General features: G+C 61.0%; 36 protein-coding genes and 1 pseudogene. 16 read left to right on the top strand and 21 right to left on the bottom strand.

Translation table 11 applies throughout. From position 1 onward, the window contains the following. Positions 1 to 851: 851 nt before the first annotated feature. The 11 genes and pseudogenes from NMG80_RS24865 to NMG80_RS24815 all read right to left on the bottom strand — a co-directional run bounded on the left by NMG80_RS24865 (position 852) and on the right by NMG80_RS24815 (position 14,796). Positions 852 to 1,319, bottom strand: coding sequence for a hypothetical protein (locus NMG80_RS24865; RefSeq protein ID WP_254020547.1), 468 nt, complete (start codon positions 1,317 to 1,319; stop codon positions 852 to 854). 107 nt (positions 1,320 to 1,426) lie between these two features. Continuing rightward, positions 1,427 to 2,620 (bottom strand): DUF4365 domain-containing protein, encoded by a 1,194-nt coding sequence (locus tag NMG80_RS24860; RefSeq protein ID WP_254020546.1) that lies wholly within the window; start codon positions 2,618 to 2,620, stop codon positions 1,427 to 1,429. A gap of 451 nt (positions 2,621 to 3,071) precedes the next feature. Then, complete coding sequence (locus tag NMG80_RS24855; RefSeq protein ID WP_254020545.1) at positions 3,072 to 5,273, bottom strand: xanthine dehydrogenase family protein molybdopterin-binding subunit; 2,202 nt, start codon at positions 5,271 to 5,273, stop codon at positions 3,072 to 3,074. A gap of 12 nt (positions 5,274 to 5,285) precedes the next feature. Beyond that, complete coding sequence (locus tag NMG80_RS24850; protein WP_254020544.1) at positions 5,286 to 5,741, bottom strand: (2Fe-2S)-binding protein; 456 nt, start codon at positions 5,739 to 5,741, stop codon at positions 5,286 to 5,288. 200 nt (positions 5,742 to 5,941) lie between these two features. After that, positions 5,942 to 6,721 (bottom strand): alpha/beta fold hydrolase, encoded by a 780-nt coding sequence (locus NMG80_RS24845; protein ID WP_436798676.1) that lies wholly within the window; start codon positions 6,719 to 6,721, stop codon positions 5,942 to 5,944. Between the two features lie 18 nt (positions 6,722 to 6,739). Continuing rightward, positions 6,740 to 7,795: an alpha/beta fold hydrolase gene (locus NMG80_RS24840; protein WP_254020552.1), complete on the bottom strand. Its 1,056-nt coding sequence runs from the start codon at positions 7,793 to 7,795 to the stop codon at positions 6,740 to 6,742. Between the two features lie 170 nt (positions 7,796 to 7,965). Beyond that, positions 7,966 to 8,394: a DUF6130 family protein gene (locus tag NMG80_RS24835; protein WP_254020543.1), complete on the bottom strand. Its 429-nt coding sequence runs from the start codon at positions 8,392 to 8,394 to the stop codon at positions 7,966 to 7,968. Between the two features lie 127 nt (positions 8,395 to 8,521). Next, positions 8,522 to 9,814, bottom strand: coding sequence for an epoxide hydrolase family protein (locus tag NMG80_RS24830; protein ID WP_436798675.1), 1,293 nt, complete (start codon positions 9,812 to 9,814; stop codon positions 8,522 to 8,524). 837 nt (positions 9,815 to 10,651) lie between these two features. Continuing rightward, positions 10,652 to 11,410, bottom strand: coding sequence for a sulfite exporter TauE/SafE family protein (locus NMG80_RS24825; RefSeq protein WP_254020541.1), 759 nt, complete (start codon positions 11,408 to 11,410; stop codon positions 10,652 to 10,654). A 304-nt stretch (positions 11,411 to 11,714) separates the two neighbouring features. Beyond that, a pseudogene (locus tag NMG80_RS24820) lies at positions 11,715 to 11,924 on the bottom strand (transposase domain-containing protein); the annotation flags it as partial. Then, positions 11,914 to 14,796, bottom strand: coding sequence for an ATP-binding protein (locus NMG80_RS24815; protein WP_254020540.1), 2,883 nt, complete (start codon positions 14,794 to 14,796; stop codon positions 11,914 to 11,916). The pseudogene NMG80_RS24820 and the gene NMG80_RS24815, both read right to left, overlap by 11 nt. A 339-nt stretch (positions 14,797 to 15,135) precedes the next feature. On the opposite strand from NMG80_RS24815, the gene NMG80_RS24810 reads away from it, so the two are divergent. The 11 genes from NMG80_RS24810 to NMG80_RS24760 all read left to right on the top strand — a co-directional run bounded on the left by NMG80_RS24810 (position 15,136) and on the right by NMG80_RS24760 (position 27,638). Next, positions 15,136 to 15,555, top strand: a complete 420-nt coding sequence (locus tag NMG80_RS24810; RefSeq protein ID WP_254020539.1) for an organic hydroperoxide resistance protein — start codon at positions 15,136 to 15,138, stop codon at positions 15,553 to 15,555. Between the two features lie 180 nt (positions 15,556 to 15,735). Continuing rightward, positions 15,736 to 16,260 (top strand): winged helix-turn-helix domain-containing protein, encoded by a 525-nt coding sequence (locus NMG80_RS24805; RefSeq protein ID WP_254020538.1) that lies wholly within the window; start codon positions 15,736 to 15,738, stop codon positions 16,258 to 16,260. Positions 16,261 to 16,395: 135 nt separating this feature from the next. After that, positions 16,396 to 17,196 (top strand): enoyl-CoA hydratase/isomerase family protein, encoded by an 801-nt coding sequence (locus NMG80_RS24800; RefSeq protein WP_254020537.1) that lies wholly within the window; start codon positions 16,396 to 16,398, stop codon positions 17,194 to 17,196. A gap of 44 nt (positions 17,197 to 17,240) precedes the next feature. After that, positions 17,241 to 17,954 carry a hypothetical protein gene (locus tag NMG80_RS24795; protein WP_254020536.1) on the top strand — a complete coding sequence of 238 codons (714 nt, stop codon included), beginning with the start codon at positions 17,241 to 17,243 and terminating at the stop codon, positions 17,952 to 17,954. A 60-nt stretch (positions 17,955 to 18,014) separates the two neighbouring features. Then, on the top strand, positions 18,015 to 19,748 hold the full coding sequence (locus NMG80_RS24790; protein ID WP_254020535.1) for a GMC oxidoreductase: 1,734 nt from the start codon (positions 18,015 to 18,017) through the stop codon (positions 19,746 to 19,748). 29 nt (positions 19,749 to 19,777) lie between these two features. After that, positions 19,778 to 20,113, top strand: coding sequence for a Rieske (2Fe-2S) protein (locus NMG80_RS24785; protein WP_254020534.1), 336 nt, complete (start codon positions 19,778 to 19,780; stop codon positions 20,111 to 20,113). 51 nt (positions 20,114 to 20,164) lie between these two features. After that, entirely contained in the window at positions 20,165 to 21,241 is a 1,077-nt protein-coding gene (locus NMG80_RS24780) for an HlyD family secretion protein (protein WP_254020533.1), read from the top strand. Beyond that, positions 21,229 to 23,550 (top strand): ABC transporter permease, encoded by a 2,322-nt coding sequence (locus NMG80_RS24775; protein ID WP_367186004.1) that lies wholly within the window; start codon positions 21,229 to 21,231, stop codon positions 23,548 to 23,550. The genes NMG80_RS24780 and NMG80_RS24775 overlap by 13 nt, the downstream gene beginning before the upstream one ends. A gap of 217 nt (positions 23,551 to 23,767) precedes the next feature. Beyond that, the gene (locus tag NMG80_RS24770) at positions 23,768 to 24,511 is read left to right on the top strand and encodes an HlyD family secretion protein (protein WP_495664012.1); all 744 of its coding nucleotides are present in this window, start codon (positions 23,768 to 23,770) and stop codon (positions 24,509 to 24,511) included. A gap of 469 nt (positions 24,512 to 24,980) precedes the next feature. After that, positions 24,981 to 25,454 carry a hypothetical protein gene (locus tag NMG80_RS24765; RefSeq protein WP_254020530.1) on the top strand — a complete coding sequence of 158 codons (474 nt, stop codon included), beginning with the start codon at positions 24,981 to 24,983 and terminating at the stop codon, positions 25,452 to 25,454. Between the two features lie 96 nt (positions 25,455 to 25,550). Beyond that, positions 25,551 to 27,638: a sigma-54-dependent Fis family transcriptional regulator gene (locus NMG80_RS24760; RefSeq protein WP_254020529.1), complete on the top strand. Its 2,088-nt coding sequence runs from the start codon at positions 25,551 to 25,553 to the stop codon at positions 27,636 to 27,638. A 462-nt stretch (positions 27,639 to 28,100) separates the two neighbouring features. On the opposite strand, the gene NMG80_RS24755 is transcribed toward NMG80_RS24760, so the two are convergent. Together NMG80_RS24755 and NMG80_RS37435 are read right to left on the bottom strand one after the other, a co-directional pair. Further along, positions 28,101 to 34,355 (bottom strand): AAA family ATPase, encoded by a 6,255-nt coding sequence (locus tag NMG80_RS24755; RefSeq protein WP_254020528.1) that lies wholly within the window; start codon positions 34,353 to 34,355, stop codon positions 28,101 to 28,103. Between the two features lie 435 nt (positions 34,356 to 34,790). Continuing rightward, positions 34,791 to 34,922 carry a hypothetical protein gene (locus NMG80_RS37435; RefSeq protein ID WP_367186006.1) on the bottom strand — a complete coding sequence of 44 codons (132 nt, stop codon included), beginning with the start codon at positions 34,920 to 34,922 and terminating at the stop codon, positions 34,791 to 34,793. 83 nt (positions 34,923 to 35,005) lie between these two features. On the opposite strand from NMG80_RS37435, the gene NMG80_RS24750 reads away from it, so the two are divergent. Next, a complete protein-coding gene (locus NMG80_RS24750) occupies positions 35,006 to 35,245 on the top strand; it encodes a Tn3 family transposase (RefSeq protein WP_254020527.1) in 240 nt (79 codons plus the stop codon). 117 nt (positions 35,246 to 35,362) lie between these two features. On the opposite strand, the gene NMG80_RS24745 is transcribed toward NMG80_RS24750, so the two are convergent. From NMG80_RS24745 to NMG80_RS24710, 8 genes are all read right to left on the bottom strand, one after another. Beyond that, positions 35,363 to 36,406, bottom strand: a complete 1,044-nt coding sequence (locus NMG80_RS24745; protein ID WP_254020526.1) for an NAD(P)-dependent alcohol dehydrogenase — start codon at positions 36,404 to 36,406, stop codon at positions 35,363 to 35,365. A 37-nt stretch (positions 36,407 to 36,443) separates the two neighbouring features. Continuing rightward, a complete protein-coding gene (locus NMG80_RS24740; RefSeq protein WP_254020525.1) occupies positions 36,444 to 38,075 on the bottom strand; it encodes a molecular chaperone GroEL in 1,632 nt (543 codons plus the stop codon). Positions 38,076 to 38,152: 77 nt separating this feature from the next. Then, the gene (locus NMG80_RS24735; protein WP_254020524.1) at positions 38,153 to 38,947 is read right to left on the bottom strand and encodes an iron-sulfur cluster assembly protein; all 795 of its coding nucleotides are present in this window, start codon (positions 38,945 to 38,947) and stop codon (positions 38,153 to 38,155) included. A gap of 5 nt (positions 38,948 to 38,952) precedes the next feature. Further along, entirely contained in the window at positions 38,953 to 39,975 is a 1,023-nt protein-coding gene (locus NMG80_RS24730) for an amidohydrolase family protein (protein ID WP_254020523.1), read from the bottom strand. Between the two features lie 73 nt (positions 39,976 to 40,048). Next, on the bottom strand, positions 40,049 to 40,420 hold the full coding sequence (locus NMG80_RS24725) for an MmoB/DmpM family protein (protein WP_091589951.1): 372 nt from the start codon (positions 40,418 to 40,420) through the stop codon (positions 40,049 to 40,051). A 17-nt stretch (positions 40,421 to 40,437) separates the two neighbouring features. Beyond that, complete coding sequence (locus NMG80_RS24720; RefSeq protein ID WP_128172142.1) at positions 40,438 to 41,496, bottom strand: aromatic/alkene monooxygenase hydroxylase subunit beta; 1,059 nt, start codon at positions 41,494 to 41,496, stop codon at positions 40,438 to 40,440. A 50-nt stretch (positions 41,497 to 41,546) separates the two neighbouring features. Next, a complete protein-coding gene (locus NMG80_RS24715) occupies positions 41,547 to 42,608 on the bottom strand; it encodes an NADH:ubiquinone reductase (Na(+)-transporting) subunit F (protein ID WP_254020522.1) in 1,062 nt (353 codons plus the stop codon). A 51-nt stretch (positions 42,609 to 42,659) separates the two neighbouring features. Next, entirely contained in the window at positions 42,660 to 44,333 is a 1,674-nt protein-coding gene (locus tag NMG80_RS24710; protein ID WP_006206784.1) for an aromatic/alkene/methane monooxygenase hydroxylase/oxygenase subunit alpha, read from the bottom strand. A 563-nt stretch (positions 44,334 to 44,896) separates the two neighbouring features. Between NMG80_RS24710 and NMG80_RS24705 the strand changes: the two genes are divergently transcribed. Genes NMG80_RS24705 through NMG80_RS24690 form a run of 4 tightly spaced genes read left to right on the top strand, consistent with a single transcriptional unit; the run spans position 44,897 to position 47,035 of the window. Continuing rightward, the gene (locus NMG80_RS24705) at positions 44,897 to 45,370 is read left to right on the top strand and encodes a hypothetical protein (protein WP_254020521.1); all 474 of its coding nucleotides are present in this window, start codon (positions 44,897 to 44,899) and stop codon (positions 45,368 to 45,370) included. Then, positions 45,367 to 45,687: a hypothetical protein gene (locus NMG80_RS24700; RefSeq protein ID WP_254020520.1), complete on the top strand. Its 321-nt coding sequence runs from the start codon at positions 45,367 to 45,369 to the stop codon at positions 45,685 to 45,687. The genes NMG80_RS24705 and NMG80_RS24700 overlap by 4 nt, the downstream gene beginning before the upstream one ends. 14 nt (positions 45,688 to 45,701) lie before the next feature. After that, positions 45,702 to 46,829, top strand: coding sequence for a WD40 repeat domain-containing protein (locus NMG80_RS24695; protein WP_254020519.1), 1,128 nt, complete (start codon positions 45,702 to 45,704; stop codon positions 46,827 to 46,829). A gap of 32 nt (positions 46,830 to 46,861) precedes the next feature. Beyond that, positions 46,862 to 47,035, top strand: a complete 174-nt coding sequence (locus tag NMG80_RS24690; RefSeq protein WP_254020518.1) for a hypothetical protein — start codon at positions 46,862 to 46,864, stop codon at positions 47,033 to 47,035. Positions 47,036 to 47,101: the final 66 nt, after the last annotated feature.

Here is a 47,101-nt window from a genome sequence, read left to right as displayed (position 1 = left end):
GCCCCCACCTACTCGGCATTCGGCCCGGTGCAGCGGCGCGAGCGCGCCTCGAAGGCGCATCAGGAGTGCTGTGCCACATTCTATAGAAGATCCGAAGTCTGCAAGCGTGACTGGCGGCCAAAATTCCAGTGTCTACCATCCTTCGATGGTTGCTCAGCTAGCCAAGCTCGTGAGCCACTGTAGAAAACAATTTGACAGTGCAATCTTTATACGAGACAATGCGCTCAAGTCTTCCGACGGGGTCGGCGACCTTCCCATCAATTCCAATTTTAAGGTGTACCATGTCGTACTCGCAAGTTCCGTTGACTCCGAATACTGCCGATCCGCTGGCGAGATTTCGTTGTTCGCTTGATCCTGACAAAATTCACGCTGTCTCCTCCAGTGAAAGAGACGCCGTTTACCAATATGATTTGATGATCGCACAGTGGCGTACCGAGCTCAGTACCATTGAGCACGAGATCTCAACTTCTGGTGAGGGTCCGGTCAAATTCGCGCTGCTCCGACGCAAAAATGAGCTGTGCGCCACAATTGGAGCACTCTTCCAGTTTGTTCGCCCGTTTCAACATTGATTGGCGACTTCCACGGCGGCCAGCTCCAGGCTTACGAGACGGCCGCTGGCGGAACTTGCGTTCGCACTGATGCAGAAAGGTCGCTCCACCCGAGAAAATTTCCCAATGTTTTTGGGAGAAACGATGCAGAACTCAAGTTCCGCCTAGATAGCCTCAGATGAGCTGCGATACCCAAATACTGTCCTTCATGTCGAACGAACGGCGCGGCTCAGGGCTCATACATCACAGTCGTTGATGCTCAGTTACGAACGGCGCAATCGCAATGCGTTTGCCAGACTCTAACTACGTAAAATCCCTCGAAGACAGTTGCCAGCCTTGTAATGAGCCTGCAACTGGAACTGACCTTATTGTGCCCTTAATGCGGTGGGTTCGCAAACAAGCGCAAACCCTTTTCACCATCGTCACCGAGAGATCGTTGTCATCGCTGGACAAGCCACGTTGACGCATGAGTTCCTCGGCAATGTTACGAGACGTTAGCGGACCATCGGCCTCGCGAAGCATGCTGAGCACGATACGGGTCACCTCTCCCTTGAAAGCAGCGTGCCTAGGTGGCACCGGTTTAGAAGGGATTTTGCCAACGTCGATCGAAGGCTCAAATATCCTGATGGTCGCATCAATGTGATCTAGCTCTGCAATCAAGCGCCTAAGCGCAAGTTGATTGTGTTCAATTTTTCCAGCGACCTCAGCCCGCTTTCTAATGAAGGCATGTAGCACATTGGGCGCATCAGCATCAGGAGGAATCAGCATCATTTTGAGGTAATCGAACCACGAGTTGGCGGCGAATGAACCTAGGTGCGTTTGCTACCTAATACCGCCAAACTCCAGATCAGGCTCAGCGAAAATTTCCGACCTGAACTTCATGCGGATCGCTTCCACAGATCAAGATTGTCGTCTTCGTCGGCCTCAGCAGACTTTTTGGGCGTACCCCAAACGTCCTCCGGGACTCGGGTTGACAGCTCGACAACCGGCGGCTCTCCGAATTTTACCCGAGGGTCCGAGTTTGCCTCTGCAAACAAGTCCTGCGCAGAACGATCTGCCTCAGTGAGGAAGCGATGCCACATGATTATCTGTCCACGAAGAGACGCGCTCTTATCGAGACGCTTTTTTCCTGCCAGCAGTGCCGCCGGATAGCTATGCGGAATGAAGCCGTTGATTGTAAAAAAGTAGCTGGGATTGACCACAAGGAACCACTGGTCGTGTAGGCACTCGAACCTCGCCTCAAAGGCATGATGCCGAACAAATTCAACCCGTGAGGTATCCACCTTGCTGCGGGTAACATTCACGACATCAGCGTCGGTGCGCTTTTTGGAATCGTCATAGTAATAAGTGCGTGTCTCGTTCTCTGCCTTCGCCTTGAAATAATAAAGCTTGCGATCTTTGCTCCAGGCGAGGTCACCGCGTGTTTGGTGACTGAGCATTTGCCGAAGGAGGAATGCGAAGTTGTTGCGTTCGTCGGCATCGTCATGGAAAGCTAGGTGTCGCGTATCAATGGCCTCTACCTGATCAGGATCGACGATGTCGCGGCAGACCGAGGTGCGCGGATCGTGGAATGACCAAAAGGTCTCGCCCTTGATGGCCCAATCGAAGCGAGCGGGCTCGTCGCTATCAAGAAGAATCGCAGCCGCCTGCTTGGGGGTATACGCGGTGGTGGCGACAAACATTTCGTCAGGGAGCGTGATGGGAAGCATGTTGACGATGGCTTCTTCGCCTTCGCCGAGGGGCGGAACATAGTAGCCGAAACCCGCCTTGGGCACGGTCAGCGCGGCCAAGCGATCAACGGCGCCGCTGTCCAGCACATCAAGTTGCTTATCGAACTGGAGCCGTCGCTCTCCTTCACCTACTCCATCCACCACTTCCTTCCAGAAGAAGGTGTTGTCGGACGTTCTATGGAGGACAATGATGACGGGCAGGTTGGAAGGCTTCCAATAAGCGAGGTCTTCACTTCTAAGCAGATAGTTAAATCCGGTCTCTGTCTCGCCCGTATATTTCCCAGTCTCGGTGGTCTTGATCTGGACAGCGATCATGCGGGCAAGGGGCTGCCCGTCGATCACAATTAACTGCAAAGCGACAGCAGCTGCTGGGCGTGCTGTGGGTTGATCTGGCGAGCGACGCAGAGTGGCCCAGTCGAGCCTCTTCTGAAAGGGCCGGGAAGCGGACTGACCGATTCCGTCCCTGGGCTAGCAAAAGCGGACGTCTCCTTAGGCAGCAATGGCGAGCGGATTTGAAAATTCTGCCCGCACGACCGAGCCGGAAACGCGCCGATCTGTCGGTCAGCTCTGCCAGATCGAGGTGCGTCGTGGGTAGGCTGTAGGAGAGACCATCAATGTTCCCTCTTCAGAAGCCGCGCAGACAGCAGCGCCAACGCCGCGACAGGCACAAAACTGGTCGTCGTCTCATTACATCGCGAGCCTGGGTGATCGCAGCCACGGCAGCTCCCCAGTTCTCTGGCTGATGTCCGTTGCCAGCTAAGCATCGACGGTGACGAGCGCTGCGGTGGTGGCATCATTGCGGCTCCCGCAGCGCCGCGCTGTCGACAGGCAACTGACGCAAACGCTTGCCGGTTGCCGCGTAGATCGCGTTGGTCACTGCGGGGACAATGGCCGAGGTCCCAGCCTCGCCGAGCCCACCGGGCGACTCCGAATTCTGCACGATGTGGACCTCGACCTCAGGCGCCTCATCCATCCGCAGAATCTGGTAACTGTCGAAGTTAGCCTGCTCGACGCGCCCGTTCTTCAAAGTAATCTGGCCATAAAGGGCCGCGGTGATACCGAACATAATGCCGCTCTGGATCTGCGCCTTGACGGTATCGGGATTGACGACAGTGCCGCAGTCCACTGCGCACACGACACGTTTCACGCGGACCGTGCCCCCCTTCGCCACCTCCACCTCGGCAACCTGCGCCATGTAGCTCGCAAAGGCGTGCTGGATAGAGACGCCGCGGCCGGACCGTTCCGGAAGCGTCTGTCCCCAACCGGCCTTTTCGGCTGCGAGCGCCAGCACGGCCTTGGCGCGTGGCGTCTTCTCGAGAAGTGCGAGCCGGTACGCCACGGGATCCTGCTTGGCCGCCGCGGCCAGCTCATCCATGAAGCTTTCGGTGACAAAGACATTGTGGGAGGGTCCGACGCTTCGCCAGAACGCGGTCGGAATCCCCGGCGGCTCCACGCGCGTAAATTCGACGTGGAAGTTCGGCAGGTCGTAGGCAAGGTCGATCGCGCCCTCAGTCGTGTCGTGATCGAAGCCATTGTTGAAGGCGGGCGGCAGCCACCGCGCAATGATCGACGATCCGGCGAAGCGATTCTTCCAGGCGGCCGGCATGCCTTTCGCATCGAGGCCGGCAGACAGCCGGTCGAAGAACATCGGGCGGTACATGTCGTGCTGGATGTCCTCTTCACGGGTCCAGACCACCTTCACCGGACCATCGACGTGCTTTGCGATCTCGACCGCTCGGGCAGCACCGTCAGCCTCGAGGCGGCGACCGAAGCCACCGCCGATCAGATGATTGTGCACGGTGACCTGCTCCAACAGCACACCGGCGGTTGCGGCCGCGGCCGCCTGGACCCGGGTTATCGCCTGGGTGCCGACCCAGATCTCGACCGCGTCGCTGCGAGCGTGAACCGTGCAGTTCATCGGCTCCATCGGAGCATGCGCGAGGAACGGGACGTGGTAGGTCGCCTCCAACTGGGTGTGGGCGCTTGGGAGCGCGCTGTCGGCATCGCCGACACTTTGCGCGACCGCTCCTGGATAGAGCGTCGCCTCCTCGAGTTCGCCGAGGATCGCTTCGGTGCTCAGCCCTTCATATTGACCATCGTCCCAGTCGATCACCAGCGCTTCGAGCCCTTTCTTGGCGGCGCCCATGTGATCGGCCACCACGGCCACAGCGTCGTTGAGCCGCACGATCTGGCGAACGCCATTCACGGCTTTGGCCGCGGCGTCGTCAACGCTCTTCACGCGACCGCCGAAGACGGGCGATTGCGCAAGCGTTGCGATCTTCACGCCGGGCGGGCGGGCATCAATCCCGTAAACGGCGGTTCCATTGACCTTGGCGGGCGTGTCGAGGCGCTTAGCCGGCGTGCCGATGAGTCTGAAATCCTTCGGCTCCTTGAGTGCCACGTTCACGGGGATAGGCATGCCCGTCGCATGGGCCGCCAGCTCGGCGTATTTGAGCCGTCTTCCGGTTGGCTCATGGAACACTTCACCACTACGAGCGCGGCATGACGCTGCGTCGACGTTCCAGCCTTTGGCCGCCGCAGCCACCAGCATCGTCCGCGCGGTCGCTCCGGCCTGGCGCAGCGGTTGCCATGCCCCGCGTATGGCGTTCGAATTGCCCGTCGCCTGCACCCCAAGCAAGGGGTTGACATAGAGCTCTTCGTTGGGCGGCGCGTGCTCCAGTTGTACCTGGCTGAGCTCCAACTCCAGCTCCTCGGCGATCAGCATCGGGATCGATGTATACGTGCCCTGCCCCATTTCCACGTATGGCATCGTGAGCACGACCTGACCCTCAGGCGTTATGCGCAGGAAGGCGTTGGGCGCGAATGTGGTGCCCGCCGCTTCTGCTCCCCTTACCGCGAAGGGCAGGCTAAGGCTGAGCAAGAGGCCTCCGCCTGCTGCCGCGCCTGCTTGCAGAAAGCTGCGCCGGGTAAGCGCGTTTGCCGATGTTGGCTGGATCCGACCGGAAGCCTCCGACGTGCGGTGATCGATGATCATGGTCGCCTCCTCTCAGGCCGCAGCAGCCTGCTTGATCGCCTCGCGAATGCGGACATAGGTCCCGCAGCGGCAGATGTTGCCGGACATCGCGTCATCGATATCGCCGTCGGTGGGATGCGGAATGCTCGCAATCAACGCCGAGGCCGACATGATCTGGCCCGATTGGCAGTAGCCGCATTGGGGGACCTCGACGTCCAGCCAGGCCTTCTGGATTTTGGCCCCTGCCTCCGTCGCGCCGATCGCCTCGATCGTCATGATCTCAGAAACGCCGACACTGTCGATCGGGGTAATGCACGATCGTACCGGTTCGCCGTCGAGGTGCACCGTGCAGGCGCCGCAGAGCGCCGCACCGCAGCCGAATTTCGTCCCCGTCATCCCGAGCACGTCCCTAAGCACCCACAAGAGGGGCGTGTCGCCGTCCACATCGACTGTGTGTAGGGCGCCATTTACGCTGATCGTCGCGCTCATTTGCTCTTACCTCGCTGGGTTCCTCCGCTTGCTGGCTTGCGCAGCTTAGCGGCGCGGGAGCTCAAAATGCGCGGCCGGGCGGGAGGAACCCGGCCGCGCTCACGCGAGGAGGCGGAGGGGAGGCCGCCTCGCTCACTTCATATCGACTGGCGCACCGGCCGGAACGGTGCACCGGCCCCGGCGCTGTCGGCGCCGACTGTTTAGTTGGCAGTCGCCGCGTCTTCGATGACTTTTGCCACCGCGTCAGGATGCGAGATCATTACGACGTGCGACGCGTCCTTCACGACCACGACGGCCTTGGCGTGCGCCCGCTCGGCCATGAAGGCCAGAGCCTGCGGCGGGATGGCAGTGTCGCCGTCGCCGTAAATGAACCACGACGGGATGGTCTTCCAGGCGGAGGTGGTTGCCGGTTCGCCGAAAGCGATGTCGGTGATCGGCCGCTGCGTTGCCGCTGCCAGTCGCGCCGCATCCTCGGGCAGATCCGGCGCGAACGCTTCGTGGAACTTGTCTTGCCGGACATAGAGGTCGTTGCCGCCGGCGAGGAGAGGCACGGGCTGCGCCAGCGTGTGGGGTCCGAGCAGGGCTCCCGGAAACTTGGTGTCGAGCGCGCCGGCGCTTTCGCCTGCATCCGGCGCGAAGGCGGCGACATAGACCAGCGCCTTGACGTTCGCCTCGCCGTCGGCGGCGTGGCTGATCACCATGCCGCCGTAGGAGTGACCGACCAGCACGACGGGCGTCTTGATCGTATTGAGAAGGGAGCGGACATAGTCGCCATCCCCCTTTACGCTGCGCAGAGGATTGGCGACAGCGACTACTGGGTAGCCATTCTTTTCAAGAATTGGCACGACGCCGTTCCAACTTGATGAATCGGCGAAAGCGCCATGCACCAGAACAATGGTGGGCTTGACCGATTGCGCGGACGCAACGGAGGTTGCGAACGCCATAGCAGCCAAGGCCAATCCAGCGATGAGCGTTTTCATGTCAGGCTCCTTTTTCATTTATGAGAAATGATCGACGTCGATCACCGCTTGGGCGAACGCCTGCGGTGCTTCCTGCGGAAGATTGTGTCCGATGCCGCCGGAGATGGTGCGATGTTCGTATCGGCGGGTGAATTTCTTCGCGTAGGCCGAAGGCTCCGGACGCGGTGCACCGTTCGCATCACCCTCGAGCGTGATGGCGGGCACGTCGATCGTAGGCGCCTGAGCAAGCCGCTTTTCCAGATCGTCGTATTTCGCTTCTCCCTCGGCCAACCCGAGTCGCCAGCGGTAATTGTGGATCACGATGTCGACGTGATCGGGATTGTCCAACGCCGCCGCGCTCCGTTCGAAAATGGCATCGTCGAAGCGCCACTTCGGGGAGGCGATGTGCCAGATGAGCCTGGCGAAATCGCGCGTGTATTTCTCGTAGCCCGCCCGACCGCGTTCCGTCGTGAAGTAATACTGATACCACCACTGCAGCTCAACCTGCGGCGGCAGCGGCATCTTGCCGAGCTGCTGATTGCCGATGAGATAGCCGCTCACCGAGACGAGGGCCTTGCAGCGCTCCGGCCAGAGTGCCGCGAGGATGCAGACGGTGCGCGCTCCCCAATCGCAACCGCCGAGGATGGCCTTCTCGATCCCGAGAGCATCCATCAAGGCGATGACGTCGACCGCGATAACCGACTGCTGGCCGTTGCGGACCGTCTTGCTCGAAAGCAAGCGCGTCGAGCCGTAGCCGCGCAGATAGGGCACGATCACTCGATAGCCCACCGACGCCAGCAACGGAGCGACATCCACATACGTGTGGACGTCGTAGGGCCAGCCATGCAGAAGAAGGACCGCGGGGCCGTCGGAGGCGCCGGCTTCAGAATATCCGACGTTCAAGACACCGGCGTCGACCTGTTTTGTAACGCCGAATGACGTATTTGTCCCCGGCTTGTTCGCGGGCAATGGAACGCTTTCCGTTTCGACCGGTCGTGCCGCCGCAGGGCCGATCAGGCCCAACTGCGCGGTCGCAACTGTCACGGCAGCAGCACCGACAAAGCGACGGCGATTCTGACTGATTCCTTCAGAGATCGTGTCCACCTGGAATCTCCTTCGCTCTATGCAAACCTCTCGGTATCAGGACATCTCCGGTGAAGACGAGCTCCCAATCCTCGGTAGGCTCGTGGCAGGAACTTTCGCCCCAGCTACCGGTGGAAAAGAGCAAACGCTGCAGGCCAGCGGAGCCGCCAGGTTGCGGATGCTCATGGAAGAACCTCCTTGCCCGGCGAGTAGAACGTCACCGTTTCCCCGGTGAAAACGTTGCCTTCGGCGTCCACCAACTCGATCAGCACCTTGTGCTCGCCGCGCGGCATGCCCACCAGGATGATGGTGTTGCTCTGACCGTAATCCGCCCATTGCCACGGCAGCTCGTCGACGGTGATGTGCAGATGCCCGACCCGCGGAGACACGTTGCGTGCAGCCGGCCCGCCCACAGGCAGGATGCGGAAATTCTCCAGTTGGTAAGGGATGAACACTACGCCCTTGGCCAACGGACCGGGAATCGGCGGCTCCACGATCAGCTTGGGCGCGGGCTCGTTCTCGATAGGAACGACCGTGCTCTGGGCGAAAGCCCCGCTGGTGAGCATGGTGCCGGCCGCGAGTGCGGCAAGCGTGCTGATGGTCAGGTTCATTGGATTCTTCCCTTGGATATTTCGTTGCGGGTGTACCGGCCCCATTTCGATCTCCTCGCGTGACTAACGGAAGCTCGGTGCCTCCAAAGCTATGCCCGAGAGGAAACTGACCCCGGCGGATCGCTTGCTAGACAGGGCGGAGCGACTTGAACGACGCACGCATCTCTTCGACGAAGATCTCGGGCTGCTCCCAAGCGGCGAAATGGCAGCCGATCGCGAAGCGGCCGTAGTGGAGCAGCTTGGGATAGGCTGTCTTCGCCCAGCTTTCCGGCGCCTGGTAGATCTCGTTCGCGAAGGCGCTCACCGCGACGGGGATCTTGATACCGCGCGCGTCGAAGAAACCGCCCTTCGCAACGCGCGCATTGTCCCAGTAGAGTCGCGCCGACGAGATCGCCGTGTTCGTCAGCCAGTAGAACGTGACATTGTCGAGAAAGTCGTCCGGCGTGATGCCCTCGGGCTGCCCGCTAAGGGAGCGGGCGATCAGGGCGTGACTGTCGGCGTCGTGATCCAGTATCCAGGCGGCGAGGCCGACGGGCGAGTCGACGATGCCGTAGAGCGTCTGCGGACGCTCGTTCATCTCGATGGCATAGCCGAGCCCGTGCTGGTTAAAATAGATGAGCTGGTCGAAGGCACGCTTCTCGTCCGGTCCCAGTCCTGCCGGCGGCGTGCCGGTCCCAAGCGCCTTTGAGATTTCGGGCGGAAGCGTCGCCGGCATGTTGGTGTGGATGCCAAGCAATCCCGGCGGCTCCTGTAGCGCCATATTCTCGGTAACCGCATTCCCCCAGTCGCCGCCCTGCGCCACATATTTGGTGTAGCCGAGGCGCTCCATAAGGGTCGCCCACGCCTTGGCGATGCGAACCGGCTCCCATCCTGGCGCTGTCGGCTTGCCGGAGAATCCGTAGCCGGGCAATGACGGAACCACGAGATCGAATGCGTCCGCCTCGCTGCCGCCATGCGCGGTCGGGTCGGTGAGCGGCTCGATGATCTTCAGCTGCTCGATGACCGAGCCAGGCCAGCCATGGGTCACGATCATCGGCAGCGCGTTTTTGTGCTTCGACTTCACGTGAATGAAGTGGATGTCGAGCCCATCGATCTCGGTGATGAAGTGCGGATACGCCATCATCCTGGCCTCGACCCTGCGCCAATCGTGATTGGCCCAGTGCGCCTGGATCTGGCGCGCGATGTCGAGCTGCACGCCCTGCGACTGGTCCGGTACCGTCTCCCTATCTGGCCAGCGCGTCGCCGCGACACGCCGCTTCAGATCGGCGAGATCTTCATCGGAAGCTCTGAATTGAAAGGGGCGGATGAGGTCGGCCTCTGCAGCCGCGTACGACTTTGACGAGAGCATGCTGATGGCTCCTATGACGGCCGTGGTGATTAAAACTTCTCTCCGCGTCGGTGCTGGCAAGCATGTTGACAAGAGAGCCTCCTGTGCCAAACCCTCTACGGGTTACCGCCCGGATCGAGCGGCTGCTTCGTTCTGACACTGCGCAGGGTGCTCCGCTCCTGTCTTGGACGCGAGTTAAGAGGAGTTAAGGGATGCAAATTGTGCCCACCGCCGCATTTGGACACCTTGCAACTGATCATTCGATTCGAGTGGGTACGTCGCGGACGATCGGCTGAAGGTGTTCGGTCTTCACGCAGGTCATCGATTTGCGCAGCACCGCTCGCCTTCGCCGATCCCGCTGCGGAGTTCTATGCTGGCAGCGGCAACGAACTCAAACGGGCGCTCGAGCTCGCGGGCATGCATGTCGTGAATCGCCCGACCCCGCGTTGATCGCGCAGGCGCTCGCGATCAACGGCGAAGTCCGATGCGGATGCCGCTGGAAGCGAACCGCTGAAAGTTCAATTTAACCAACGCGAGCGATGATGCTCTGCTAGTGGCCGCTCAACCATACACGCGCTTTTCGTCGAACGCGTTGAAAGTGCGGAGTGAAACCGGGCGCGCCTACTGTCGCCGAAGCGTTAACGCACTTTGACGACGGTACACTCCCCGCAACGCTGCCTTTGCGCTGAACGAGCGACGGAAGTTCGCCGTCCCTTCTCCGTTGGTTGGCGTGCCTGCACAACATTACGTCTGACAAAGGCACGGACATCGGCGCACGGACCGACGAGGAGATCGACGCCTGTCTCGCCAAAGGCGCGGCACATCGAGACCAATGGGTGAGGCGGTGCACAGCTTCAGCCAGATTGAGTCCTAGGGTATTGGAGCCATCATGCCCGCGCGGCCGGCTCATCCGGCATTCGCAGCCAGAATTCACCTGAAATAGCCGGAGACACTGTCCCACAACAATTTGAACGCGGTCACTACTAGCAGCCCATAGCAGGCTCGATAAAGCTGACGTTGGTCAAGCCTTCCATGAAGTCGCCAGCCAAGCCATACGCCGAACGGAATGGTGAGCAGGCAAACTGCGATCAGTATCCAGACGTTGCCGGCCGGTTTCACCAGCAGCAGCCACGGCACCGCTTTAATTGCATTGCCGACAGTAAAGAACAGGCTCGTCGTTCCGGCGTAGACTTCCTTACTGAGCCCGAGCGGCAGCAAATACATTGCAAGCGGCGGTCCGCCCGAATGCGCCACCATGGTGGTGATCCCCGAGGCGAGACCGGCAGCGATCGCTTTCGGCTTCGAACGCGGACGGATGGTCACCTGCGCGCCTCCGACAAACCATAAGCCGACAAAGATCAGGGTGATCGTCGCCATCATCATCGCGATGGCCCGGTGGTCGAGGAAGCGGAACAGCAGATAGCCGAGGCCGACACCGGTCACCAGCCCTGGCAACAGCAGCACCAGGTCCGGCTTCGACCAGGTCGAAGGCTTCCAGTAGCGCAGCGCGATCAAATCCATCGCGATGAACAGCGGCGCGAGCAAACCACCGGCGGCGACCGGGTCCATCACGGTCGACAACAGCGGAATGCCGACGATGGCGAAGCCGCCCCCGAACGCTCCTCTCATGAAGCTGATCAGGAAGACGCCGGCAAAGGCGACGAGGATCGTGGCAGCCGTCAACTCCAAATGTCCGCCTCCGAAGACGCACTCACGATCTTTGAACGGACGTCGACCAGGTCGGAATAGTCAAATCGCAAGTGTTTTCTGTATCTTTTGATGACGGGTCTTGTGCCAAGTCTCAGAAGGCAGTGCGCCATTTCGCTAGTACAGAAGGCAGAAATTTACGAGTTATACGCTGTGAGATGCTGTTAGTTGATGCTAACGGGCCACCACGCGTTTGCGATCGCAAAAGTATAGGTAGGACAACGTCGACAGGTGACGGTATGTGGCTATCCGCGGCTATGCGGTAACCGTCCGGTGAGGGCCGCGATCAGGCTGCCTTGAGAGCACTGGGCGTTGCGCACCAATTCCACGGCAGCAGTTCGTGTAGGCGGCTCTGCGGCGTGCCGGCGATGCGTGCGAGCACGTCGGCCAGCCAGGCTTGCGGATCGGCGTCGTTGAGCTTTGCGGTCGTGATGAGCGTGGTCATGGCCGCAGCCCGGGCAGCGCCGCGTTCGGAACCGGCGAAGCTATGCGCGCGCGCTCAACAGGCGCTCAGCAGCTTTCAGATCGGCCGTATCAAAACCTTCGGTAAACCGCTCAAAGACCGGCAGCAACAGAGTGCGCACCTCCTTCGATTGTCCGCGAGAAGCGGCGAGCTTCGCCAAATCTATCGTTGTCCGCAATTCCCAAGAGAGTGCGCCCTGACGACGACTCCATTCCAGCGATTGTGCGAAGCAGGTCTCGGCGTCCTCGTCCGAGTCCCGGGCCATCGATAGAAGGATGTCACCTTTCGTCCGCAGCGCCTCTGGCATGTACAAAAAGTCGCCGTTCGCTTCGATCAGCTTGATCGTCTCGTTAATCGTTCTGAGGCCTTCATCGAAGCGGTGCGACACCGAAAATCCCTTCGCAAGAGACAGGCTAAGCTCGGTGGTCACCAGCTCATATGGCAGCGTGTGCAGCTTTTGAATAGAACTCTGCAACGAGTCTATACCCGCTTTTGTGTTACCCCGACGAATAGCCAATTCGCCTCGGAAGCCTCTTCCGACGAAGACATAAGGAGTCATAGAATGGGGTTCGGATAGAGCTATAACCTGATCTAAATCTATTTCCGCGCTCTGCAGATCACCTGTCCAAAGGTACACCGTCGCCGCCCACACCAAGGCGATCGCCAGAGATAACGAGTGGTCCATATCGCGGGCCCCCTCCACCGCCTGGTGTGCGCATTCAGTCGCCTGAACGGCATAGCCCTGCAGCCAGAGATTTCTGGCGAGAACAGCGGTCGCTAAGATTCTGCCTTCAAAGCCAAGGTAGATTGTCGTGGTTTGCTGAAATTCGTCTGCCAGCGAAGCCTCTAGTTCGCTGCGCGCCTCGACAAGTCTGCCGTCAACGTGAAGCGCGAGCCCTAAATTAGTATGGGCCAACGCTTTGGCAGCAGGATCGCTCACGGTCGCGGCGGCAGCAGAACAACGCTTCGCGTACTCAAGAGCACTGGCGAACTTCCCAGTGCGTCGGTGAAACATATGAAGTGGGCCTAACAGACGTATTTGATCAAGCGTATCACCATTGCTTTCAGCGATGGCTAAGCCTCGCTCCAAAGCTTCGCGCGCAGCATCACGCCCGCCGCGCATGAACATCAACGAGACCCCAAGGGCCGCTTGAAGTTTCATCTCCTGATGTCCGCCACGCGTCTGAGGAGAAAGGGAAGCAATCGCACGTTCGGACCAGCGGTGACATTCCGGAAGCAGTGACATGGCCAGGAACACGGGCGCGGCGGCAGTCGCCAACCCAACAGCGACCGCCAAGTCGCCGCCCTCTCCAAACGACCACTCTAATGCCGCACGGACATTGTTGAGTGCAGCAAAGTGAGGGGTCCGTTCGGACCCGGCGGACAAAGTCGTCCATTCGATCCCGGTCTGTTCGAGCCATCGGCGGTAGTAAGTCGCATGCCGTACGGCCAAGTCAGTTGCCTGCGCGTCATCAATGTCGATGTCGAGTGCGTAAGCGCGGGTCGTATCTAGAAGCCGGTAGCGCACCATGGCGCCAAGCGGGTGAGTGGCTACCATTGACTTCGCGACGAGATTGTCGATCGCTTCGAAGACAGCTGTGCGGTCCAAGGTTGTGCTTGTTACCACCTCCAACGCAGCATCGAGGGTGAAATACCCAATGAATACCGCGAGTCGGCGTAGCACTACGCGTTCTGATTCAGAGAGAAGCCCATAACTCCAATCGAGAGCAGCATGCAAAGTTTTGTGTCGTGGTGGAGCGCTACGCGACCCTTGCCACAACAAGGTCAAGCGTTCATCGAGTAGCGCGGCCATCTGCTGCAGGCCGTAAGACTCAACACGTCTGGCCGCAAGCTCGATCGCAAGCGCCACGCCGTCCAGCTTTCTGCAGATATCAGCAACAATTGGCGCTTCGAAATCACTCACGATCAGAGGCGCGCCGCTTGCGACGGCACGTTCCATGAACAGTTGCGTTGCTGGAAATTTCTGCACAGTTGCGGCAGTTAGTCCACGCCCATTGGGGGGGTATGCAAGGGCACCTAGCCGATAGACGTGCTCGCCTTCAACTCGAAGCGCCTCTCGGCTTGTCGCGATGAGATGCACATGGCGTCCGGCGTCCACGATGCTTGCCGCCAGAGGGGCAACTGCTTCTATTAGGTGCTCGCAGGTATCGAGAATTAAAAGGATGCGCTTGTCGCGTAGATAGGCCGCCAAACTCGGTATCGCGTCGTCGGACTGGACCGACAACCCTAGCATTGAGGCCACAGCCGTTGGTGCAAGTTTTGGATCAGTTACCATTCCAAGATCGACGAAGAGAACGGAACCAGCGAAAGCGGACATCAAATGATGTGCGACGGCCACCGCGACGGTCGTCTTGCCGACGCCACCAGGTCCCACGATGGTGACGAAACGTGAGGCTGTCAGGCTAACCGATACCTTCAGCACATCCTCATCGCGTCCGAGCATTCGGCCTAGGCGGCTGGGAATATTTGCGTGCAGGAAGCTAGGGGTGGCGATCTTGTCGTCGTCACCACGACTACCGGCTTGCGAAACCGAAGCGACAAAGCAGTAGCCTCGTCCCGGGAGAGTCGCAATGAACCGCGCGCCATCCTTTCCGTCTCCCAGCGCTTTGCGGAGACTGGCCAGATGAAATCGCAAGCTACCTTCTTCAACGGTAACCCCGGGCCATACCCGCGACATCAGATCTTCTTTGCTCTGGACCTCGTTCGGCGCCGAAGTCAGGGTGACCAGAATATCGAGCGCGCGCGCGCCCAACTTGACGGGAACGCCTTCTTTGGTAAGCAGCCTCTCCCCTACAAATAAGGTGAAGGGACCAAACGAAATACCGCCTTTGGGGTGGTCCGCCACAGTCGCCAGGCCTTTCTGGACTGCCTCTCTGACAGGCATTTTAGCCGAGATCGTTCCCCCCGTCTTCCCGGAAGAGAGCCCGTTAGCCCGACGGTTTCGCTCTCCACTCCCCAATTGCCCAGGAAAATAGCTGCTGACAGTTCCTAACACCTTCTCACAAGCCATAACGGGCGGCTCCCGGACGGCAGGCGTAGCTCTAGGCGGAGAGAGTTTGGTGGACCAAAATGCCGCCATGGAACGCGGCGAGCCGACATTGCCGCTACCAAGGCGTCCGAAAGACGGAGTCTTGATTGGCAATGTGTAGCGGGGCCTTCAGCGTCATCGGACACGCGTCAGCTCGCGAATCGAGAGGCTGAAACAGAATTCCAGGCTTACAAGATGAGCACCACGGGAAAGCTGCTGTATACGGCCAAGACCCGGACCACCCACGGGCGAGAGAACGGCATCGCACGCAGCTCCGATGGGCACCTCGACATAAGGCTGGGGGCCCCCGGATCGGTTCGCATCGGGACTAACCCGGAGCAACTATTTGCGGTAGCTTGGTCGGCCTGTTTTGAAACCGCAATCGTGCAAGTAGCCCGGAAACAGAAAATTGCCTTGCCGGCTTCTTCCGCTATCGAGGCAGAAGTAGACCTAAGACTGGAAAACGACAGCTACTTCATCGGCGCTCGGCTCAAGGTTAGCCTGCCCGGCGTTGATCGCATGGTCGCCCAGGCCCTGGTGAACGAAGCGCATCAGATTTGCGCGTACTCGAAAGCAACGCGCGGCAACATCGACGTGACGATCAGCTTGATCTGACCGTAGGGTCGACTCGACGCACTCGTCGCCCGTTCACTCTATCCCCCCAACTCTTTGATCAACAAATGGTGACTCTCGCAGGATTTAACAAAGCATCACATCCTATAACGGGCGCTTCTCGCCGCGTCAGAGTAGATTCTGGGGAACAAAATGGCTCCCCTCTAAGCACGCGAGGTCACCATGGGCGCATCAGGATTGACTGTGATCTTTGACCGCCTGCCCTCCTCCAAACCGGCAGCGCTGACGCAATTTGATCCCAGGCGACTTAGCGTGAGAGGCGAAGTTGCATTTGGACCGTTTCGTCTGTTCCCGAGGCAGTTTCTTCTGTTGGAGGGCGACAAACCGGTGCCGCTCGGGAGTCGCGCGCTGGGCATCCTGATCGCTTTGCTTGAACGCCCGGGCGAGCTAGTCAGCAAGCAGGAACTGATGGCCCGCGTTTGGCCCGACATCTTTGTCGTGCCCACCAATCTCACAGTCCACATCTCCACATTGCGTCGCATGTTGCGCGACGGACGGGATGGAAATCGGTTCATCATCAACATCCCCGGGCGTGGCTACCAATTCGTTGCTTCGGTCCATACGTCGCCTCAACGGAAGATGTCGCTTGAGACGATGCGTCAGATTGCGCCGACGCTTGTAGAGCGCGTTCAGATTCACCCGCTTTCTGACAGTGGAGCGCGCAGCGCTCCTACGGTCCGCCTTTGAGAAACCGGAGACAGGCGGATGCGCACGTTGAGCGTAGACGACACCTTCGATCACGGCGACTTTGGGCCTCTCCACAAGCTGTTGGGCTCTGAAGTGGCCTCGCCCGAGATCCCGAAAGTTTTCGAGACGTTGAAAATGCGCAAGGAAGGCGCCGTTCTCTTCGCCGACATAGCTGCCCCGCCCATGAATCTCCTTGGGCCCGCACTGGCGCGAGACCTGGTCTCCCTCATCCAGCAAGCGGAGGCCGATATCGCCCTCAAGGTGCTCGTGTTCAGAAGCACGGATCCCGACTATTTCATCTCACACGTCGACGTCACCAAGATCGAAGAATACCGGCAGGAAGCAGCGAAGCTCACAGGCGAAGCGTCGATCGCGCTGCTGTTCCGTCACCTCAGCGCAAGCCGCCTCGTTACTATTGCACAGATTGAGGGCCGCGTGCGCGCCGCCGGCAGTGAGTTCGTGCTGGCGTGCGACATGCGCTTTGCTGAACGCGAGTCGGCGATTTTCGCTCAACCGGAACCGGCATTCGGCATGACGCCCGGTGGAGGCGGCCTCCAACATCTCGTGCGCCTCATGGGTCGCGCGCGGGCGCTCGAGGTCATGTTGAGCGCCCAGGATTTCGACGCAGACCTGGCCGAAAAGTATGGCTGGATCAATCGAGCGATGCCTGCCAACACACTCGGCGATTTCGTCAGGTCGCTCGCTTATCGGATAGCGAAATTTCCTGAGGCAGGTCTCGTCGCAGTCAAGGACCGCGTCAATGCGATCGCGCTCGCGCCCATCGAGGACTTTCGACGCGATTCCGATCTCTTTGGCGAGGGCGCTCGCGACCCCGAGGGCCAGAGCCGCATTCAAGCCGCGCTCGAGCGGGGCTTCCAGACCCGGCATGCGGAAATGGATTTGGCTGGCTTGCTGGCCGATTTGAACGGCCACTGATCCGAAGGACACAAGGTTCAACTTCGACTTGAAGGAAGATCGTCATGACCACATCCACAACAGTAATGACCTCATCCACCAGCGCGTACGGCGGCGCGTTCTGGGAACGCTTATGGCGCATGAGCGGCATCAATTTCCTAGTCTGTTTCATCATCGCCTACGTCATCTACGGCTATCAGCCGCAGGTCGGCGCGTCGGCCGACACCATCGTTGCGTTCTACGAGGCTGATCGCACGCGGATCCTGATTGCGGCGGTGATCTCTGGCATGGCGCTCCTGAATCTTATGTGGTTCGCGGCGGCCGTCAGGGCCACCTTGGCCGATGCAGGGCAAGATGGTTGGGGTGGAGCAGCAACCACCGCCGGCGCGATGCTGGGAGCCCTGTTCCTGCTGCTTGTCACGATCGGCGCGGCGCTTGCGTACTCGATCGCCGGCTCCGGCAATACCGCGCTCGCGTCGGGACTGAACGACTTCGCCTGGGCCTGTGTCGTATTCTCTTCGTTCCCGCGCGCGATGCTGATCATGTCCAGCGCTTTCGGGTTCTGGAGGGCCGGGCTCATCTCAAACGCGCTCTTCGCCGCAGGAGTCGCAGCCATCGTGCTCGTCCTGCTCGGCGGCACGACCTGGGTAAGCGGTGGGTTCTGGGCGCCGGACGGCGCCTATTCGCGGTTCGTCTCGCCCGTCATCGGCCTTGTGTGGATGCTGGTCGTGAGCCGTGTCCTTTTGACCCGAACCCCTGCCATGGGTGCTGGATGGTGATGCCGACCCTGATGGGCAACCCCTCAATTGGTGCCCACACCACGGCCGAAGGAGAGGAGCATGGCTAGTTTCGATTACGACGTACTGATCATCGGCTCCGGGTTCGGCGGGAGTGTCGCCGCGCTCCGCGCCGCGGAGAAGGGCTACCGGGTTGGCGTGATGGAGGCCGGCAGGCGCTGGAAAGACGAAGACATTCCAAAGACCAGTTGGGATCAGAAGCACTACGCGTGGTTTCCCGCAGCAGAATTGTACGGGATCCAAAGGATCGAGTACCTGGACGATGTCCTCGTCCTCTGCGGCGCGGGAGTCGGCGGCGGCTCACACGTCTACGGGAATACGCTCTATGTGCCTCCGAAGCAGTTCTTCGATGCACCGGGGTGGGCGGGCATCACCGACTGGGCGGACGAGTTGGCTCCTTGTTACGACCAGGCAAGGCGGATGTTCGGCGTTGTTCGCTATCCGTACCTGCCAACCGATGTCGATCGCTACATGCACGAGGTGGCGATCGAGATGGGAAAAGGGGAGACGTTCAACAAGGCCCCGGTCGGAGTCTACTTCGGCAGCCCCGGTGTTGAAGCCGAAGATCCTTACTTCGGCGGCGTCGGCCCCCGGCGCACCGGTTGCATCTCATGTGGCAACTGCCAGATCGGATGCGGTCGCAACGCCAAGAACAAGTTGACGACGAACTACCTCTATCTGGCGGAAAAACTTGGTGTTGAAGTGCATGAGCTGCACGAGGTGTACGACCTCCTCCCGCTCCCGGGCGGCGGGTTCGAGGTGCATGCGCGTCATCCCGGTTGGGCGCAGCGAGCGGTGCATCTCCACCGTCATACGTACACCGCGGAACAAGTGATCGTTGCTGCCCACGCGTACGGCTCATCGAAACTCCTTCATCATATGCAGCACAAGGGCCGCCTAAGGGGGCTGTCGAGCGAGCTGGGGAAACGAGCGCGGACCAACTCCGAACAACTCCTCGAGATCACCCGGACCCACGGACAATGGAAGCGCGATCCGGAGAAAATCCACATCACACCGGGATCGGTGGCAATCACTTGCGGCGTCTGGCCGGATCCCGTGACGAGCATCGAGCCCGTCTACTACGGGGTAGGAAGCAACGCGATGGCGCTCCTGTTCACCTACCACCTGCATGGCGAGCAGAAGCATCCGTTCGCGTCCTGGCTTAGGCAGCTGATCGAGCATCCGACCGACGTGCTGAGCTTCGACGATGCGCGCCACTGGTCCGAGCGGTCGGCGATCATGCTGTGCATGCAGACGACCGACACCTCGCTCGATCTATACTGGCAGAACGGCCTGTTGCGGAGCCGACGAGGCTCTGGCAAGCCCCCCTCGGTGCACATCCCTGTCGTGGAGGAGTTTTCCGAGCGGTTGGCCAAGAAGATGGGCAGCCGTGAGGGCGCGCTACGATTTGAGGTTATCAACCGCACCGCCACGGCCCACTTCACTGGCGGTATCCCGATCGGCGACAGCAGCAAAAGCGGTGCCGTCGATCCCTACCAGCGTATGTTCGGTCAGCCAGGCCTTCATGTCATGGACGGGAGCGTGATGGCGGCCAATCCAGGCGTGAACCCGTCGCTGACGATCGCAGCCTTGGCAGAGCGGGCAATGTCGCTCTGGCCGAACAAGGGCGAGCCGGACCCCAGACCGCCCCTGGGTGGGGGCTACGAGCGCATCGACCCCGTCATGCCGCACCGTCCTTGTGTGCCTGCCGGCGCTCCAGGCGAGTTACGGCTCGACGCGAAGAAGTCCGACATCATTCCCGAGTATCCGTACTAGCGACCCGGACAGGGCGAAAGGACCGACGCATGACTGAGCTCCCGGTTGATGTCTTCCGCCCTATCGGGCGGGGCGACCCGATCCCCAACGACTTCGTTGCTCCCTTTTATCTGGATGACCGCAAACTACGGGTCTCGATCGCGCGTGTCGACAACCGCCTCTACGCGTTCGATGACCTCTGCACGTGCAGCGACGAGGCATGCCCGCTTTCCGGCGGACTGCTCAAGGGGACCACCATCATGTGCCAATGCCACGGCTCCCGGTTCGACATAGCCACCGGCTCGGTTCTGAATGGTCCAGCGACCGAGCGACTCAACACTTACGAGGTGCAGGAGGTCGACGGCAGCATTCGGATCCGAGCCTGAGTTGCTCATTTCTCACCGTCCTGCGGCCGGTCACGGGAAAGTCAAACGGACATGGCAAGCGTCGAGATTCTAACGGAAGTGTCGCCGGGGCAAACGGCGGTACCGACCGCGCCCGAATTGTCGTTGGAGCCGCCGGAGATGCCAGGGCCGGCACCCAATCGCATTCCATCAATCATCGTTGCCGTGGTCATAGCCGCGATCGCCACTCTGTCGATCTACTATCTGGTGCAGGGTCAGCCCCTGCTGGTGCAAGGCGAGATCGACGCAACTCGTTTTGACATTGCAGCACGGGTCGACGGGCGGGTTGCAGATGTTTCCGTCGCGCGCGGTCAAGATGTTGCTGCAAATGCCGCGCTGGTGCGGATCGACAATCCGGAGACTCTTGCCAAGCATGAGCAGGCGGTCGCCGCCAAGGTCGTCGCCGACGCGCAGCTTGCAAACATCAATGCAGGCACTCGGCCTGAAGTCATCGCAGCGCGCCAAGCCCAGCTCGATCGGACGCGAGCGACTCTTCTGCTGGCGCAACAAACCTATGACCGCACACGCAAACTGGCGGAGCAAGGCAATGCCCCGAAGGCACGGCTCGACCAGGCGACCGACGCTCTTCACGAGAGCGAGAATGGCGTCGACCAGGCCAAATCGGCTTACGAGGAGGCTGTCAACGGCTACACGCGTGAGGAGCGCGAGATCGCAGCAGCGAAGGTTTTGAAGGCGCTTGCCGACATCAACGCCGTCCAGTCGATCATCGACCAGATGGTGGTCTACGCGCCCGTCGCCTCGCAGGTCTACCAGCGCAACGTAGAGCCCGGAGAGTTTGTTTCGCCTGGCGTGCCATTGATCACGCTTGTCGATCTCCACGACCTGTGGGTCCACTTCGATCTGCGCGAGGACCTGGTCAAGACGCTTAAGCTAGGCGACCGCTTCGACGTGCGCATTCCGGCGCTCGGCGATCGCAAGATCACGCTTGAGGTCAGGCTGATCGCCACAAAGGGTGAATACGCAAGTTGGCGCGCCACGCGTGCCACGGGCGATTTTGACCTACGCACCTTTTCGATCCGCGCCTATCCCGTCGACAAGGCGCCGGAGCTGCGTCCCGGCATGAGTGCCTATCTGGAATGGCCTCAATGAGGTCGGCACCGCAACCCGGGTTCTGGCTGGTTGCGAGGCGTGAGTGGCGATGGCTGCTGCATGATCCCATAGCGCTGGTCCTGATCTTTGTCGTCCCGCTATTCGCCTTCGTGGGCCTGTCCGTGGCCTTCACTAATCCGGTGATCCGGGCACTCGGGGTGGTCGTCATCGACGCGGACCGCTCGGAGATCTCGCGCGCCTTCGTGGAGCAGGTCGCGGCCTCGCCGAATCTCAGCATTGTTGAGCGCAGCGGAGATCTCGCCTCCGCGGCGCGGGCAATCCGTGCCGGCGACGCCATCGCGGCGGTGTACATTCCGGTCAACTTCGAGCGCGACCTTAAGGCCGAACGCCGTCCGCAGGTCGTCGCTTTTTACAACCAGCAGTTCCTGACAGCGGCGGGCGTCGCGGCCGCCGGCCTGAGCGATAGTCTCTCGGCTGCTACGAGGAGCGCCGCTGGGCGTGCGGCCCCGAAGGCGGCCCGTATCGGCTCGCTCGTCCCAGAAACGATCGCCCTGGTCAATCCCGAGCGAAACTACGCACAATTCCTTCTGCGCACATTGTTGCCGATGGTCATGCACGTCGTCATCGCACTCGCGGGCGGCTATTCGGTCGGCTCCGAGTTCCGACGGCGCAGCATGCGCGACTGGCTGCAATGCGCCGGCGGCAATCCAATCATTGCACTTACCGGCAAGCTCGCACCGCTTTTCGCGATCTTCTTTTTCATCATGCTGTCGGTTCCGCTTATCCTGGAGGGGATTTTCGGTATTTCGTTCAAAGGCGACGTGCCGATGATCATCGCCGCCGCGTCACTGATGATCATTGGCTATCTGGCACTCGGGGTCTTGCTCCAACTGCTGCTGCGTGACTTGCCGACCGCACTCGGCTTCACCGGCTTGATCGTCTCCCCGGCATTCGGTTTTGTTGGAGTCGGATTCCCGATCATCGCCATGAACACTTTCTCGGTCGCGTGGGGGACGATCATGCCGTTGCGCTGGTATATGGAAGTTCTGCTTGGGCAGGCGGCACGTGGGCTGCCGGTCCAGGAATCCGCGCGTCCGTTCGCGCTGCTGGCGGGGCTGGCAGTAGCCTATGGGCTAAGTGCGCTTCTCCGCCTGCGGTCGATCGCGCGCGGGATCAGCAAGGAAGCGCCGGAACCGGCGCCCCCGGCTGCCGCACCGCGCACCGTCGGCGAAGTCTTTCTTGCCGAATGGCGCCGTATGCTCGGGATGCGCGGTGCGTTCGCCGCCCTGGTGATGGCGCCGCTGATTTACGGCATCTACTATCCACAGCCCTACCTGGGCCAGATCCTGCGCAAGATCCCGATCGCGGTGGTCGACAACGACTTGAGTGACCTGAGCCAGCGGATTGTTCAGACGCTGGAAGCAAGCGGCGCGGTCGGCGTCGCGGTGCGGGCCAATTCGCTCGCCGAGGCACATGCCGCAGTCGACCGAGGCGAGGCCTTTGCGGTGGTCGGCATCCCACCCGACACCGAACGCGACGTGCTCAAGGGCATGGCGGCGCACATTCCAATATATGCCGATGCAACCTACCTGTTCGTCTTCCGCACCACGGCCAACGGCATCGCAGTAGCTATCAATACACTCTCCTCGGAACTTGCTGCGGGCGGCGCGCGCATCGGTGGCAGTCTTGTCAAGGCGAAGCTCGCCTCCTCGAGTCCGACCGACACGCTGCTGCAACCGATCTTCAATCCGGTCGGAGGCTACGCGAGCTACATCGTGCCGGCGGCCTTCGTGCTGATCCTGCAACAGACGCTTCTGATCGGCGCCGCGGCGTTGACCGGGTTGGCCGTGGCTCAGGCAGCAAGCGGTGCATTCATGAGCGTGCTCGGGCGCGGCATCGCCCACGTGACCCTCTATGTGCCACTGCTCGCGCTCTATCTCATCGTGCTGCCGCGCGTCTACGGGTTCTCGGCGCTCGGCAACCCTCTGCAGTTGTTCGTGCTTGCCTCAGTGTTCGTTCTCGCGACGAGCTTCATGGGCCAGGCGTTCGGTGCCTGGTTCAAACGGCCGGAGACGCCGACGCTCATCTTCGTTGGTACCAGCCTGCCGCAGTTTTTTTTGACCGGTTTCGCCTGGCCACGCGAGGCAATACCCGCGCCGGCACAGGCGATCGGTATGATTTTCCCGTCGGGTTTCGCGATCGATGGCCTCGTCCGCATCAACCAGCTGGGCGCGAGTCTGTGGGAAGTGGCACATGACATGAGAGGGCTGTGGTGCCTCGCGGTCATCTATTTCGCGCTTGCTGTGACGTCCGCGGCTCTGGTCAAGGGGAGGCACGTCCATGCTTAGCCGCTGGAAGGCTGCACTCGGTGTTGGCTTTGTTGCGGCATGCTCCGGAGCCTATTTCCTCTCTCAGCCCACGCCAGCAGCCCCACCCGCCGGGGTCGTGCGGGCGACAGAGATACCGATTGCGCCCGAGGTCGGCGGGCAGGTCGCGGCAATCAAGGTCCGCAAAGGCGACCACGTCCAAGCTGGCGATGTCATCGCCGAGCTGTCGGCGGTTGAATTGACCGCAGCAGTGGCGCAAGCGCGGGCCGAACTCAACGCCGCAACTGCCAACCGCAACAACGTCTACGTGGGAGTGCGGGCTGAAAAGGTTGCCGCGCTGGCTGCCGAGATCGCGAAGGCGAAGTCACGGCTGGCTTATGTGGAGGGGCAGCTCGTGCGCGCTAGCGCTTTGGCGCGTAACAGCTTCGCCTCACAGCAGGCGTTCGATCAAGCCCGATACGAGGTGGCGGTTGCGCGTGCCGACGTCACCGAAGCGGAGGCCAACCACGCCGGCGTGGTTGCCGGACCGACCAACGAGCAGCGAGCAATCGCAGACGCCGAAGTACTGGCAACGACCGCCGCGCTTTTGGTGATCGAGCAACGGCAGGCAAAGACCAAGCTGCGGGCGCCAGCGAACGGCATCGTTAGCGTGGTCGTCGCCGAAATCGGCGAGAACATCATTCCGGGACAGCCGGTGCTCGTGATTCAAGAGACTGGCAAACCATGGCTCTCGTTCAACGTGCGGGAGGATCGGCTGCGTGGCCTTTCGGTAGGGCGGATAGTCCAGGTCGCTGTTTCGGGTGCTTCAACGAAGACAATGTCGGCCATCGTCACAGAACTGCGACCGCTCGGGTCGTTCGCCACGTGGCAGGCCGAGCGAGCGGTCGGCGACCATGATCTCAACACGTTGCGGCTGCGTATCGAACCCCAAGGAGATCCGACCGGCCTCGAGCCCGGGATGGCGGTCTGGTTGTCGAGTTGACGGACATTGGATGTGTGGCCACACTCGACGCGAACGCACTGACAAAGTGAAAGGCGTGCTCGGGATGCCGGGCAAGCACGGGTTGCTCTGCTGATATGCCCGTGAAATCGGGGATCTCGAGAAACTGCTCGGGTGGGTCGATCCGGCAAGCGGGCGTTCGCCCCGTTCGGTGATCGAACTCTAGGAGCGAGGCCTAGCCGAAGGCGTCCTGCGAAAAGCGTGACGTGGGCGACAGGTAACAACTCGACAGCAAACCCTCGGAATTTGACGAACAAGGCAGCCTGACAAGCGGGCATTACTCAAAACGTCTGATATCGGAAATCCCGTGTAGCAGCCGCCTGCTACCAGCAAAGCAAATTTTGGTTCTATCTGATATGAATGGCGAAGATCGCCGAGGCGGTGTAGGGTTCACCTCGAAAGAAGAATTGAGCCGTAGAAACGGCGACGCGGAGCGAATCTGGGAGGATTCATGGTCGAGATTATCTCCAAGCGGGATGGCCCGCGGCGCGAGGACGCACAAGTCAAAAGACTGATCGAGCAGAACCGCTCGACAATCGTCCGACTTGCCGACCAGATCAGCGGTGGCGGCTATTCAGCTTCCAGGAAGCCACGCCAGCAACCAAAGGCGGAAGGTCTGATCATCCATGTTGGCGACAGTGCCGCGCCTGTGACCGAAGCCAAGCCGTCCATCCATGTCACCATGAACGGCCGCGTGATCTCGAAGGATCAGAACACGGGCCGCCAACTTCATCACATCGGCGATATCCGCAACCGCGGCGGAGACCAGATCTTCGTTCTGGCGACGAAGCAGAATGGCTTCTTCTCGCCGGTCGACGAAACTGTCGCCGAGGCGCTTGCGGACCTGGACGGGTCCCGCCTCGCCGCAACCTACACCGAAGAGCAGCTCGCCGCCGACATCGGCGCGAAACTCGGCATCGACTGAGCGGCAGACGTTGGGACGTGCGCTTCCAATCCACGATAGCATTCGAACATGACAGCATACAGCAATGGCATGCCTCAAAGGTTCTGTGATGACTGAATGAAACGGGCGATAGACCCCAATCATATGAAGATCGATGCCCTTCCGGCGCGAGCGTCGCTGGCCACCGGCAAAATGGTTCTGGGCAACATCGACTATGACGAGCGTGCCACCATGCGCGCCTGGGAAAATTTTCTGGCGGACGAGCCCAAATGCGCCCGCGATCCTGTCCACCCAAGCCACGTCCGCTCACTCATCCATGATTCCTGGTATCGCAGTGCCACCGGCGGTATCAACGCTCAAGGCGTTGAAGCGCCGCTGAGCAGTGATCGCGACGAAATCGAATATCTGACCCGGGCCAATGCAGAACTGCTTTCGGCAGCGCGGCGGTCGTTCGCCTCCCTTGGCCAGTTGCTGGACGGGACCGGCGCGATGCTGGTTCTGGCCGATAGCGACGGCGTGCTGATCGACGCCATTGGCGACAAGAAGACGCTGCATGACGGCATGGACATCCACCTCGCCATCGGCGGCAAATGGAACGAGGATGCTGTCGGTACCAACGGCATCGGGACGGCGCTGTGGACCGGCGAGCCAACTTTCGTCCATGCGGCAGAACATTTCTGCGCCGGCATCAAATCCTGGACTTGCGCCGGCGCGCCGATCCGCGATCCGCTCGACGGCAAGATCATCGGTGTCGTCGACTTGTCAGGCTATTCGCCGATCTTCCGGCCGCACAACACAGCGCTCGTTGCCGCAACAGCCCGGCAGATCGAAAAGGCATTGGCCGAACAGCAGCAGGAACAGCGCACACGCCTTCTCGAAGCTTTCATTTCGTCGGCTCCCAGCTACCGCCGAAAAGACGGGTTGGTGATCGTCGACCATCGCGGCCGCGCGATCTTCTGCAACAACGTGCCTGACGGCGAGAAAACCGAAATGGTGGACGGGCCGATGGAGCCTGGCCGTGGTCGCTGGCTGATGAACCTTCCGTCGTCCGGCTCCGAGGCCGACCTTGCCAGGGCACTACCGGCCCATCTGCGATCCTGCCACATCACGCCGCTGAAGTTGGACGGCGACCTCCGCGGCGCGGCGCTGGTGTTCCCCTCCGTGCCGGCAGTCTCCAGCGTGGCGGTGGTCCACCGGGAAGTGAACAAGCATCTTCAGGATGCTGTCGCCATGATCGTCGGCGAAAGTGAAGCGCTGCAGGCCGCCGTCGACGTCGCCTGCCGCGTCACCCGCTCAGGCAGCCTGACATCGCTGTTGATCGAAGGCGAAACAGGCGTCGGGAAAGAGCTGTTTGCGCGGCTTGTCCATGCCGGCAGCCGGCGCACGGCGAACGATCCGTTCATTGCGATAAATTGCGGAGCGATCACCAGGGACCTGTTCGGCAGTGAATTGTTCGGCCATGTCGCCGGCGCCTTTACCGGCGCCTCGCGCGAAGGCAAACCGGGCGTTTTCGAGCTCGCCAATGGCGGCGTCCTCAGTCTCGACGAGATCGGCGAATTGCCACTCGAGATCCAGCCATTTCTGCTGCGTGTCCTGGAAGAGCGCGTGGTCCACCGCATTGGCGACAGCCGGGGTCGCCCGGTGGATGTACGCCTGGTCGCCTCAACCAATCGCGATCTCAAGCAGGAAATTGCTGCAGGCCGCTTCCGCCGCGATCTCTACTATCGAATTGGCGCGGTCTCGATCACAGTCCCACCGCTGCGCAAGCGCGGCGAGGACGTTCTGCTTCTGATCGAACATTTCAACCGGCAGATCGCCACCGCGGCAGGCGAGGACCCGCTGGAATTCTCGCACGACGCGCTCGATGCACTGCTCGCCTACCATTGGCCCGGCAATGTGCGCGAACTGAAGAACCTCGTCGGGCGGTTGCATGTTCTGGCGCACGGCCGCGACATCGGACTTCGCGATCTTCCCGAGGAAATCACCGCACCCAGCTCTGAACTGAGTACCGCGTCGGTCGATGATGCGGCCTCCTCACCCGAGCTGCCTGGAGGCACGCTCCTCGAGGCGGAACGCCAGGCGATGAAGACCGCACTGGCCGCGGAGGGTGGCAATCTCAGCCGGGTCGCGCGGCGGCTCGGCATCTCCCGGCCGACGCTCTATCGCAAGCTCGACCAATACGGCATCCGCCGCGGCTTCGTTTGATGCAGGCGGCAAAAACCCATGGCATTTGCGCCATGGGGCTCCTGTGCATTATTGGGACACAGATTCACGGTAGGCGTTTCGCCGCTGTCTGATCGGCAAGGTTCGACCCGTCTCTGCCTTTCCACCGCACAGCCTGAACCGGAAGTTCTGACCCGTTCCGGACCTCGGGCGATGGTACCGCGGAGGTCGGCTTCCACCATTTCTTGACGTTCCCGGCACGCTTCTCCGAAACCGACACTCGCATTTATGCAGGTGTCAGACCTAGCAACCGGACATCGAGGAAAGGCAGGCTGGAACATCCGGGAGCTTGTTTTGCAGCAATTCGTCTGCTGAGCCGAAAACCTCGGTTCGCAGGCCGACCGTGCGAAAAAGCCTTCTGAGCGCCTCGCGGAGTGAGGTGTCATCCTCGACGGTGGAAGACGATCAGCTCCTCGCCGCCGACCCTCTCGTGCGTCGGCCAGGTCACGAGCGGACCTCTGAATGCGATGGCAAGACGAACTGAAACGTCGTACCAGGCTCGGCATTGGGTGAGGCCCACAATCTCCCGCCATGGTTCTCGATGATCGAGCGGCAGATCGATAGCCCCATGCCCATGCCGGTGGACTTGGTCGTGAAGAAGGCGTTAAAAAGCTGCTTCGCGCGCTCCGGATCGATGCCGACGCCGGAGTCCTGGACCGCGACAAGCACCTGGCCGCTGTCGTCCAGTTGCGATCGCACCACCAAGTCGCGCGGCCGGTCGGTGATGGGCGCCATGGCCTCCATGCCGTTGACGATCAGATTGATGATCACCTGCTGCAATTGGATGCGATCGCCAAGCAAGGGAGGCAGCGTCGGCGTCAGTTCCAGGCGCAGCGACACCCGATGGCTGAGTACCTCCTGATGGACCAGCGGGATCACCTCCCTGATGACGGCATTGATGTCCAGCGCCACCTTCTGTGTCTCGGCCTTTCTGGAAAGCGCACGAAGGCGCTGGATGATCTCGCTTGCCCGCCTCCCGTTGTTGATCATGTCACCAAGGGCTTCGCGCACCTCGGCGAGGTTGGGCGTCTCACGATCGAGCCACTGCAGGCCAACCTCGCCGTTGGTGACGATGGCGGCGAGCGGCTGGTTGACTTCGTGGGCGATCGACGCGGCCAGTTCGCCCAAGGTTGTCACGCGCGCGACGTGCGCCAACTCCATCTGCGTCTTATGCAGCGCTTCCTCTGCCTGCTCGGCGCGGACCGCAGCGGTTACGTCGCTACCGACGCCCCGGTAGCCGAGGAAGCGTCCTTCCGGATCAAAAACAGGCTTACCGCTCGCGGTAATGTAGTGAGCCGAGCCGTCGTCGGCTTTAACCCTGAAGACAAAACCGCGAAACGGCTGGTGCGCCTCAAGCGTGGCGATGTGCAGGCGCCACTTCTCCGGCTCCTCGTCAACGTCGGTAGCGAAATCCCATCGCCTCAAGCCGATCCGATGCGCGGGGCTAATACCGACGGCGGTGAGTTGCTCCGATACATGGATGAAACGATGGTCCGGTCCCGTCTCCCAAAGCCAATCGGAGGCTATCTCAGCATAATCCCGAAAGCGTTGCTCGCTCTCTCGAGCCTCGGTTTCCGCGCGCTTCCGTTCGGTGATATCGTTGAAAAGGATTCCGACACGCCTGCGCTTCGGGTCTTCCACCGGGAAGGCGTAAACGTCATACCAGCGTCCGAGTTGTTTGGCTTCATTTTCAAAGCGCATCGGCTCGCCCGTGAGGGCGATCCTGCCGTAAATCTCGAACCAATGTTCTTCGTGCTGTGGCGCGATTTCGCGCATTCGTCTGCCGGCGGCATTCTTGATTCCCGTCTGCCGTTCAAACGACGGGTTGATTTGTAAAAACCGATAATCGACCGGCTCTTCGTTCTGGTCAAACAAGACTTCAATCGTGCAAAAACCCTCGTCCATCGATTCGAACAGCATGCGGTAATTCTGTTCCGACTCGCGCAATTCAACCTCGGCGCGCTTGCGATCGGTCAGATCGAGCACGAAGGCAACCCCTTGGTTCCCGCCTTCTTCGAAGGTTGCCGCACCGAGCAGAATAGGCACGCGGCTGCCGTCTTTCCGTAAGAACTCCTTCTCGATCGGTCGCCGGAGGCCAGTTCTCCTGTGCTCCTCCACCCACTGTTCGTCGCGCTCGTACCAATCCGGGGGCGTCAGATCCGCCCGGCGTATGCGGCCCGCGATGAGATCCTCACGATCGTATCCTACCATGCGGAGAAAGGCGTCATTGGCCTCAAGAATGCGACCGTCGAAATCCCAAAGGAAAATCCCGATGATGTTGGCATCGACCAGGCGCCGGATCTTTGCTTCGCGTTCCGCAAGATCGCGGTACAACCGGGCATTTTCCAGCGAAATCGCGGCTTGCGAGGCCAGCAACTCCAGCACCGCCACCCGGCTCGAGGTGAAGGCGTACGGCGTCAGATTGTTCTCGAGATAGAGTGCGCCGACGAGCTTCGTTTGTTTAACGACAGGCAAACACAGAACGGATCTGGGTTGCTTTTGCCGGATATACTCATCGTCCGAATACAGGTTCCTGACCGAGGCGTCGTCGAGGACGACGCTTTCCCGCGTCCGCATCACGTAATGAAGCGCGGATTGGGGAAGAGCCACCGGACTTACGGCGGTCTCCCGAACCGTGACCTCGACTTTGCCGCGGCCGGCGGTAGCCTCCGCCACGACCCGCGACTCGTCGCCCCTGGGAAGGATGAGCAGTCCCCGTTCGGCGCCCGCATGCTCGATCGCGATCTTCATGAGAGTTTCGATGAGCTTGCCGAGTTCAATCTCGCCCGACACAGCTTGTGAAGCTTTGACAACGGTCCCGACATCCAACTGCTCGACGAGGGCGCCGATTGTAGTGGTGGGAGGCGGCGGAGCCGGCCCCTCGCGGAGGTGCGGGTGCAATTGCTCGAGTTGCCGTACCTTGCCTTCGGCGCCCCAACTCAGGTAGCAGCGCCGCGCATTGCGCAGGTAGAGCTGCGCAATCTGCTCGAAGCCGCGCCCCGCGTAGAAGCGGGCGGCTAGTTCGCAGGCCAGTCCTTCGTTCTGGATGAAGCCGTGCTCGTGCGCCGACCGGACAGCCTGCTCGTAAAGCCGCTCCGCATCCAGCTCTCGTCCTTCGAGGCGCGCAATCTCTGCGCCAACCAGCGCCGCGCGATTTGCGAAGGTTGAGGGGCAATTCTCGGCCCAGAGCGTGATCTGCCGATGGTGAGCCGCCGCCGCGTCCAAATGCAGGGGTCGCTCCTCGGCCGAGGCCGTATCGCAATGTGCGGCCCGAGCAAGCGCTGCGTAGAAGTAATACTCCGACAATTCGACTTGGGAGGGCACCGTCCAAAGCAGAGGAGCGGTTTTCAATGCAGCCACGAGACCCGATGCGCTGTCGCCAGAATAGACGCATGCTTGCAGCTTGCGAATCCAATATCGGGACGCGGCAATGGCGAGCTGGGGGTTGCTCTCCAAGTGCTGCTCGAAGCTGACCTCGTCGAACTCCGCGTCATTGAAGGAAGTGAAATCCGGCGTCAGCCCACAGAGCATCCGGATGAGCCTGAGCTGAGTGGTTATCAGGTCGCTGATAAGACCGAACCGCATTTTCCGTACGAATTGGAGCGCATCCCCGGCCTCCCGTTCAACGTCATCGAGCGGATCTCCGGAGGCGAGACGGTTCGTGATCAAGTCAGCGCAGCTATAGGCTGCATAAGTAAGGTCGCCGTCATGCTGTGCTGCCTCAAAGGCGCGCCGGAGGAAGACGCGGCAGGTCGGTAGATCCTGCAGCCAAGGCGCAACGTGGACCGCGAACACCAGGTAGACTCGGGCGCTGTGCCGGTCGAGCCCGCGCTTCTCGACTAGGTCTAGGCCAAGGCGGCCAAAGCGGAAACCGGCCTGGTAGTTTCCGAAGTACGTCCCAAGGACGCCACCCAGCCACACGTAAGCGTAGCATGATCCGTCGCTATTGCCATTCTCCAGACTGAGCGCCGCCATCCGACAGACAACGAGCCTGAACAGATTCAAATCGGTGAATAAGGCCGGCGAGGCCAGCGCCGTGAGCACGTCCATGGTCGCGCATTGGTCGGGATCGGCCATCGCCGGCAGGGCAACAAGGGCTTCAATCGGGCTGGAGCCTATCTGCTGCCACAACCGATCATAGTGTTGGTCGACGTCCTGTGCCGTAGGGTGCCGCGACCACAAGCCGTCACCCCGCTGGAGATACTCTACACCCACTTGGACAGCGCTGTCGCTCTGGTCCAGGTGGGTGTAGAGATTGAGCCGCACGCAGGCAACGGCTGCAGCATCGACGGTGGTTTGGGCGCGTTGTGACAGCGCCGAGAGCCGTTCGTCCGCTGACGCCAACTCCCCCGTCAGATACTCGCACTCAGCCAAATTGAGCTCGAGATTGAAGGTGAGTCGGTAGCACCGTTCCCATTCGTTCCTCGTCAGCAGAGCGCGGCCGGCGGTAAAATACTGGAGGGCTGAGGCATAGGCGGTTGCTGCCTTGGCACGCTTGCCCGCCATGAGGTTGAGCTCGGCGACCTGCTCGCGTTCCTCCGGCGTGGTAATCAGCGCCGCGCCGCGGTCGAACTGGTTCACGATGTCGAAGATCCTGTCTTCGAGCTCTTCCGACGTGGTCCGCGCCGCGAGCAATCGGCCAATCCGAAGATGCGCCATAGTACGCTCGCCTTCGGCGATAAGCGCATAAGCCGCCTCCTGGATACGGTCGTGCAGGAATGTGTAGGTGCTGTCCGAGCGAATGACGAGGCCGGCGTGGACGGCTTCCCAGAGTGCCGTGTGCATCGCTTCCTCTGTTGTCCCGTGAACCAAGGCCAGAGTGGCGGTCGGGGCGACGTTGCCGAGGCAGGCGAGCTGTTTCAGGGCCTCTTGGGTGGTGGAAGAAAACCGCCTCAGCTTTCCGGCCATGAGATCCGCGACATTGTCGGTGAAGCCCTTGGCGCGGATGCGCGCCAGGTCCCAGGTCCAGGCCTCCGTGCCGGGATCGAACGCCAGCAGCACCTCCTCCAAGGCGATCAGGAACTGGATCGTAAAGAACGGATTGCCATCGGTCTTCTCGAACACCAGGTCAGCCAAGGGCCGCACGCGCCCAGGCGACGTGTGCAGCGCTTCCGCAAGCAGCCGCTCCAGATCGTCAGGCATAAGCGGAGCAAGCTGGATCTCCTGCACATCCATGCCGGCCTCCCGGATCGTTTTTAGCCTTAGCGAGAGCGGGTGAGAGGGACCGACCTCGTTATCCCGGTAGGCGCCGACCAGCAGCAGGTGCCGCACCTCTGGGTGCGTGACAAGATGTTCGATCAAGTCAAGGGTCGCGGTGTCCAGCCATTGCAAGTCGTCGAGGAACAGTGCGAGCGGGTGCTCTGGCTTGGCAAACACGCCGAGGAAGCGCCGGAAAACCATCTGGAAACGGTACTGCGCATCCCGCGGCGGCAGGTCTGGAACGGGCGGCTGGGTGCCGATGACGAGTTCCAGTTGGGGAACCAGATCCACCATGAGCTGGCCGTTCGGACCCAGCGCCTCGCGCAGCGCATCTCGCCAGCAGCCAAGCTCCGCCTCGCTCTGCCCCAGAAGCGGGCGCACAAGGTTCTGAAAGGCCTGAGCCAGGGTGGCGTACGGAATGTCGCGTTTGTATTGATCGAACTTGCCGGGCGCAAAGAGGCCACGCGACGGGACCAGCATCCTGTGCAGTTCATTCACTACCGAGGTCTTGCCGATCCCCGAATATCCGGACACGAGCACAAGCTCGGTTGTGCCGTCGACCACAACGCGGTCGAAGGCCGCGAGCAGGGAGGCGATCTCACGCTCCCGCCCGTATAATTTCTCTGGAATCAGCAGCCGGTCCGATACGTCGTGCGCACCGAGCGGGAATGGGTCGATGCGGCGGTGCGCCTCCCATTCCACCAGGCACTGCCGCAGGTCGGCCTCGACGCCTGTGGCGGTCTGGTAGCGCTCCTCGGCGGTCTTGGCGAGGAGCTTCATCACGATCGCCGCAAGCGGCCCCGGGATGCCCGCGACCCGCTCTTCGGGCGGCGGCGGCTGCCGGGCGATGTGGCAATGCACCCACGCCATCGAATCGGCCGCGGTGAACGGTAACGTCCCGGTGAGCATCTCGTAGAAGGTGATGCCGAGAGAATAGAGATCGCTGCGGGCATCGATAGAGCGGTTCATCCGGCCGGTCTGTTCCGGCGCCATGTAGGCGAGCGTTCCGGCAATGATCTCCGGCGGCGCGGGTGCCTGGCGCTCGCGCGGCAGGCGCGAGGCGATGCCGAAGCCGGTAAGCCAGACGCCGCCGCTTGCGACGTCCACCAGGATGTTGGCCGGCTTGATGTCCTTGTGGATGAGGACATGCCGGTGCATCTGGCCGATTGCGGCCGCGAGCGGGATCGCGATGTGCAGGAACTGCGTCACATCCATCGGCTGGCCGATCAGTTGATCGAGCGGCTCGCCGCCGGGATCCTCGAGTACCAACGCCATGCGGCCATCGTGGCGGGACAGGTCTACCGGCCGGACAGCCCAGTCAGCATCCAGTTCGGCCTTGAGGTCATGTTCATGTTCGAGCCGCTTGAGAGACTCACGCGCGAAGTATTCCCCGATGGGCGCGAGCAGCAGGATCGGGTCCAAGCCGTCGCCCGAGCCGCGGTAGAGTGTGAACTCGCCTCCCCGCAATGCCGAGAATACATAGCCCGAAAGCTCCGTCACAAGGGCCTCCTGTCAGCCCCCTCCGGTAATCAGCTGCCCCCCGTGTGGTACGGTGACTAGTTACATTGCTCCTTCGCCGTCAATCCATCAACCGAGGCCAAAACATGTAATCGCAAAAAAATGATGGCGGTCACTGCCGCTCCTGGCACGACCGCAAGGTGAACTGAAACGTCGCGCCAAAACCCGGCATTGCGCGAGGCCCGCAACGTCCGCCGCGGAGGGCAGCTGAACTCGATCGGACGAGACCGGCTAACTATGATGGATCATCCCGAAAGCACGACATCGTCACACTCCGGTGGCCCGCGAAAGTCCGAGATGGGGTCGAGACGCGACCTTCGGGGAACCCCGGTAAGGTCCACACATGGCGCAAGATGCTCGTTCGTGCTGGTCAGAACGGGCGACCGCCCACCACCCCGTGCGGTCATTCAAGCCAAGTCATTCCAGTGCTTCATGTGCCTCCTGCTGGCGAAATTCGGCAACGATTCTTGAGACGGTTGGCTCGCTCACGTCATATAGCCTTGCCATTTCGGCGCCAGACTTGCGGCCCGAAATGACGGACTCGGCGATCTCACGCCGCTTTTTGTCATCGAGCTTGCGCCGTCGCCCACCAACGCGACCGCTTCCGGGATCGTGGCCTCGAAAATCAGCAGATGCGGGCGGCGGCCCTCAATCTCGTTACCGCCTCGATCATCCTGTTCAATTGCCGCTATCTCCCCCGCGCAGTGGGCGAATTGCGAAAGCGCGGAATGACGCTCGATCCCGAGCTGCTTTCGCAGCTTTCTCCTTTGGGTTGGGACCGGATCAACTTCACTGGAGATTATGTCTGGTCAGACAGCATTGAACTCGACGCTGATGGCCTCATGCCGCTCCAATTGACCGCTCGCCCGTGATCGTTACGCCGCTACCGTCAATCCGTGTCCGAATAATGCACTGGGGCCACGGGGTCAGGAGAATCCGCTGACAATTCAGCTGGCGGCCGGCCCCCATGCCGTCCCGGTCCAAATGTTTCAGGGAACGATGACGCCGCGGCCGGTGAACCGCCGGTTCTTGAAATCATCGAGTGCGGTGTTGATGCTGGCGAGATTGTACTCGGTGTAGTGCATCTTCACCTTGCCATCGGCGTTCAGCTCCATCAGTTCGACAAGCTCGGTGAAGTTGCCGACGAGGCTGCCGCCGATGTTGATCTCCTCGATGACGAGATGGGCGGTCGGTACGTTGATATTGCCGCCATAGCCGACGACGAACAGTTGCCCGCCCTTGCGCACCATCTTCCAGCAGATGTTCTCGACGCCGAGTTCGCCGACGAAATCGATGACCACATGGGCGCCGCCGCCGGTGATCTGGCTGACCTCCTCGACGACATTCGGCCCGCCGTCGAGGACGAAATCGGCGCCCAGATCCTTGGCCAGCACACGCGCCGCCGGTTCGCGATCGACGGCGATGATGCGGCAACCCGAGATCGCGTGCAGCGATTGCAGCGCGATATGGCCGAGCCCGCCTATGCCGAGCAGCACACAATAGCTCCCTGGTCTTAGCAGCTTGGCCGCCCGCTTGGCGGCGCGATAGGCAGTGATGCCGGCGTCGGCCAACGGCGCCACTTCGATCGGCGTGACATTGGCGTTCAGCTTGATCAGCGAACGCTCGCCGGTAATGAAATACTCGGCGAAACCGCCATTCATGCCAAGACCGGGAAACTGGCCGTTGTCGCAGTACATGTCCTCGCCATGCCGGCAGTTGAGGCAGATGCCGCATGAGCGGAAGGGATGGCAGATTACGGCGTCACCGCGCTTGACCGACCTGACGCCGCTGCCAACCTCCTCGACCCAGCCTGCATTTTCATGGCCCATGATGTAAGGCAGCAGCGTGCCTTCGGGATCCATGGTCGGCTTCCACACACCCTCGATGATGTGCAGGTCGGTGCGGCAGAGGCCGGCGGCACCGACCCGCACGATCACCTCGTCGGGGGCAGTGATCGTCGGCGCCTTGACCTCCTCGATCCTGAGCTGGACGTTCATATGCGGATCGTATTCGTACAGTCTGGCAGCTTTCATCGTCGTATCCTTTCAACGTCGAGATTGTTCGGATTGCTTAGGCGCGGCCGAGCTTTTCAGAGCCGCCGCCGCGGGCCGGTCCGGCCGTCGGATCCTCGTCCTCGGCAAGATCGCCAATCAGCGTTTCGGTGGTCAGGATCAGGGTCGCCACCGAAGCTGCGTTGGCGAGCGCTGTGTAGGTGACGCGGACGGGGTCGATGATCCCTGCCTCGAACATGTTCTGATAGTTGCCGGCGGCGGCGTTGTAGCCATAGCCGCCGTTGATGCGGGTGACTTCCGCCACGACTGCCTCGGGATCCGCGCCGGCGTTGGCGGCGATACGCCACAGCGGTCGCGACAGCACCGATCGCACCAGGCGCACGCCTTCGGCGACATCGCCGTCGACGCCTGCCGCCACCTTGTCGAGCAGCGGCGCGATCTGGGCAAGCGCCGAGCCACCTCCGGCGACCACGCCCTCTTCGGATGCGGCGCGCACCGCATTCAGCGAATCCTCGATGAGCTGAATGGTTCGCTTCTGCTCGACCGGCGTGACACCGCCGGCATAGAGAATCGCAGTGCCGCCAGAAAGCTTGGCCAGGCGTTCGCGCAGCTTGTCCTGATCGATATTCGGCGGCGAAGCTTCATACTGCCGCTGCACCTGGGCGCGGCGCGATGCAATTGCCGTATGGTCGCCACCACCGCGGATGATCGAGGTGTAGGACGAACTGGTCTTCACCCGGTCAGCCATTCCAAGGTCGTCGGCAGTGATGTCCTCCAGCCGACCGCCGAGGTCGCGCGCGATCACCTTGCCGCCGGTGATGATCGCCAGATCCTCCATCATCGCCTTGCGCCAATGGCCATATTCCGGCGGATGGACAACGAGGTATTTTCCAGGTCCCTGCTTGCCGAGCAGCGTCACCACGACTTCCGGCGACATTTCCTCGGACACGATCAGCAGCGGCCGGCCATCCTCATCGGCAATACGGCGAACCGCATCGAGCTGCCCGGGTTCCTTGATCTTGAGATCGGTCATCAGGATGTAGGGCCGTTCGAGAACGGCCTCCATCTTCTCCTGATCGGTCACCATGTGATGCGAGAGATAGCCGCGTTCGAAAGACATGCCCTCGACCACATCGAGCGTGGTCTCGGTAGTGACGCTGAAGTCCGTGGTGATGACACCTTCGGCACCCACGCGCTGGTGGGCTTCCGCCACCAGTGCGCCAAGCTTGGCATTGGTCGCCGCGATGTTGGCGACCGAGGCGAGAATGCCGTTGCCCTTAGCCGGCTTGGCCGAAGCCTTGAGTGCGGCCACCACCGCCGCCACGGCAAGGTCGATGCCCTTGCACAGATCGACGGATTTCACGCCGCGTTCATTCGCCTCCACACCGCCCTGGATGAGAGCGTTGGCGAGCACGATGGCAGTCGTGGTGCCGTCGCCGGCGACCTCGTTGGTTTGCATCGACACTTCGCGCACGACCTGCGCGCCCATGTTTTCGAAACGGTCGTGCAATTCGATCTCGGAGGCGATGCTGACACCGTCACGGGTCACCATCGGCGTGCCGATCGGCCGGTCGATCATGGCGTTCATGCCTTTGGGGCCGAGCGTCGGCTCGACGGCAGCGGCCAGCCGAAAGACGCCACGGGCGAGAGCGCGGCGGGCGTCGGAGTTGTGAAGCATTATTTTGGGCATGATTCCTCCTTCCGCCTTACGGGCGGGTTGTTGGTTAGGGGCCTCGTGCGAGGGAGGCCGTTGTTTTCGGCTCTACTTCAGGCGGTCGGCGCGGCTCGTGCCGGCACGCGATCCATGATGAAATCGACCAGTGTCGGTTCGCCGTCGATCACATCCAGTTCCTTGTATCTGGTCTGCTTGAGCCCACGGCAAAGCGCGCCGTTGAACTCCATGTTGATACGCACACCGCGCAGCTCGGCGAGATGCGCACTGAGTGCATGGGCCGGTATCGGTTGCCCTTCCCATGTCACGAAGACAGGCTCATCCGCCCGGCGGTCGGGAAAGCGTTCAAGCAGAGCCGACCTATACCTTGGCTTCTGCTTGGCCGCTTCGCCGGGTTCGAACCGCGCGACGTCGTACGCCGGCAGGTCCATGCCGAGGATTTCCCGATCTGTCAGACCGTGCTGCCGGAGGCCGCGCAAGACTGCCTCCTGGCGTCGCTTGAACGCCTTCATCGCAAACGTTTCCCGCAGACCTGCGAGATCGAGGTCGCCAGCAAGTTCGCCAAAGATCTCGCCGAATGCCTTGCCGCCCTCTATGCCGCGATTTACCTCCTCCGCGAACATATGGTCGTGCAACTTCACCCGATAGGCAGGCGACCACGAAAGCTGGTCGAGCGCTTTGCAGAGGCCGTCCAGCATAAGGAAAGCGAAGTTGGGCGAGCACCAGTAGGTCGGCAGGCGAAACTCGACCTGCACGCCGCCGTCGTCGGCGACTGCGGCGAGCTCGACGAAGCCCATCTCGGTGATCGATTCGTCGAGCTCCGGATCGTTGACCTCACCAAGGCGTCGCCAGAGCTCATTCTCGCGGCTACCGGAAAAGGCGGTTGCCATCGCTCCTACTCCGCGGCGATGCTAAAAGGCGAGTTGGCGAATTCCGCCTTCCGGGCTTCGATGTCGATGTCGTAGAGGCGGGCAGCGTTGAGGCCGAGGATCTTTTCCTTGATCTCGTCGGTCAACTGCACGCCGCGCTCGGCGGCGATGTCCTCTGGAATCTGATAGGCCCAGAGCTTTTCGACCAGCCAACGCGGCGTCCAGATCGCGTAGTCGGAACCGAACAGGATCTTCTCCGGGCCGATCCAGAACAGCAGCTCGGCGATCACCTCGCCGAAATAGCGCGGACGCGAATGAATAAAGGGCAGTGCCACCGCGAGCCCGGCGTAGACATTGGTCTCCTGGGTCGCGATCCAGCAGAAATCATCGAGGCGCGGTAAGCCGCAATGCTCCACGATCCAGTTGAGGCCCTGGAAATCGGTAGCAGCATGATCCACGTCGTGTACGTCAAACGCATCCTTGCTGAGCGGGATTATCGTCGGACCCTTGTGGACGTGGATGTTCCTGATGCCGAGCTTGTCGCAGAGCTCGAAGCATTTGTAGGCCTCGGAGTCGTTCAGCCGCCAGCCTTTCGACGCGCCGTTCCACTCGGCGGTGTACATCTTCACGCCTTTAATGTCGTAAGTCTCTTTCATGAAATGGATGTATTCGAGCGCTTTTTCGCCATCGCGCGGGTCAAACGCCCCATTCACAATGAAACGGCCGGGATACCTCTTGGCGATCTCCGAGGTGCGCTTGATGCAGCCGAAGCCGGTCTTGTAGAAATCGCTTAGTGACGTGGTCTGGAAAATCGCGATGTCATCCGGCCCGTCGATGAACAGGTCGTTGTAGAGATTCTCGGCCGAGTACTTCTCGAACTTGCTCTTCTCCCACAGCTGTTCCTTGGGGCTGAGCCCGGTATGATAGGCGTAGAAGCAGTCGATGAACTGCTTGCCGTGAATATTCTTCTGGTTTTCCGGGCTGCCGTCCCAGAAATGGGTGTGGCCATCGACCACGAAAATATCCTTGCCTTCCGGTGTCCTAAACATTCCTACCTCCACAAAATGGCGTTGATCGTTCGGCGCGCCGTAGCCAGGCGGCGCGCCTGATTTTCTTGGGCGCCTATTCGATGTATTCGAACATCTCGTCCATGTTGCCGAACAGGATCACGGTGTTGTCGTCGATGCGCACCATCCGCCCGTAGTGGGTGGAGCTGTTGACCTCGAAGGTTTCCGCCGTCATCTCGCGGCCGAGATATTCGCTGATCTCGTCCATCTTGAAGATCAGCTTGCCGGTGCCATCGATGCGGATCATCGCCGGTTGGTAGGTTACGATCACGTTCGGCTTCAGGCCCATGAATTCGGCGATGGCCCTGGCTTCCACCGAGTCGTTCATGGTGACGCCGCACTGATGCGAAATCGTCTGTTCGAAGGTGATGTCCTTCATCGCCCTGAAGATGTTGGATTGCGATGCGTCGCGTGCTGCTGTTGACATGACAGTTTCTCCCTGTGTCAGCGCTTGAGGCCAAGTTCGCCGAGTATCTGGCCAATCCGTTCCTCGGATTTGGCACGGACATCGGCGAACGCGACCGGCTTTGAATGCGGCATCGACCAGATCGGCTGCAGGCCGGTGGCTGCCTTGTCGGCGAGCGCGCCGTGCTTCTTGACCCAGCCCTGGAAGAGCTTCTTGTTCGCCGCGCCATGCTTCTCGTCGTTGGCGAGCATGTGCATGAGGTCGATCGTGTTGGCGAGATTGCGCTCGTAGTCGGCCTCGGCTGCCGAAATCACCGCAGGCGTGATGAAATCATGGTTGGCGGCGGCGATCTGCATCAGGAAGCCTGAGCGGAATGCTTCCCCTACCAGCGGTTCGAAGACGATGTTGATGGCGAAATACTGCTCGAGATAGTCGGCCGCGCCCATGATGGTCTCGATCGCTTCGCGGGTGCCTTGCCAGTTGTTGTCCTCGAGCCAGGCCTTCTTGCCAAGTTCGTCGTCCCAGCCGGGAAGGTCCATTCCGATCTCGGCAAGATAGAGCGTGATGTCCTGCGCCAGCCGCAGTTTGTAGGACGAGTTGGTCAGCGTCGCGTTGTTGATCATCTGGGTGTAACCGTAGCGCTGCGCCTGCATTAGCGAGGTGCCGAGCCCGAATTCGGCATGTTTCCAGGCGCCGAGCTGCGTCTGCAGGATCTTGACCCAGGCCATGTCAAAGGTCTTGGGCGCCCCCGACTTGCGGGCATTGTTGATGACGCTCTGCACCATCGTCTCGATCTTCGACTGGCGCTGGTAGTGCGTGCGCTCCCATTCCTGGTCGGGCGCGCGGAAGGCATGCCAGTTGGAGCTCTGCGCGGCGGTGTTCTGCTTGACATAGGCGCCCTTGCCGTCGGCGAATGAGATGATCCAGTCCTGGATCAGGTAACGCTCCGGGTCAGGCTGCACGTCGACTGTCATGTCCTCATAGTGTGTGGCGCGCTGGCCCTTCGGGTCGAAATACCGGTATTTCCGGCTGTCGGAATCGGCAAAGATCGCCGCGCCGGCGGCTCCGGATCCGACTGAACTCGAGATAGCTGGCATAGTCTTCACTCCCTTGCTGCAGTTGTGGTTGCAGTTGCGTGGCCGCCCCCTCAGTGGGCCGGCGTAACACCTGCCGATGTGGTGAACTTGTCGAAGAAGATCCGCTCCGTCTCAAACCCGTTCATGAACAGAACCGGCTGAAGCGCATCGATCATCGGTGGCGGGCCGCAGGCATGAACATCGCCCTGCCCATCGACCGCCAGTTGCTTGAGCTTGGCGTCGACACTTTGGTGTACGAAACCGCGTTCGCCCTGCCATTCGGCGTCATCCGTCGCGTGCGACAGCACGGGAATGAAAGTGACATCCGAATGCTGGCCGATCAGCTCGGCGATCCTGTCGAGATAGAACAGGTCGTTGCGCGTTCTGGCACCGTAGAAGAAATAGACCGGACGTTTCTCACCGCTCTTCAGATGGTCGTTAAGGATCGACCAAATCGGTGACATGCCCGATCCGGCGCCGACCAGGATCAGGGGTCCTTGCCGTTCGTCGCGTCGGAAACAGGTTCCGTAGGGTCCGACGACGATGACTTCGGCTCCGGCCTTGATGCCTCCGGAATCGAGTTCTCCGGAGAACTTTCCCTCAGGGTATTTTTTGATGATGAAGGAGAGTTTTTGGGTTTGGTCCGGCGTATTTGCCATGGAGAACGAGCGCGTAATCGTCTCCCCTTTTTCCGTGGTAACCGTGATGTCGACATATTGCCCCGCCCAGAACTTTATCGGCGAGCCGAGTTCGATCTCGATGCCGCGAATGTCATGGGTCAGGTGCTCGATCAGAGCAATCCGGCCCTTGAACGTCTTCACGGCGATCGCTTTCGCCAAAATCTCCTCGTCATAGTTGAGAAGCTCGACTTCCAGATCGGAGTAGGCGATGCAGCGGCACAAAAGGACGTGCCCGCTCTCCTTCTCCATGTCGTTCAGCGCGAAGGTCGAGTATTTGAGCATGTCGACTTCGCCATCGAGCAACACGCTCTTGCAGGCCGAGCATTGCCCTTCCTTGCAGCCGTGCGGCAGGGCGATGCCCTGGCGGAAAGCGGCGTTGAGTACCGTTTCGCCATGCTCGACATCGAATTCGACGCCGACTGGGCTGAGCCTGACCGTGTGGGTTTCCGACATACGGACCTCCAGTAAAAAGAAGGCGGGACGAACCCGCCCCCTTTGGCCTGATCAGTTGCAGGGATTGATCGTGAAGCCGGCCCGGTATTCCGCCAGGTGCTTCTCACGGTCCGCAGGCGACATGGCACGCAGCGCGTTGAGCGGCGATCCGAGCGTGTTGCCGCGCACGTCGTCCAGCGTCCACATCTCCTTGTCGTCGAAGCGCATATGCGGCTGCGGGACGAGCGTCTTGCCGTCGGAGCGGACGAAGTTCAGGTCCTTGATGGCGTCGGCCAGATCCCAGCCGTCATAGAGCGTCTCCCACTCGCGCTTGCCGCTGAAGCGGCCCATGGCGGGGGTCGGACGGCCCTGATACTCGTCGGCGAAGGCCACGGTGGCAGTCCACTTGTCGAGTTCGTGGGCGAAGGTGTGCAGTTGGCCGTCGATCTCGCCGACGACCATATCCTCGCGGATCAGGCAGGGTACGAGACAGGACCAGCAGCGGTGTGGGTAGACGTAGCCGACGTCGCTGTTGAACAGCAGCACCTTCTCGCCCTTGTGGCTGAGCTTGGCGTACCATTTCCAGAAGTCGCCGAACTCGGCGTACCAGCCCGGATACTTGTGCTCGAACCACTCGAAGTCCTTGTCGGTCTGGGCTTCGATGCGCCAGAAATTGACCGGCCAGCCGACCGCGAAGAACTGCCCGACCTTGTGGACGTAATTCTTCTTGGTGATGCGTTCCCAGGCCGCCTGGACGTCGTCGTGATGGACCTTGATGCCGTATTTCTCGAGCGGCAGCATGTAGGTGCGGTAGTAGTCTTCATAGATCCAGCGGTGCCACATTTCCGCGTAAGACTCCTTGTTCTTGTCGCGGTTGGTGGTGCCGTATTCGATGAAGGTGCCGATCGCCGCATCGACGATCGCGTGGTTCTGCCAGAAGGCATAGCGCAGGTCGCGCTCGAGCAGCAGATGATTTTCCGGCTCCTTGAGAGCCGCCATCAGCAGTGAGTGGCCATTGCCGATATGCCGGCTCTCGTCGGACTGCACCGACAGGAAGACGGTCGGCAGCGCATAGTCGCCGTTGCGGGCGGCTTCCGAAGGCATGGCGACAAACAGCGTGTTGGTAAAGGCGGTTTCGGCGACCACGGTCAAATACATGCAGGCGGCAGTCATGGTGTCGCCGGTGATGAAGCCTTCCGCGAACTGCCGGCCGATGGTCGTAGCGTAGCATTTGCCGAAGGCTTCCTCGGTGATGTCGAAGCCAGCCGGATCGATGTAATTCTCCATGTACCATTTCTTCAGATTCATCTGGATCGTCGAATGACGGAACTCGTCGATCATCTGCATGGTGAAGCCGGTCCGGAGTTCCTCGCCGGGCGCGATGCGGGCGACCATCGCCATCGAGCGGGCGGCGGAAATTTCCGGGAACGGAATGATGGCCAGGAAGAGCTTCATCCACTCGACCCAGCGCGGTTCCACATTGCGGAACATGTCGCCGCGCAGCGCCGCATCCAGCGCGCCGTAGACCCGGTTGTCCTTCTCTTCCTGCATCGGGAAGTAGGACCGCAGGACCTGTTTCATCGGGTCGCGCGGCGTCTTGTTGATCTTGTAGTCCGTCGGAAACGTCATCGCTTCCTGAACGTAGGAAGGATTCCAGCCGAGATCGGCGATCTTCTTGGTTGCCTCGCCGACGGAGATTCCGCGTTGCGAGGTGATCTTGTTGAGCGTCAGAGACGTCATGGTCATAAGCCTCCACCAGGTTTGAGCCGCAGGTCCCTTGACCCCGGCATGAAGCGGTTGCACAGCACCGCTAGTGAGAGTGCGAACGGCACGACAAAGGGTTGCGCGTTCAGGCGCGACTCATGGTCCAGCCATTCAAGTGGATCGTGGCAAAGGTTCTCGAGGCGTCTGGCACGGACCGCGGCGCCAACCGCATATGCGATGGGCGTATCGAAGCGGACGTGACCTGCTTCCTCCGTTCCTTCGTTCTTTTGGCATCGCGTCAAAAGCGCGATGGGCTTCTTGTGGAAATGTACAAAGCAAGCGCCGTGCCAATTTGAAAATAGCACCCATGGCAAGGGCTCAAAACAAAATCGCTGCTCTTTCGGCATATGAGCAGATGGTCAACTGTAACATTCTTTTACAGTTGTAACGTACGTCTGTAATATTTAACACCTATTCGCAACCGCAATATATTTAGTTAGCAAGCGCAGCAAGTACCGAAAACGAATATCATCTATTCTATTCTTCGTCTTTCTCCACTATTGGGGGTGACGGCCCATGGACGGGCCTCGTGCTGGAGAGAGACCATGCCAAACGATAAAGACAGCCGGGGGCCGCCCGAGCCAATGTCCAGTCAGACCGACGGCGTCACCGGCGATCTTGTCAGGCTGATGCCCCGGGATCTGGTCTTTGTCATGCGCTTCATGGGCGAGAGCCAACATCGCCTGCAGAGCCACTTCCGGGACTTCATCCGGGCCGAGCTTGCCGCCGGCGGCGTCACCACGGAAACGCATCCGATGATCCATCTGTTCATCGAGAACCATGCGATCCTGTTGCGCGACTTCGTCTTTTCCGGCGTTTCGCTGTCGCGGCAGTTCCGCGTTGAGGAGATCGAACGCCTCACCGGCGATACAACATCGATGATCCGCGTCGACATCTGGGATCAGCTCAAGAGCCACATCGAAACAGCCGAAAAACAGTTCCAGTCGCAGGCCGGCACGTTGCCAAAATTGCTGTCGGCTTTCGAAAAACCGGCCGGATCTTGGGGGAGCGAAAAATGACAGGAGGGTCCGATACTGCCAGGCGTGACGCGCTGCTCGCCCGCCGGCTCGATCTTGTCGCCAACGTCTCCGCGCTGACTGCCGAGGCGCTGCGGCTCGATCAGAAACGCGCCGGTATCGAGATGGATGTGCTGCGCCTGGAACTCGAAATCGGCAGGAGCGGCGGCAGCGCGCAACTGGTGCAGGATTTGCATGAGGCGGAGGAGAGAGCCGCGGCGGTCATGCAGGAAGGCGCGAGGTGCGAGCAACGCATCGCCGCCGCGGAGGGTGAGGTCGACGACGTCGACCGCAGCCTTGCGGCGACGGATGGAAACTGACGAAGGGAATGGTCATGAACCAGCATGCGATACAAAACCTGACCTTGTTCGACCTGCTGGCGCGAAGCTGGCGTCGTCCGTCGGCGGTCGCCGATCTGCGCTTCAGCGCCGATGGCTCGACCGTCGCCTTCACGTGTGTGGATGGAACAGTCGCAATTGCCGCGGTCGCGGACCAGGAGCCGCCGGAATCGCGGATTAGGGTGAGCGGCGATCTCGGCCAGACGACGATCCGGCCCAGAGAAAAATTACCGGCGCCACTGATCGCCACCGCTGTTTTGGGAGAGGGCGACGTCCCACTCGCAAGCTATCATCAGTCCGGCTTCCTTGTCGGAACGGCGCCCGGCGAGGCGGTGCATCTGACCGCGGACGGCAATGTGACGGAGGCACTGGTCAAGATCGACGGACCGATCGTCGCCATCGACCACAGCCCCCGGACGGCCATGACAGCCGTCAGCAACGGGCAGGATATCTTCCTGTCACGCGGCCAAGGCGATGCGTCGAGACTGCGACACGGTCCGACACCGTCCACGGATGCGCTTGCCTTTTCGTCAGACGGGCGGCGCCTAGCCTGCGGCCGGGAAAATGGACTATCGATCCGGGCGGTCGACGGCGACGCTGCCCCGATACGCGAGCTGTCTTTTCCGGCGCGCCCGGTGTCGATCCGCTGGAGTGGCGACGGCACATGGCTGGCCTGTGGGCTCGAAGCCGGAGGCTTTGCACTGGTCAGCGCGGTCGATGGCCGCACTGACATTGTCGCGGGATTTCCATCGCCGGTCCGGACCTTGTGCTGGAGTCTGCCGGAGAATGCGCTGTTTGCGTCGGGCGCCTTCCGGATCGCCGGCTGGTCGATGACCGCTCCGCCACTTGACGGTGACACCTCGGGCGCGCTGGAGACTGGCCGAGCCGGGCTGGTTCCGGTCGAGGCAGTGGCGGCGCACCCGGAGAAAAAACTGATTGCGGCCGGCTATGCCAACGGCAGGATCACCATCGCCCAGATCGGCGCGCGAGACGAACTCCTCGTCAGGCCGCTGGGCAGCGCGGTGACCGCGCTTGCCTGGTCCGGCGACGGACGCCACCTGGCAGTGGGCGCAGTCGACGGTACCGCCGCGATCGTCACCTTTCCCGCACAGATGTTCAAATAGCAAAGGCAGGCCGCATGCAAAAGGAGCACAAAATGCAAACCGAACCCAGCCCCGAGGACGAGAGCAAGGACGAATTCTTCGAAAGGCTTGCCAAGCTGTCGGAAGAAATGGTGGCCAAGCACGGCAAGGATTTCAGTATGGGCGCATTGGTGCTTGCCGCCCGCTGGATTGCCGAAAATCGCGTCGGCCAGTTGAAGACCAACTAAACTCACGACCAATCAATTGCGCTCGAAAGCCATAGCTCCGAAGGAGCTTTTAGGCGGATTCGCCGT

The sequence above is a fragment of the Mesorhizobium escarrei genome, assembly GCF_935825525.1.
In the GTDB taxonomy this organism is placed as follows: Bacteria; Pseudomonadota; Alphaproteobacteria; order Rhizobiales; family Rhizobiaceae; genus Mesorhizobium; species Mesorhizobium escarrei.
The sequence above is the reverse complement of the archived record's forward strand: the minus strand, read 5'-3'. Positions and strand labels throughout refer to the sequence as shown.

Bases quoted from the DNA above. Each gene is read 5' to 3' on its own strand.
- NMG80_RS24735 (WP_254020524.1), bottom strand. From the start codon at position 38,947: ATGGCAACCGCCTTTTCCGGTAGCCGCGAGAATGAGCTCTGGCGACGC.
- NMG80_RS24730 (WP_254020523.1), bottom strand. From the start codon at position 39,975: ATGTTTAGGACACCGGAAGGCAAGGATATTTTCGTGGTCGATGGCCAC.
- NMG80_RS24725 (WP_091589951.1), bottom strand. From the start codon at position 40,420: ATGTCAACAGCAGCACGCGACGCATCGCAATCCAACATCTTCAGGGCG.
- NMG80_RS24845 (WP_436798676.1), bottom strand. From the start codon at position 6,721: ATGAAAACGCTCATCGCTGGATTGGCCTTGGCTGCTATGGCGTTCGCA.
- NMG80_RS24775 (WP_367186004.1), top strand. From the start codon at position 21,229: ATGGCCTCAATGAGGTCGGCACCGCAACCCGGGTTCTGGCTGGTTGCG.
- NMG80_RS24835 (WP_254020543.1), bottom strand. From the start codon at position 8,394: ATGAACCTGACCATCAGCACGCTTGCCGCACTCGCGGCCGGCACCATG.
- NMG80_RS24750 (WP_254020527.1), top strand. From the start codon at position 35,006: ATGCGGGCGGCGGCCCTCAATCTCGTTACCGCCTCGATCATCCTGTTC.
- NMG80_RS24780 (WP_254020533.1), top strand. From the start codon at position 20,165: ATGGCAAGCGTCGAGATTCTAACGGAAGTGTCGCCGGGGCAAACGGCG.
- NMG80_RS24760 (WP_254020529.1), top strand. From the start codon at position 25,551: ATGAAACGGGCGATAGACCCCAATCATATGAAGATCGATGCCCTTCCG.
- NMG80_RS24740 (WP_254020525.1), bottom strand. From the start codon at position 38,075: ATGCCCAAAATAATGCTTCACAACTCCGACGCCCGCCGCGCTCTCGCC.
- NMG80_RS24700 (WP_254020520.1), top strand. From the start codon at position 45,367: ATGACAGGAGGGTCCGATACTGCCAGGCGTGACGCGCTGCTCGCCCGC.
- NMG80_RS24865 (WP_254020547.1), bottom strand. From the start codon at position 1,319: ATGATGCTGATTCCTCCTGATGCTGATGCGCCCAATGTGCTACATGCC.
- NMG80_RS24715 (WP_254020522.1), bottom strand. From the start codon at position 42,608: ATGTCGGAAACCCACACGGTCAGGCTCAGCCCAGTCGGCGTCGAATTC.
- NMG80_RS24745 (WP_254020526.1), bottom strand. From the start codon at position 36,406: ATGAAAGCTGCCAGACTGTACGAATACGATCCGCATATGAACGTCCAG.
- NMG80_RS24690 (WP_254020518.1), top strand. From the start codon at position 46,862: ATGCAAACCGAACCCAGCCCCGAGGACGAGAGCAAGGACGAATTCTTC.
- NMG80_RS24810 (WP_254020539.1), top strand. From the start codon at position 15,136: ATGAGCACCACGGGAAAGCTGCTGTATACGGCCAAGACCCGGACCACC.
- NMG80_RS24805 (WP_254020538.1), top strand. From the start codon at position 15,736: ATGGGCGCATCAGGATTGACTGTGATCTTTGACCGCCTGCCCTCCTCC.
- NMG80_RS24790 (WP_254020535.1), top strand. From the start codon at position 18,015: ATGGCTAGTTTCGATTACGACGTACTGATCATCGGCTCCGGGTTCGGC.
- NMG80_RS24850 (WP_254020544.1), bottom strand. From the start codon at position 5,741: ATGAGCGCGACGATCAGCGTAAATGGCGCCCTACACACAGTCGATGTG.
- NMG80_RS24855 (WP_254020545.1), bottom strand. From the start codon at position 5,273: ATGATCATCGATCACCGCACGTCGGAGGCTTCCGGTCGGATCCAGCCA.
- NMG80_RS24785 (WP_254020534.1), top strand. From the start codon at position 19,778: ATGACTGAGCTCCCGGTTGATGTCTTCCGCCCTATCGGGCGGGGCGAC.
- NMG80_RS24705 (WP_254020521.1), top strand. From the start codon at position 44,897: ATGCCAAACGATAAAGACAGCCGGGGGCCGCCCGAGCCAATGTCCAGT.
- NMG80_RS24765 (WP_254020530.1), top strand. From the start codon at position 24,981: ATGGTCGAGATTATCTCCAAGCGGGATGGCCCGCGGCGCGAGGACGCA.
- NMG80_RS24815 (WP_254020540.1), bottom strand. From the start codon at position 14,796: ATGCCTGTCAGAGAGGCAGTCCAGAAAGGCCTGGCGACTGTGGCGGAC.
- NMG80_RS24795 (WP_254020536.1), top strand. From the start codon at position 17,241: ATGACCACATCCACAACAGTAATGACCTCATCCACCAGCGCGTACGGC.
- NMG80_RS24720 (WP_128172142.1), bottom strand. From the start codon at position 41,496: ATGCCAGCTATCTCGAGTTCAGTCGGATCCGGAGCCGCCGGCGCGGCG.
- NMG80_RS24800 (WP_254020537.1), top strand. From the start codon at position 16,396: ATGCGCAAGGAAGGCGCCGTTCTCTTCGCCGACATAGCTGCCCCGCCC.
- NMG80_RS24695 (WP_254020519.1), top strand. From the start codon at position 45,702: ATGAACCAGCATGCGATACAAAACCTGACCTTGTTCGACCTGCTGGCG.
- NMG80_RS24710 (WP_006206784.1), bottom strand. From the start codon at position 44,333: ATGACCATGACGTCTCTGACGCTCAACAAGATCACCTCGCAACGCGGA.